We start from the raw sequence: 57,671 nt of genomic DNA on the forward strand, positions 1-57,671 counted from the left end.
GGGGGGAGAAGGTTGGGTCAGCCATTATATTATTTTGTTAATATTGTAATTATCTATCTTTACCTGCGACAAAGAAAGTGAAAGTATTTGTAGTTGGCGCCTTCCATTTACAGAAAGCCTCCTCAAAACAAAATTTCACCAGACCATCCTTTCCGTTCTTCCTACCGGGTTCTATTTACTACGGCAAGCAGGCGCACACGGAAACAAAATGATACCTTTGGTGCGGTAAAACGCACAAAGAACATGGCAGAAAAGAGCAGCATTTTTGATATGATTGGCCCCGTGATGATTGGCCCTTCCAGTTCCCACACGGCCGGCGTGGTAAGAATTGCCCGGGCGGCCATCCGTATTCTGGGGGCAACGCCTACCGAGGCGGTAATTACCTTCTACAACTCCTTCGCCCGCACCTATGAAGGGCACGGCAGCGACCGCGCCATTATTGCGGGCCTGCTTGATTTCAAAACCGATGACCTTCGGATCAAGGAATCTTTTGACCACGCCCGCGAGCGGGGCCTTAAATATACCTTCAAATCGGTGGGCAATGCCTCTACTATGCACCCCAACACCATAAAGCTTAATCTGACCGCAGCAGACGGCCGGCAAGCCGAAGTAATAGGCCAAAGTAGGGGCGGGGGCGTGATTAGTATTGTAGAGGTTGACGGTTTCCCCTCTAATTTTTCGGCTAACCTGCACACCCTTATCATTGACGCCGATGACGTGAAAGGCAGTATTGCCTTTATTGCTAACGTGATCGCCCATGATGACTGCAACATCGCCACCATGAACGTGTCTCGCAAAGGCCGCCATGACCTGGCCCGCCAGTTCATTGAAATGGACTCTGGCATGCGGCCCATCACCCTGGAGTATCTGCGGCAGCTCAGTTGGGTCAAGAATGTGATTTACATCCCTAATATTGATTTATAGATGCAGCGTTTTACCTCAAAATTTCTGGCTACGCTGGGGCTGGCCATGGGCTGTTGCTTTTTCGCGCAGGCCCAGACCAACGCCCCGGCAGAAACCGTCTGGACCCTCCAGCAATGTATTCAGCATGGGCTGCAGAATAACCTGCAGGTAAGGCAGGTAGGCTTGCAGGTGGAGCAAGACGCCCTGGACGTAAAGCAGGCCCGGTACAACCAGTTGCCTACCCTGAACGGAAGCGCTTCCTATGGCTACAGCTTCGGTTTTTTCAATGACCCGCTCACCTATGAGCAACGCAACGAGCAGAACCGCTCCAGCAACTTTTCCCTGCAGGGCAGTGTGCCCTTGTTCAACGGGTTACAGGTTCAGAACACCATCAAACGGAATAGAATAGACCTGCAGGCCACGGAACTGGACCAGAAAAAGGCGCAGAACGACCTCATGCTGAACATCGTGACGGCCTACATGCAGATTTTGCTCAACCAGGAGATCCTGAAGACCAATCAGGAGCGCCTGAAATTGACCCAGACCCAGGCAGACCGCACCCAGAAGCTGTTCAAGGCCGGAAGCGTGCCAGAGAGCAACGTGCTGGAACTTAATGCACAAATTGCCAGCGATGAATTGAATATCATCACCGCCCAAAACAACATTGAACTGGCCGAACTGCAGTTGATTCAACTGTTAAACCTGGAAAACGCCTCGCCGGCCTCGTTTGCCATTGAGGTACCTGCCCTGGCAGATCCTGACCAGTCGGTGATCGCGTTTGAAGCCCAGGAAGTGTACCAGACTGCCGAAAGCCTGATGCCGCAGATCAAAAGGTCCCAGCTCCGTATTGAAAGCTCTCTCAAAAACATGGACATCGCCCGTGGCGCCTACTATCCAAGCCTTAGCCTGGGCGGAAGTGTAAGCACCCGTTACTCCAGCGGTACCCCATTTTTCATTGTGGGCCCGCCACAGACGGTGACCCAGACCATTGGCTTCGTGAACAATGACCCCAGCTTGCCGGTGACATATACCACCATCAACAGACCCAGAACGGCCACTTCTTATAGTTACCTGGACCAACTATCTGATAACCTGGGGCAATACGTGGGTATCAACCTGAATATTCCTATCCTCAACAATCTCAGAACCCGCAACAACGTGCAGTTGTCACGCATTAACCTTCGCAACGCTGAGCTGAATGCGGCCATTGCCAAAAACCAACTGAAGCAGGACATTGCCCAGGCCTATACCGATGCCTTGGGCGCACAGAAAAGGTTTGCCGCAGCTAAAAAGCAGATGGCCGCCTTTGAACAGGCTTTCAGAAACGCTGAGGTCAGACTCAATAACGGCTTGATCAACAGCGTGGATTTCAACGTGGCCCGCAACAACTATGTAAAGGCCCAGTCAGATATCATTCAGGCCAAATACGATTACATTTTCAGACTAAAATTCCTGGAATTCTACCAGGGTAAAAACATTACTCTCTAACCACTCATGGCAAAACGCAGATCAAACAAACTGATTTACATTCTTGGCGCTTTGGTAGTGCTATTGCTTATTGGGGCCATGGTGGCCAAAAAGAAGGGCTGGATAGGAAAAGAAGAAGGGATTGAAGTGGCAGTGTCTAAGGTGAAGCCCGCCAATATTGTAGAGAAAGTAAGCGCCTCTGGAAAGGTACAACCGGAGATTGAAGTAAAGATAAGCCCCGACGTATCTGGCGAGATCACCGCCCTTTTTGTGAAAGAGGGAGATTCTGTGGTGGCCGGCCAGCTTTTGCTGCGCATCCGACCTGATAACTACCAGGCCATGGTGGAGATGCAAAGCGCGTCGGTGAATACCCAGCGCGCCAACCTGGCCCAGGCCAAAGCCCGCCTAAACCAGGCGCTTGCCAACAGCAAAAACGTACGGCAGACTTTTGAGCGTAACCGCACGCTGTTTCAGCAGAAAGTGATTTCCCAGTCTGAGTATGACGCCAGCCGCGCCCAGTTTGAAGCCAACAAAGCAGAAGTAGACGCGGCCCGGCAGAGTGTGCGGGCAGCAGAATCTACGGTACGCAGCGCCAGCGCCTCACTGGAAGAATCCAGAAGAAACCTGGACAAGACCACCATCTATGCCCCGGTAAGCGGTACCGTTTCCAAACTGAACGTGGAAAAAGGTGAACGCGTGGTAGGTACCTCGCAGATGGCCGGTACCGAAATCATGCGCATAGCCAACCTCAACAACATGGAGATTCGCGTGAATGTAAATGAGAACGATATTGTGCGGGTGCAGCTGAAGGACTCGGTGCTGGTAGAGGTAGATTCTTACACCAAGTCTAACCGCAAGTTCAAAGGTATTGTGACCTCTATTGCCAATACGGCCAAAGACGCAACTTCTTTAGAAGCGGTTACCGAATTTGAGGTGCGCATAAGGTTGCTGAATGAGTCTTACAAAGACCTGATCCAGGCCAATGGCCGGGCACCATTCAGACCCGGCATGACCGCTTCCGTAGATATCATCACCGACCGGAAAGATAACGTTCTTTCCGTACCTTTGGTGGCGGTTACCACCCGGGCCAAGGAAACGGAAACCAGTAAAGACAAGAAGCAAAACAACACATCTGAGGATGCCGAGAAACCCGTAAGACAGGAAGACCGCCCAGATGAAGTGGTGTTTGTGCACGAGAACGGCGCCGTGAAAATGGTGAAAGTAGTGACCGGTATCAGTGACTTTGACAACATTGAAATTCTGTCTGGCTTGAAGCCAGGCCAGGAAGTGGTTTCCGGACCTTTCAGGGCTATCTCCAAACAGTTAAAAGACGGGGCTAAAGTGACCGTGACCGATGAGAAAACGCTGAGCAAAAAGTTAAAAGAAGATAAATCAGAAGAAGACGAAGATAAATAGGCTTTGCAAGAATTAGAAAAAATAGCGGTTTTAGGTGGCGGGAGTTGGGCCACGGCCCTGGTTAAGATCTTGTCTGAAAACAAGGCTGATGTACGCTGGTGGCTCCGCAACCCAGACGACGTGCACCACCTCCAGCAATATGGACACAACCCCCGGTACCTGAGCGGGGTCCGGTTTGATTTGAATTTTGTGCACCCTTCAAGCAACCTGGAGGAAACTTTAAAAGAGGCCGACTGGGTGATTCTGGCGGTGCCCGCAGCCTTCGTGCAGGAGGCACTGGCCGGTTTGCCAGCCGATGGGTTCCAGGGCAAGACCCTTGTGTCGGCTGTAAAAGGCATGATCCCGAAGGAAAACCTTCTTATCACCGATTTCCTGGAGCAGCACTTTGGCGTGCCGGCCGACCGGCAGTGCGTGATTGCCGGGCCGTGCCATGCCGAGGAAGTAGCCCTGGAAAAACAGTCCTACCTCACCATCGGGTCCCATGACCTGGAACGCGCCGAGAAGTTCTGCGACCTGCTACGCAACCGGTATGTAAAGGCTAACCCCTTGGATGATATTGACGGGGTGGAATACTGCGCCGTCATCAAAAACATCATAGCCCTCGCCTGCGGCATTGCCCACGGACTTAACTACGGAGACAATTTCCAGGCCGTGATGGTGTCTAATTCCCTGGAGGAGATTGAACACTTTCTGGATGCGCTCATGCCCCTTCATCGTGACTTGAAAGGCAGCGCCTACCTGGGTGACTTACTCGTAACGGCCTATTCCCAGTTCAGCCGTAACCGTACCTTCGGCAATATGATAGGCCGGGGCTACACCGTGAAATCTGCGCAGGTAGAAATGAACATGGTAGCAGAAGGCTATTACGCCGTGAAAAGCATCTATGAGCTCAACCAGAAATATAAGGTAGAGATGCCTATCACCACGGCGGTGTACAACATCTTGTATGAGCAGGTTTCGCCGGGGGTGGAGATTGATATCTTAAAAGAGAAATTCAGGTAAGCCTGCAGGCTATTCATGGCAAATGCGTCCGCAGGTGTCCGAGTGCATAAAGAATTCTACTGGGCCTTCTTTTCCTTCTTGTCACCAAAGGCCTTCTTATTTTCTTTTGTCCTCCTGAAAGGACCTTGTGGGCGAACGGCAGTAGCGTGTAAATTAATGTCACTACCGTTCGCTACCAAGATCCTTTCAGGATGACAAAGTAGGGAGAGAAAGGACAAATGGACAACAAAATCACAAAAGGAATGAAAGAAGGATGGAAAAGCAGAAACTAATATTCTTTTGGACATCATCTGACCCTTGCGCCAGGAACTACAAACCCAAATTAAAACAGAAGGCCCGCTCTTGATAAAAGAGCGGGCCTTCTGTATTGGGCCTGTTTTCAAGAAAACAGGCCCAAAACGCAAATTCAATCTTACCGGTTAAAACACCAGCAATTCCTCATACAATCGGTGCACGGGCAGGCCCATCACATTAAAATAAGAGCCTTCAATACGCTCAATGCCTACCAGCCCCAGCCAATCCTGGGCGCCGTAGCTGCCGGCTTTGTCAAAGGGTTTGTATTCATTGATGTAGAAGTCAATCTCATCACGGGTGAGCTCCCTAAAATGGACGGTGGTCACGTCATGGAAAACCACGCTTTTGTCCTGGCTTAATAGGCAAACCCCGGTGTAGACCTCATGGCTGCGTCCCGAAAGGTGGGTGAGCATGCGGGTAGCCTCGGCATGGTCATAGGGCTTGTTCAGGATCTTGTCGTCCAGGCACACAATGGTGTCTGCGGTGATGATCACCTCCTCCGGTTGCAGGTCCTCGCGGTAGAAACTGGCTTTGTGGGCGGCCAGGTATTCGGCCACCTCGGCACGAGCCAGGTCTGCGGGGAAATCCTCGTGCACTTCTTTCACGCGCACCTCAAACGGGAGGCCCAGGTTGGTGAGCAGTTCACGGCGTCTTGGAGAATTGGAGGCCAGGATATACTTCTTATTAGTAAAATTCATTTTCGTCTATTGAGCTGAATAAAAAACCACAGATAACTTTAGGATAGAAGAAGGTAGATTTTTGCGGCATCACCGCGCCCGAATGGCACACGCGCTGCACTTCTTCCATGGTCACTTCGTTGGTGATAAGAGCCACCTGCGCGGTTCCAGCATCTACCTTGGCGAGGCACTCCGGGAACGACCGCACATAGGAAAGCCCCGGGTATTGCCGTTGCTCCTCGGCGCTGATGCCCAACACCCGTTCCAGAATGAAGTAGTGCATTACGGTCAGGTCCAGGTCTTTTACTTCCTGCGGAATGTCCCAGGAGAGTTGGGCGTGCATCTCGGGTTTCAGGCGCAATTTATACGCGTTCCCTTCCAGGTACATGCCAAAGGCCCATTGCTTTCCTACTATCACCTCGTTCAGGTCATAGGCTTCCTCCACGGGCTTAATGGTGAAAAACTCCTCCAGCTTCTGCAGAAATTCCTCTGCCGGGAGCGGAATGGTTTCCAGTAACCGGTGCGTGGGGAGAATGCGCAGGTCATCTGAGGCCGTGTTGGTCAGGTACATGAGGTGGTAATGGAAGGGCGCATCTGGTGAGGCATCCGGTTGCTCCTTCATCATTTTCTGGCGATAAGCCAGGGACCCTTCGTACCGGTGGTGGCCATCTGCCAGAATGATCTGTTGGTCCTTTATATGGTCCACAAATTTCTGGATGACCTCGGCATCATGGATCACAGAGAGCACATCACGCACGCCCTGGTAATCCTCAGATTCATAGATAGGAGAGGTGATGCTCTCATCCATATAGGTCTCCAGCGCAAAAGTAGGGTCAGTGAAGAGACCATGCGTGGCGCTGGTATGCATCTTGGTCTGCTCCAGCAGCTCAATCCGGTCATTGACGGCCGCCGGAATGGTGTTCTCATGCCGGAGAATGACCTGCTCATCCCAGGCGTAAGCCTTGATGTGGCACATAAAACCCTTGCGGCAATAGTTGCGGTCAGAGCCGTGCAGTTTGAAATACTGGTAATACACGTAAATGCCCGGCAAAGGGTCCTGCTGCAGAATACCTGACCGTTTCCAGTGTTCTGCGGTGCGGCGGGCGCTTTCTGCGGGGTTGGGCCCGGGAGGAACGGATAAATGGATGCTGTTATAAGGATTGCGGTACAGGGCCTGCCGTTGCTTTACAGAGACCACGTCAAACAACGGCGACGTTAGGGCATCCAGAGAAAACGGAAGCTTGGGATTATACCTGAACCCTTTAACTGGTAATATTTCAGCCATAGACTGGTTTTAAGCTGTTTTGAGAAAAAGAGGCCAGAAACACTCAGGGCGCCAGGCGCTGCAGGTGCCAGGTGCCGTCGGGTTGTAGTTCATACAGCAAACGGTCGTGCAGGCGGTTCTGGCGGCCCTGCCAGAACTCTATTTTCTGGGGTTTGACCAGGTAACCTCCCCAGTGCGGGGGGCGGGGCATTACGTCCAGATCCGAGAACTTGGCTTCATATTCCTTGGCCAGGTTTTCCAGCACAGACCGGTCTTCAATGGGCTGGCTTTGCGGTGATGACCAGGCACCCAACTGGCTGCCCCGGGGGCGGCTATGGAAATAAGAATCAGAGGCTTCCGCCGGTACTCGCTCCACGTTGCCTTCTATCCGCACCTGGCGCTCCAGAGAAGGCCAAAAAAAGGTTAGGGCCGCATACGGGTTTTCCAGTAGCTGCTGGCCTTTTCTGCTTTCATAGTTGGTGTAGAACACAAAACCCTCGGGCCCCAGCGCCTTAAGGAGCACGATGCGGGCGGTGGGTTTTCCCTGGGCGTCAGCAGTACTTAAAGTAAAGGCCGTGGGCTCTTCCACTTTGGCGGTAAGGGCTTCCTGCATCCAGGTGCCAAACTGTTTAAAAGGATCACTGGAAACGGCTTCCACCGTTAATTCCTTTAGCGAGTAATTGATCCTGATATCTGCGAGAGACAAAGGTGTTTCCATGGGAGTAGCCGCCGGTGGTTAATGACCCAAAAGTAGGAGGTTTACAGGTAAAAGGTGCCACCCCGGTAAAAAAAGGATTTGGGGTGGTATTTTAAGGGATACCACAAATCAAAAAAACACGTTTATATTAACGTTAATGCGTACAAACCGGCAAACCAATTTCTGGTGGAAAGAGTACGTACTAGTAGCAAATTCTACAGAACCGAAGATATAAAAGATGGCCAAAGAGATTCAGAACGGAAGCATATTGATATCAGAACCCTTCCTGGGCGACCCTAACTTTGAGAGAAGCGTGTTGGTGATCTGCCAGCATGACAAAGAAGGGACCGTAGGGCTGGTTTTGAACAAGCTGTCTGCGTTGCATTTATCTGACGTGGTGGACATCAATGAGACCATCTTTGACATGGCCCTGGCTGTAGGCGGCCCCATGCAACCCAATACGCTGCACTATATTCACAGGCTGGCAGATTTACCAAATGCCCAGCGCATTGCCTCAGATCTGTACTGGGGCGGCGATTTTGACGAACTAACCAATTGGTTAAACCAAGGCTTGGTCACCACTGACCAGATTAGGTTTTTTGTGGGCTATTCGGGCTGGAGCCCGGGCCAGTTAGAGGAGGAAATTGATAAAAATGTTTGGTTTGTTAATAACAATGCTGCAAATAAATTGCTTACTTTGAATATAGATACCTTGTGGCGCGACATCTTAAAAGAGATGGGTGGCAAGTACAAAATGTACGCCAACTACCCCGCAGACCCAAGTTTAAACTAACCCAACGGCGCAAAGCCCCACGTGTATGATGAACCTAGAACCGGAAAATCAGCAAAACGGAAGTACGGATGAACAAGCTGCCAAAGATAATGCGCAAGAACAACGCCGCATTTTGGAAGAGCGTCTAGCCGAAATCAATTCCCGCGCCCCCCAGCAACCCGGGACCCCGGAAAACCTTGCAGAGGCATCTGCCGTGGAGGAACCCCAGCCCCAATCTGAAAACATTTCACCTGCGGGAGAAATAGAGGTAGCCTCCCCGGAGGTGGACCCTGAAAAAGCCGAGTCTTCGGTACTGGCCTCTGCCGAGCTCATAACGCCCGTAGCTGTGTTCATGCCCGACCAGGAAGATTCAGCCAAAGAGGAAGAGCCCGAAGTGAGGGCTGCCTCTACAGAGGAACAAAATCCGGCAGCGTCTGCTGAAACTGCGCCCACACCAATTGAATCTCAAGTTTCCTCTGAAGAACCTGCCTCTGCCGCCGCACCAGTGGCCGCAGTTCCGGTAGAAGAGCAAACAGCACCAGCCGCACCAGTGGCTTCTGAACAACCAACTGCCAGCGCTCCCGTTGCCCCCGAAGAACACCATGAGGAGGATGAGCTGCACCAGGAAGAAGACTTCTCCCATTTACCGGTAGAAGAATTAAGAACCCGCATTATTTCTCTTTCTCAGGAAGGCAACGCCCGTAAATCTGGCCGCGCGCTCAACAACCTGTACAAGGTCTATGACCAGCACTTTCAGGAAGAAAAGCAGGAAGCCTTAAAACGGTTCATTGCTGAAGGCGGCTCCGCCGATGATTTTGAATTCAAGGCCTCGCCAGCCCATCGTGAGGTGGAGCAGGCCATGCAGAAGTTTAGAGAGGCCCGCCACAAAGAAGCCCGCCAGGACGAAGAGCAGAAAGTCCAGAACCTGCAGCGGAAACGCGAGCTACTAGAGAAGCTGCGCGTGCTAATAGAGTCTTCTGAGACCCAGACCAGCGTTAACAACATTAAAGAACTTCAGGCCGAATGGAAATCCATTGGGCAGGTACCTACCGCAGAAACCCAGCAATTGTGGAACTCCTACCACGCCCTGCTGGACATGTACTACAACAACCGCAGTATCTTTTTTGAACTGAAAGAGCTGGACCGCAAGCGGAATCTGGATGCCAAAACCGCTCTTTGCGAACGCGCTGAGGCCCTTGCCCAGGAAACGAACGTGAACAAGGCCTTGCAGGAGCTGCGCCATCTGCATGATGAGTGGAAACACATTGGCCCTGTGCCTAACGAAGCCCGCGACGTGATCTGGAATAGATTTATTCAGGCCTCTGAGCAAGTACACGAACGCAAGAAAGCCTTCTTTGAAAGCAGACGCGCCGAGGAAATGGCCAACCTGGAAACCAAGCGGGCCCTGCTGGCTGAGATTGAGCAATTCCAGCACATAACCTCTGACCGCATCAATGACTGGCGCGATAAAACCGACCAGATTCAGCTCCTGAAAGAGCGCTGGGATGCCGCTGGCCTGGTACCTAAGGAATTTGCCGAGGAAGTAAACAAAGCCTTCTGGAGCAGTTACAAAGCCTTCTTCCACCATAAGAATACCTTCTTCAAAGCCCTGGATGAGGAGAAGATGAACAACTACCGCCAGAAGGTAGCTCTGTGCGAGGAAGCCGAAAGCGTGCAAGCCAGCGAAGAGTGGGACAGCACCAAAGAAAAGCTCATTCAGCTGCAGAAGAAATGGAAGACTATTGGCCGGGTACCAGATAAGTACTCAGACAAGATCTGGAACCGTTTCCGGACCGCCTGTAATACTTTCTTTGACCGCCTGCACCAGGAGGCCCAGAACAAGGAAACCCAGCTGAACCAACAGTCGGCCCAGAAACTGGCGTATTGTGAAGAGCTAGCCACCAAAGTGGCGGACCCCACGCTGGTTGGTTCTGAGGAAGAGTTCAACCGCATTCACCAGGAGTGGCAGACTATGGCCACCGAAGGCAAAAGGAACCCCAAACTGGAAGATAGGTTCCAGCAGTTGCTGGCCCGTTACCTGGACAAGGTACCCGCCTTGAGCACCGACCAGCGGGAGCAGACCTTGTTTAAACTGCAGGTGAACCACCTTAAATCCAGCCCTGACGGAGACCAGAAACTGTACCAGAAGGAGCAGCACCTGCGCCGCGATATCACTTCGCTGGAAAACGATATTTCTACGCTCAGGACCAACATTGAATTCTTTGCCCGGTCCAAGAATGCTGAAAAGCTAAGAGAAGAGTACCAGGCCAAGATTGACGAAGCGCAAAACAGGATCCAGCATCTGAAAAGGCAGTTAAAGGCCCTGCGGTCGTAAATTTTTAAATTGAGTGTCAGGAGGTTGTAAAAAACCTTTAAAAAAAGTGGGAGAGGGCTTTGCAAATATAAATTAGACCCCTACTTTTGTATCGCTTTCAGCAAGGAACTAGTTCTAAGAAAGCAAAGGCCTCCTTAGCTCAGCTGGTAGAGCAACTGACTTGTAATCAGTAGGTCGCTGGTTCGATCCCGGCAGGAGGCTCTTCAACAATAAGCACTTATCTCTGAAAAGGGGTAAGTGCTTTTTTGTTTTCGGCCTCTTTCCACACTACCTGTTCTGTGGACTTCCTTATCCTGGTTCCTTTCAATTTTACAGCGGGAGGTAATTAAATGTTAAAACAACACTAAAGTTTTAGATATTAGGGGCACCTTTAAGTTCGGTTTCTTTCAAATATTGACTGACATGCCCTCAAATTCTGCTTTTCCATTTTTAAGCTCATTGCTACTAGCTGGCGCGCTGTGCGTAACTTCTGGCACTAGCTCTTTGGCTCAATCGCTTCAAATTAAAAATGATGTTTTCTGGAACACCAAAGATGGCCGCCCCCTATACAGCCAGGGGGGTGGCATCTTTCGTTTTCCAGATCCTACTACGGGGGAGAAGAAGTATTATTGGTATGGGGTGCAATATGAAGAGGCAGAACAGTATCGTCTGGACCCCTCCCTTACCCTTAAGACCAGCACGTTTGAAACCGTCACCTGTTACAGTTCTGTAGACCTGGTCAATTGGAAAGCGGAGGCAAATGTCTTAACCAAAAACAACCTGGACGACCCTTACAAGAAAACCTGGGTGGGGCGGTTAGGGGTAGCCTATATTCAGGAATGGAAAAAATATGCCCTGTTTGTGCAGTATGGCGCGCGGGTGTTGGTTACGGTGGCAGATTCTCCTTTGGGTCCCTTTAAAAGACACCAGGAAATTAACATGGAGCCCATCATTGGCACTTCCAATACCGGGGACCAAACGGTGTTTCAAGATGAGGATACCGGCAAGTCCTATTTGGTTTATTCCTATGGCAGAGGGCGCAACAAGATCTATGTCTCAGAGATTGGGGTAAAAGACGGGAAAGTGGGTCTGCTGGACTGCACCAAGATTTTTCAGGGGGAAGGTCGCGAAGGAAACTGCATGTTCAAATACAAGGGCAAATATTACATGGCGGCCTCAGATCTTTACGGTTGGGACTCATCTTATGCGTATTACCTGGTGGCAGATGACATAAGAGGCCCATACCAACCTACCAACAAAATGGTGGTAATGGAAGGGGTAATGGATGATTTCTCCCACATAACCCAGACCGGTTTCTTTGTGACTGTGAAAGGGAGTAAACAGGAAACAGTGGTATACTGCGGTGATCGGTGGGCTAACTTTGCTGGCAACGGCTTAGGTTATAACCAGTGGGTGCCTCTTTCCTTTAAAGATAATATACCGTATTTCAATTCGCTGGGCGCCTGGAACCTGAATGCAAAAACCGGGGAATGGCACGTGGGTCCTGACAATAACTATATAAAGAACGGGAGCTTTGAAGCAGACCGAAATGTTATACCCAGTGCAGTAAAGCCAGTGCAGGAGCAATTAACTGGCTGGCAAACTTTCGTTATGGCCAGTAACAAAGTAGAGGTAGGCGGCGCTAATTCTCCCGCTCTTAATCACATGAACACCCAGGAAGAGCGGAAGCAAGTAATAGGAGAGAAAAGCCTGAACCTAAGTGATAAGGTTAATTTCCAACGCAAGACGTTTCAGGTGATCACCTCTTCTCCGTTTGTTCCCCTACCAGATGGGAGGTACACGCTAACCGCCAAAATAAAGAACAGCGGCGGCTTCAAAAAGCTGGAAATGTACGCCCAAAGTAAGGGCAAAAATGTGCAGTATAAAATTACAGGCGAAAACCTTTCTTGGAAAACCATTCAGCTGTCAAATATTCCGGTGAAGGAAGGCAAAGTTGAAATTGGTTTTAGGGCGAATGGGGCATCAAACTCCTTTTGCTACATAGATGATGTGGAATTTGTAAAAACCAAGTAGGGAATACCTGTCATCTAGCCTTGGGATTATATGGCTTTGCTTGAAATTAGGAGGGTTATTTTAAGCCTGTTTTTTCTAAAACTGCCTGAAAACAGCCACCTATCTGCTGGATATTTTTAAGCCTGGAAGAGATAGCATTACTTTCCATATTTTAAAATGAGCGCTAACTGCCCAGCGTGGTAGGCGGTATGTGAAGTTATCCTCCCCAAGGCTTCTGCTTTGCTCTTTTCCCCAAATTCCTGGGTCACTACCTTTTCTTCCCAGCCGTAGGTGGGCACTTTCTGCAAAACAGTTTTAAGTGTGTCAAAGGCATATTGCTGGTACTCCAGTAGCTCCGGTAAGTTGGTCTATTGGCCGTGGTCTGCTTTTTCTATGACAGTTTTAGCTACCACTTTTACCTCCGGGGCCTGGAACACGTTCTTGGCGAAAAGTAATTCCACGTCAGCTATATGCCTGATCAGGAACCCAGCCGAGTTGGGTGCCGGGGCCAGTTTTTTAAGCAGGTCGGTCTCCTTTAACTCCTCCAATTGTTTGGTGAAACGGGTCCTGGCCTCCTTCCATAGGTCAATCACATTTTCTGTCATTATAGATTTTACGCTAGTAGTGAATTATCTGTTTGGAAGGAGGAACTGGTCTTCTGGGAACTGGTCTTTTGGAAATTGAAAGGGATGACCTTATGAAAACGAACTAACTGACTTTCAGAAGGATCTCCCTTTTATTTCATGCTGGTTTTGGCTTCTGCAATTGGTTTGAAAGGGCCGTATTTATGCTGCTTCTCTTTGAACCCATCTGAATAGGGTCCGAAGGGATGGTCTATGGGTTTCTTTGAGATATCTGGCCAGTCTTTACTGAGATCTTTTTTAGGCCGAGGCATGGTGTTCACGTAGGCCGCCAGGTCCCAGGCTTCCTCATCTGAGAGCATAGGACGGGAATAGGTGGCCCCTAGAGGCATGTTGGCTTTTACGTACCGGGCAAAGGTAGACACTCTAAACAGCCCGGCCCCATTGTTGTAGCTGCTCTTTCCCCACAACGGGGGGTATTGGTACTCAGCGCTTCCTTCAGATTTTATTCCTTGCCCTTCAGGCCCGTGGCAACTCTGGCATTTCTGGAGATAGACGGCTTTCCCATTTGCGGGGCTAGCCGCACGGTCCAGAAGCGGTAATTCCACTAAGCCTGCGCCTTTCACTTTCTCGTCTTTCTTTACTTCTTTGCCTACCCAATTGATATAGGCTACCATGGCTTTCATTTCTTTAGAATCCTCTTTGAGGGGTTTGCCGTTCAGGCTGCGCTCAAAACAGTCATTGACCCGTTTCTCTACGCTTTCCACCGTGCCAGACCTACCTCTAAACTTGGGGTAAGTGGAGGCTACCAGCGCGTAGTTGTTACCGAAGGTTTTGGTGCCCGCATTCAGGTGGCAATTCTGGCAGTTCATGCCATTGGAAATCTGCAGCACCTTGCCTTTGGGGCCCAGGTATTGGGCGGTGTGGGCAATTAACTCTTGCCCATAGGTGATCTGTTTTTCTTCAGGGGTGCCGACCAGGGAAGCCAGGTCAGGGGCCTTCCACATATCATCTGCAGGTGCAGTCACTACTGGAGAGGGAGGAGCCGTGGAAGGACTTGGCAAAGGGGCGGTGGCGGCAGGTGGTTCTGTTTGAGAGAGCTGGGGCAGCGTGAAGTCTACGTGGTAGATGACCATGATCAGGGCAATGCCCACCAGCAGCATAACCACCACTGAACTCAGGCCCACCACGTTGGCTATCTTCACCAAAAAGTTGATGAAATTCTGTTCCTCGTTTAGTTTCATAAGAATAGATTTTGAATTCAGTGAGAGATACAAACTACCTTATAACCTAATAGTTATCAGTGACTATTGTCACACATGCCGGGGGAAAGAAAGGAAAAGCTTATCAAGGCGGGAGGTACCAGATTTATATTGATTATTTTTTCAAAAAGAGAGATAGTATTTTAAATTTTAATAAGCAGCATACTCCTAAGGGCCCCCTCATTAAACGAGGATTCTATTTACTTAGGAGGTTTTAGAAGGCTGATTTTCATCACTCTAGCTCCCTGGTCCGCAAAAAAAGAGCAGGAAGTAAATGCTTCCTGCTCCTGGTTGGTTATCTGAAAACGTAATCTACATTGGGTAACTGCGACAAGACTGGCGCCGGAAGGTCAAGGGCCCGGGCTCTTCCGTCTGTTTTGGGGGCTACCGTGCCGTGCTTTTTCAGGTACTCCGCCATGACATCATGTATGGTATAGTCATGCACCTTGGGGTCTGTAGCGCCCGGCATGCGGCAGAGCATGTCGTCTGGTTCGCCTCTTCTCAGGCAAGCCGCCATGGTGTATTGTTTCTTCAGGTCAATAGGTTTGCCTGCCACGGTAATGGTCTGGACCCGCTGCCCTTTGGGAGCATTGGCCTTAAAAGTCATCTCCATGCCGGAAAAACGGATTACCCAACCGCCAAACCGTTCCAGGGGCTTTTCTGCGAAGACATTGTGGAGTTCCTGCTCCATCCAGTTCCAGATCTGCTGGCCCGTGGCTTTACCGGTTTTCACGTTTTCGTTCACGGGCAGCATATTCCAGATATCTGTATAAGTAATGGGGGCTTTTCCAGAGGCGCCTGGCACAATGGGTGTACTAAATCTGAACCCGTTGGAAATGGCAATATCTGCGCCGGTTTTCCAGCGGACGGCATCGGTGATCAGGTTGTCCATGGGGTTTTCTACCACCAGATAGCGGTAGAGCGGGGTTGTGGTATAACCCAGCACCTGCTCCATCTGTTTTTTATAAGGTGCCAACTGCTCCTCTACTATCTTCTGCACGGTCGGGTCGGCGGGGAATTTGGCAGGGTCTACATCTATGAGTTCATACCGCTGACCTACAATCTTTCCGTCTTTCACGTCAAGGTCCAGTCGGCCAACAAAAGAGGCAAAAGCCCCTGGTTCCACCACTTGCGCATATTTACGCTTAAGCGGTTGCCTGATGCGTTCATGCGTGTCATTGCCCAGGACAAAATCTACCCCTTTCAACTGTTCCTGGTCAGCTAAGTAAATCTGCTTGGAAATGCCCAGATGGGTGACCAGAAACAGGATGTCTACTTTCTGTTCTTCTTTCAGTTCTTTGATGAGCGGTTGAAGGTTGTCTTCCAGTTGTTTGAATATCAAACCCTTGCTGAAGGAAGGATTCTGCCGGATGGGTACCTCCGGGTCATTGTAGGAGATAAAACCCAGTTTCACGCCCTTCACTTCCTTGACTAGGTACGGGGGATAGACCATTTTGCCGGAGGCCTCGTCATAGATGTTGGCGCATACCACCGGTTTGCCGTAAGATGCCAATACGCCGCGCATTTTCTGGCTCCCGAAAATCACTTCCCAGTTGCCCGGAATGAGAAAATCATAGTCCATGGCCTTGATCACCGGGCCAAAAACTTTGCCTTCTGACAATGCCGCCACGGCACTGCCCTGGATCAGGTCCCCGCCGTCAACAATCACTGTTCCGCCCGGGTTTTCTGCCTTTACTTGTTTGAAAATGGTTTGCAGGTTGGCCATGCCACCCCGTTCTTTAAAGGCAAACTTACCCTTCTCAATGAAGAACTCCTGGTGGGGCATCAATTGCCCGTGTATGTCGGCGGTCTGTAAGATGGTGATGGTTTGTATCTGGTCCTTTTGGGCTTGGGCAGCCGCTGAACTACTAGCGGTGGAGGTGGACTGGCAGGAGGAAAAGAGGCTAAACCCCAATAAAGGAAGCGCGGTAAGCAGGTAAGATTTTAGATTATTGTTCATGGTGGTGGTTTCAAAATGGAAAGGGGGGATTGTAGTTAGGGCATTCGACTGATTAGCAGGCAGAATTAATAATCCTAACAATGCGATAAATTATAAGAGTAATTAGATAAGCCATTTAAAGCTCAGCTATTTCAAAGGAGCATACCCATTAGATGGTGAAAACACTTGCGCCCAAGTAAGAAGAAAGAAATTCAATTATCCTACCTGCGGGGGATCTGGCTCAAAGGAAACCAGAAAGGAAGTATACCCCAACGCCTTAAAATGCGGCTGGTGGTACAAAAAATGGGGGACTGAAATAGGGGAAGACGGAGCAGGAAGGGTGCAGAGTACCTTAACCGAGCAAAGCTTCCCTTCCGGGATGGCTTCAGGGGTTTGGGAGGACTCTGTGGGTTGGATGATAGAAATGACAGTTTCACGTTCCGTTACCGCCTTGTGCAGCAATAGTTTAGTTTCCTGCTGCGGGCAGACCTTTTTAACGGCCACTCCCGCGTGGGCAACAGGCAAGACGCTGAGGGCCGTCAAAGACGACAGATGGATCATTACCATCAGAAGGGCCCATATTTTAAGAAAAGGTCTCACGGAGTTTTGCCTGGTTTTGCTAAAAACACCCCAAAAACAGGTTTCTACAAAAGTGCCGAAAAAGCCAGGGAGCCTCAGTGACTTTTATCACAGGACCAGGAAATTCGCTCTGTTTTTTTAAAACCGCTTAAGCGAGACCCTTTGAAGATTGGAGGCGAGGAATAAGCCATTCAGGAGTCATTGCTGCTTTAGGGCCGTTTTCCTTAAAACAGCCCTAAAGCAGAAGCCCAAAAAAATCAAATCAAAAATTTTATTCCTGTTGGCCTTTCAAAATGATTTTAAGGTTACGTCAATTCTTTCACCGGGGCAGGATGAGGATTTTCCTCCTGAAGGGGTACTGGTGCTAGAGGGGCAGAAGGAGTTTGGGTACCTGCCTCTTTAAACGGGTACCACATCTGTTCCTGGAAGGTCTTAGGGTAGTGCTCCACCTCCTCAAAGCCTAGTTCAATGTCACGGCCGTCCTCGGGCATATAGGCCGTCCCGAACAGGTAATCCCACACGCTCAGGCTAATGCCGTAGTTGGCGCCGTAGCGCCGGGGCATGTGCTTGGCGTGGTGCCAGATGTGCATTTGTGGGTTATTGAAAAGGAAGCGCAAGGGGCCCAGCGGCACGTGAATATTGGAGTGGTTAAAATGCCCAATCGCCGTGGCGAAGATGTGCACCAGAAAGAAATCCTGGATCCCGAAACCGATCATGGCCAGCGGAATGTACTCCAAGGTACGGTAGACCACCGTCTCGCCCCAATGGAAGCGAAGGTGCGCGGCAAAGCCCATCTGCTGCACCGAGTGGTGCACCTTATGGAAACGCCACAGGTATTCTGAGTGATGCAGGAGGCGGTGCACGTTCCACTGAATGAAATCACGCACCACAAACAAGGTAAGCAACTGCGCCCATACCGGCCACAAATTCACCTCAAACGCCACCAGGTTCTTCACCCCAAACAGCGCCAGAAAATCATTAAACGCCTCTACGCCTATGTTAGAGATGGCATTAAACCCTACCAGGGAGAAAAGGAAGAAGTTGAAGAACATGTAAAAGCCGTCCAGCCAGAAATCCTGCCTGATCTTAGCCTGGTGTTGCCGCCAGGGAGCCACTATCTCCAGCAACCAGAAAAAAAGAGACAGCCCTAGTAGCCAGTAAAAATAATTTCCCCACCGGGGGTACAGCACCTCGTTCAGGAGGTAGCCCCCGTAATCGGCAAAGGAATTAAGGAAGATGTTCCAGTATTTCTCCATGGACTAGGGTATTTTAATGGCCGGCTAGTACTTAATGTAGCCCCAGCCTTGCTCTTGTTTCATGATGATTTCGCCAATGGCCATAGGCACGGTGATTACCCCGGGTAGCAGCTGCGCTTTAGTGACGTTACGGGCCCGCATGGAATTCTCACAGGCGGCAAAGACCACGCCTTTGCCTTGTAAGGCTTTGAGTGCTTCGGCTTTGTAAGATTTTTCCGTCACCAATAGGTCCAGGGCTTTTCCGTGCACCACCACTTCAATGCGCGCCTCGGGCCAGGCACGTTTAATGTTGTTGAGTTGGCGCATGAGTCCGGCGTGCTGGGCCGTGTCGGCCGCAGACATGTCATAGACAATGCGGTGCTCCGTGGCGAGTGCCTTGACCGGTGCTGTATCTTGCCCAAAAACCGAAAAAGAGGCCCAAAACAGAAAAGCCGCCAAAAAGAAAACCTTGTTTTTCATAGTGGTAAGATTAAAGTTGATACTGCTTATTCTACGGCAACTCCCGTATTTTTAAGGGCCGAAAAGCCTTCCCGGGCATCATAAATCTGTTTGAAACTCAACTGCTTCATTTGCTGGGAGGCCTGGCCACTGCGCCCGCCTACTGCACAGTAAACAAGATAGGTCTTCTCAGGGTTCAGCGCTTTCAGGCGGGCCTGGAAATCTGGGCTGTAAATGTCCAGCAACTGCGCATTTTTCAGGTGGCCAGCCTGGTATTCGGCAGGGGTTCTTACGTCCAAAATCACCACCTCGGGTTGCCCGGCCAGCAGGTCTTTTACCTCTTGGCTGCTAAGGGCTTGCACCTGGCCGGTTTGCTGGGATTCAGCCGCTTGTTCAGCCACAACTTCTTGAGTAGTAGCATTGGTGGTTTGGGTGTTGCAGGAAGCCAAAAAAGCGGCCACTGCCAAAGAAAAAAGAATACCTTTCATGAGAGGGGAATTTATTTTTTAAACCAAAGATAGGTCGGCCGGAAGTTTCTTCCAGCCGACCATTGGGGATGTTTATTTTTTAGCCAGGTTTTGTAGGTACTCACGCACCTCTTTGGTGTCATACTCGGCCATGCCCATTTGTTTGGCTACAATCTTGCCTTCCGGCGAAATCACAAACGTGGTAGGGATAGAGGGGCTTTCAAATTCCTGGGGCATCTCGCTGGCGGGCATATACACCGGAAACGTAAAGCCTTTCTTCGCGATGAACTTCTTGACCTTCTCCCTACCGCCCGCATCTACAGACAGCATTACAAAGGCAATTTTATCTGAGCCTACATTCTCATACAGTTTTTGGATGTTGGGCATCTCAGCGATGCAGGGCGGGCACCAAGTGGCCCAGATGTTCATAAACACCACTTTGCCTTTCAGACTATTGAAGGGCACCACCTTTCCGTTAAGGTCTACCAACTGGAAATCAGCGCCCACCATTTCTGCAGTTGCCATAGGGCTGTTCACCGATACGGCCGGGGTAGAAGGAGTTGGTTCCAGGTCAGGCATGTTGGCGTTCTTGATGCCGGTGGCCAGCAGAAGGCGCTGCACCTGTCCAAGGGCCTCGGTATGGAGCCCGGTCATATACAGTACCCCAAAAATGGCCAGCATTACAGCCCAGCCAGGGATATCTTTCCAGGAAAATTTTCGCTTATTCATGATCTTCTATAGGTTGGGATGAAGAGTTATAAAATGAAAAAGGGTAGGAACTACAGTTCCACCGTCATATAGCCCTGCTGCTGCAAATCAAACATATAGGTAAGGCCGTTGGGGACAATTTCCACGCCTTTCACCAGCGTCTGGGGGTCAATGTTGAACTGTTTAAGGGACATGCCACACACCTTGTAGGTAATGCCCGCGGCCATTCCTTTCTCATACTCAGCAGCCATTTCATTGCCTTTCACAAACGCCTCAACAGACTTGGCGCAGGCCATTACCACAAAACTCTGGCGTTGGTATTTGCTGTCTTTGGTGATGGTCTCCGCTGTGTTTACGGCCGCTTTCAAATGGTTGGGCTGACTAATCAAAACACCGTAGTTTTTACTTGTCGCCACGGCGGTGGAAGCAGACTTGGAAGGTGTTTGCGCCACCATGGTACCGGTGGCGCAGGAAGATAAAAGGCCGGTCGCTAGTAATGCCAGGACCATGCTATATACTGATTTTTTCATTACGTTCAGGTTTTTAAGGGTTTGTTTTCGGTTGATAAACCATTGGTCCAGGCCATAGAAAAGTGACCCGTTTACCATAAAAAAGAGGAGCATGCCCAACAGGGCGATGTTCTTGAACAACGGGCCAGACCCGGCGGCGTTCCCTACCTGCACCGTAAGCGTGATAGGCACCAGGATAAGAAATAGGCCCAACGCCACCCACCGGGTCTTTAACCCAAGCAGCAGTAACAACCCACCCAGCAGCAGGCCCACCCCCGAAAGGACAATAAGGGTCTCAGCGGGCGCCATCCAGGTAGCCAGCTGCTGCGCAAAGGGGGCTTTTTCCAACCGGCCTGCCGCTTCTGCGGTCTGGAAAAGATGGTTGATGCCGGCCGTGATAAAGATGAAACTTCCCATGATGCGAAGCACCAGAAACGATATTTTTTGCAAAGGAGTGATTTCCATTTTTAGAGGGGGATTTCTTTTTACCATTGAAAAGCAAGGTGATACTTACACCTGTGCCAGTTTCCCTGTAAAACAGGGAAACTCTGTTGAGTAGAGCCCATACTCTGGAATTCTACCTCAACCATTAACTCATCTGGGCCAGCCGTTTTAGGGCCGTTTTGGCCAATACAGGCTTAAAACAGGTTTCCCTGGGCCAGCCCCAATGAGGTATTCTTGTATCAACTTAAAAAAGAAATTGCGGAGGGGCGTGCCCAGGTTCCAGAAAAGGGGAGACGGGCGAAAGGGAAAGAAAAGATCCTTCTTCTTTCTGATGAATGAAAGGGAAAAGGCTAAGCTCCTGAAAAGGCTCCACCACGCCATAAAATTGCGGGCCACATTCCGTGACGGTGGTTCCCTCCGTTTGGCCTTTGGAGGGGCTTTGGTGCTTCCAGCAGGTTTTAACGCATTTCCGCTTTAGGGCGTGGTGGCCCCTGGTGCAGCTTTTCCTGATTTCAGCCTTCCTGGAAGAATCAAAAGCAACCAATCCCCGGCTGCTTTTCGGGAATGCGAAAAGCAGGAGCAAGGTACCCATGAATAAAATCAGGTAGTGCTTCATGTTAGAAATTCTAAAAGCTTTGCCGAGCAGGCTGATTATTACAAAGGTCTACTGGTTTAAATAAACTGCCATTATAAAGCCCCCAGTAGCTAACAGGAGCCAGCTACCAGGCTCTCCTTTTTTTTGCCGGGCCAGAGCCGCCTGCCGGAACAGCTCATCCTTACTTCTGAGACCACGCCCGCGGCGACGGTCAAAACGGCCGTGCCCACCAATACGGCGCCAATCCCGAACAGGCTACTGAAAACCCCGGCCGCCACGGCTCCCACCACATACCCAAAATCACGCCAGAACCGGAAAATGCCCAGGCTCTGCGGACGCTGGTGCGGGTGGGTGTTCTCGGCTACCACGGCCAGGAAGTTGGGGTACACCAGGGCGGTTCCTAACCCCAGCAAAACCAGGGCACCAAGCAGAATAGGATAGGAATCCGCGAACAGCAAAAGGCCAATGCCAATACCCTGGGTGATCATGCCCAGGCTCAGCAATTGTTTTTTGCAGAACACATCGCCTAGCTTGCCTGTGCCCAGTTGCCCCAAGCCCCAGACCGCCGGGTAAATACCCGCTAATAAACCAATCTCTGATAAGGAGTAATTCTTGCTGGCCAGCAACACGGGTAATAGTCCCCACAGAATACCGTCGTTGAGGTTATTCACAAAACCGTTCAGGGTCACGGGGCCTAGGTTGGCGTGCCGCCAGGTGGTATCCTTCCAGATGTTCAGGAGCAAGGGAACAGCGGTTTGCGAAGCTTCTGTCTGCACATGGCCGTGGGTGTCTTTTACCAGAAATACCGTGAGCAGTAACCCAATGATGGAGAACGCAATACCCGGCAAAAAGGCATTGGTCACGTTGCCCGTGGTAGAGGCAATATAACCTGCCAGGAAAGAAACCACGCCTACTGACAAATAACCGGCAAACTCATTAATGCCCATGGCCAGTCCCCGGTTTTTTTCACCCACCAAGTCTATTTTCATGACCACGGTAGCAGACCAGGCCAGGCCCTGGTTTAGCCCCAAGAGAATATTGGCAACTATCACCCAGGTCCAGCTTTGGGCATAAAGCAGCAGCCACGGCACGGGTAGGGCCAAAAGCCAGCCAAATGTCAAAAGCTGCTTGCGGGTAAACCGTTTGGTCAGGCGCCCCATCATGAGGTTAGCGCCCGACTTGGCCAGCCCGAAGGCCACAATAAAGGAAAGCACGGCAGTGGTTCCGGTAATCCCGAAGTTTGTTTCGGCAAACTCCGGAATGACGGAACGCTCCAGCCCCACCATAGCCCCCACAAACCCATTCACCACTACCAGCAACCAGAATTGGAAGGCGTTCTCTCTGAGACCTAAGGTAGCACTGGCGGGATGGGTCATGGTTTAGGGTAATTTTAAGGAAAACGGCTTATAAACAGCTTTTAATGGGGCAATCTATCGCGCAGCACCCCGTACAGGTACGTGCCCAGCAAACCCCCAATAATAGCCACCAAAATAGCCCAGTACTGGAAGCCGAGGTTCACAAACATAGGACCCGGGCAGGCGCCGGTCAAAGCCCAGCCTAACCCAAAGATGGTGCCTCCAATCAGGTAGCGGGGCACAGATTTTTCCTTGGGGGTGAAGACAATTGGGTTGCCCTGGTAATCCCTGATTTTGTATTTCTTGATTAAAAAGGTAGCCAGCGTACCCAGCACCACGGCGGTTCCAATGATGCCGTACATGTGGAAGGACTGAAAGCGGAACATCTCCTGGATTCTAAACCACGAAATGGCCTCTGACTTACTCATCACAATGCCGAATAAAATACCGGCCAGAATAAACTTAAGACTTTTCATATTGTTAACGCGTTTGCGGTGAACGGCTTAATTAAAGTTGGTTGCCTTAGAAGATGAGGGGCAGCAGGATGAAGGTGGTAATAAGCCCACCAATGAAGAACCCAACCACGGCAACCAAGGAAGGCCACTGCAGGTTAGACAACCCACTAATGGCATGGCCCGAGGTACAGCCCCCGGCGTACCGTGAGCCAAACCCAATCATGAAGCCGCCCAGCAATAATACCAGAAAGCCTCTAACGGTGAAGAGCGCCTCCAGGCTGAAAATCTCGGCTGGTTGAATGCCCTCCGGCTTGGAGATGCCCAGCTGCTGTAGGTCCTGCACGGTGGCCTGCGAAACCTGGACCGCTTCCCCGTTAGAAAGAAACTCCGCGGAGATGAAACCCCCAATTATGGCACCCACCAGAAAAAGCAGGTTCCAGATCTGGGACTTCCAGTTGAAATCAAAGAACTTCACATGCTTACCGGCCCCGCAGGCGGAACAAATGGTGCGAAGGTTGGAAGAGAAACCAAACGATTTCCCGAAGAATAGCAGTAGTACCATCACAAAGGCGATCACAGCCCCCGACGTGTACCATGGCCATGGCTGCCTTAATAACTCTAACATATTCTTACTTCTTTTAGGTTAGTAATGGTTGAAGAGCTACCGGTGCCCTGCCAAAAGGCCTGGCTACCGGTAGCTCTTTAAAGTTTTGGGTGGAATGCTTTCAAGTTCCTATCTGGGCCAGGCGCCAAGGCCGCCGGAAAGGTTGTGAGCCTTAAACCCTTTAGAGGCCATAAGGTCACAGGCGCTCCCGCTGCGGTTGCCGCTGCGGCAGAATACGAAATACTCTTTGTCCTTATCCAGTTTATCTAATTGACTAGCAAATTGTGACGACATGGCATCTAGGTTTTTAGCGCCAGCAATAGTGCCTGAGGCAAATTCACCCGGGGTGCGCACGTCCAGTAATTCGGCTTTGCCAGCTTGCTGGAATTTGCTTTTGAACGTGGACCCATCAAGGTCCTCGTAATTTTTTGGGGTTGATTTAAATATGTTAAACATGGCTTTTGTCTGCTTGATTTAATAATGATACAAAGGTCGGGAGATAATACATCAGGTTCAGTGACTTTGGTCACGCATAGCATTTCTCCCGCTGGCTCTTCTAAGGTAAAAGAAAAGGCTGGCCCGGGTTATTCCCGGGGAAATGCCCCAGGCCAGTTTTTTATTTAAGGGTGGATGGGCAAACGTAGGCTGTTTTGGGGACGTCTGTCTCAGAAATGGCTTTGAAGCCGCCTTCCACGTTAATTACGTTGTCAAAACCTCTCGCTTTCAAGATAGAGGCGGCAATCATGGAGCGGTAGCCCCCGGCGCAGTGCAGGTACAGGTCTCCCTCTTTCGGGAATTCGGCCAGGTGGTCGTTCAGGAAATCCAACGGCGAATTCTGGGCGGTCTGCACATGCTCGGCCTGGAATTCGCCGGGTTTGCGCACGTCTATTACGTGTAGCTGGTTGTTCTGGGCATAGCGGTTGGCAAATTCCTGGGCAGAGATAGAAGAGATGGTGTCTACCTCTTTGCCAGCCTGCTGCCAGCTTTTAAAGCCGCCTTTCAAATAGCCTATGGCGTGGTCATAGCCAACGCGGGCCAGACGAGTCACCACTTCTTCCTCACGGCCTTCCTCGGCCACAAACAAGATGGGTTGCTGAATGTCTGGGATCAAGGCGCCTACCCAGGGGGCGAAGTTCCCATCAATGCCAATGTTCACCGAGTTAGGGATAAAGCCTTTGGCAAAGTCATCTGGGTTACGGGTATCCAGTACCAGCGCGCTGGTTTCATTGGCAGCCGCCTCTAAAGCCTCTGGAGATAAGGCCTGTAAGCCCTGGCTCATGACCTGATCAATGTTCATGGACCCTTCGCGGTTCATTTGCACGTTTTTAGGGAAATAGCTAGGCGGTGGGGTAAGGCCTTCCGTTACTTCCTTCACAAACTCTTCCTTGCTCATGTCTGGGCGCAGGGCATAGTTGGTTTTCTTTTGGTTGCCCAAGAGGTCTGTGGTCTCTTTGCTCATATTCTTTCCGCAGGCAGAGCCGGCGCCGTGGGCAGGATACACAATGATATCATCAGATAGCGGCATAATTTTGTTCCGGAGCGAGTCATACAGATGCCCGGCCAATTGCTCCTCGGTTAGGTCTGATTTCACGGCCAGGTCTGGGCGGCCTACGTCACCAATGAAAAGGGTATCACCGGAGAAAATCCCGTAATCCTTACCTGTCTCATCCTTTAGCAAGTAGGTGGTAGATTCCATGGTGTGTCCGGGGGTGTGCAGCACTTTGATGGTGACATCGCCCAGCTTGATTTCTTCGCCGTCTGTGGCAATGTGGGCGGCAAAGGTAGGCTTGGCATTTGGTCCGAAGACAATCTGCGCGCCTGTTGCCTTGGCCAGGTCCACGTGGCCAGACACGAAGTCAGCGTGGAAGTGGGTTTCCAGCACGTATTTGATTTTTGCGCCGTTTTTCTCCGCCTTTTCCAGGTAAGGCTTGATTTCACGGAGCGGGTCAATGATGGCGGCCTCGCCGTTACTTTCAATGTAGTAGGCGCCCTGGGCCAGGCAACCGGTATAAATCTGTTCTACTTTCATGATGTAAAGCGTTTAGAAACTGAAACTTTTAAATCTGGTACCCTTTAGAAGCCACAACGCTTTTTGGTAAGGTACACTGCAAAGGTCTGAATGTTAGCGCTATAAGTTAGTGACTTAGGTCACGCACACCCCTTAGGCGAAAAAAATTTCCTTGATGATAATGTAAATCCCCATTACCAGCACAAACCAACCAAAGGAAGCCTTAAGCTTGTCAGCATGGATTTTGGTGGAAAGGTAAGTGCCTATGAAGATTCCCACAATAGAGATGGCGGAGAAAATGCCCAGGAACATCCAGTCAATGTCATAGTTGTAGATATCTCCTATGAAACCGAACAGTGATTTGACGGCGATAATAAGCAGGGAGGTGCCCACCGCCATCTTCATATCCAGCTTACTGAAAAGCACTAGCGCCGGAATGATCAGGAAGCCCCCGCCGGCGCCTACCAGACCGGTCAGCGTCCCTACTACCAGACCCTCGGCCAGAATGCCGACATAGTTGAATTTAGGGGCCGGGTGGGGTTCTACCGGACTTGTGTGTTTCAGGTCTATCTCTTTATCGGCGTTCTCATCAAGAGGCGGGCTGGTTTTCTTTTTCTTGATCATGCTAATGGAGGCGAACACCATTAAGGCGGCAAACAGCAGCATAAGCAAAACCCCTTTGGTCACGGCCAGGTCACCTACGGTGAACAGGTTCTCCGGAATGGCCGGTACAATGTAGCGGCGGGTAATATAGACGGCAATAATGGAAGGCAACCCAAACACGGCCGCGGTCTTTAAACTTACCAGGCCCTTTTTATAGAAGTTATAGCTCCCTACCAGGCTGGTAAGACCTACAATAAACAAGGAATACGCCGTAGAGATAACAGGGCTCAGACCCAGAAGATATACCAGCACCGGCACGGTAAGAATGGAGCCTCCTCCGCCAATAAGACCCAGCGAAAGCCCTATGACCAGAGCGGCAACGTAACCTAAAATTTCCATTTCGTTCGTGTTTTAATTTGATTTCTGGTACAAAGGTAGAGCCACTGGCGGCGGGACACAGTGACTATTATCACAGAGGGAAACAAGCGCCAAAATTGGAAAAAGAAGCAGATAAACCCTAACGTTAGTTTTACGCCTCCGGTAGGAAGAGGGGGATAAAAGAAGGTAAGATTAGCTTATTGCTTGTGACTTTCTTCTTTGCGTTTTGAGGCCATTTTGGCCAAATCTGGCCAAAAACAGAATTTCAGAAAGACCCAACAAAAAAGGAAAGTAGTCTATACTTTCCCTTTTTTGTTTTTAGACCTTGGCCAGGTTGTGGACCTCTATATAATTGCGGTGCAACGTAATAGCGCCTGTCTGTTCCAGCTTTTTCAATAATCTGGAGATCACCTCCCGCGAGCTGTTCAGCTCATCTGCAATCTGTTGGTGAGAGAGCCTGATCTCCTTGCCGGTTACCTGCACCTGGCGCTTGAGGTAAAACAGGAGCCGTTCATCCAGCCCTTTAAAGGCTACACTGTCCAGGGTTTGGAGCAGTTCCTCAAAACGGGTGCGGTAAGAGGCTATCACAAAGTTGTGCCAGGTTTTGTATTTGCCCAGCCATTGCTCAGACAGGTGCGAGGGAATTAAGATAACTTCTGAGGGAGTAACGGCCTTGGCCATGATCTGGCTTTTCTCGTCACGGGCGGTGCACATCATGGAAAGGGCGCAGGCATTGCCGGGCTCCAGAAAATACATCAGAAATTCATTCCCTTCGTCGTCCTCGCGGTAAACTTTCAAAAGGCCGCTGAGCAGTAAAACCGTGGACCGTATGTATTGGCCGGTGCGGAGCACTTCCTCGCCTTCGGCTACCTGCCGGATGGTGCTGTGCGCCAGGATTTCATCTAGAAGAGGCTGTTCAAACTGGGGGAATTGTTGGTGGATGATGTCTTTTTGCAGGGTTTCCATAGAGCGGGGTTAGGTCAGTGAGGCTCCTGCGCAGTTTTTCTGGCAGGAGGACAGGGGGCAATGGGTTTATAATGAAGAAAAAATTACGGAAGCACTATTTATTAAAGCCTTCCGTAGGCTCTTACAATGTCTAGAACGGTCTCAGCGGCGGTATTTTTATGGATGGATTTATAATCCCCCCGCAGGGCTTTCAAAGCGTTGCGTTCCTCGTCAATTTCTTTTCTGGTTCGGTAATTTAGCTTCCGGAAAATAGCTAGGGGCGGGCACCAGCCCTGTAGCCCGTGTTGCATTAGAAAAGACAAGACAATGCCGGGCATGATAAGCCAGCGTTTGTCTTTGGTGGCACCCAACACAAGGCCGGTTAATGCCAAGGTTGAAGCATTTACTTCCAGCACGCGCTCAATGGCCCATTCCTTGTCCAGTTCCTTTAACCTTTTCTTAATTGACTTTTTGCTTTTGCTGCCATAATAGGCAATGTTGGACAGCATATCGTCATCAATTTGCTGGTTGATTGCATTTGGGGTGCTTTCTCTGACCCGGTCATGCTCTGGTTTGCTTGTAAGTGCCATCGTTTTTCCTTTTTATTTTTTTATACGGACAGTTTCCGTAAGGGATAGATACAAAAGCATTTACATAGAAATAGCCGGTGCACTTGCATGCACCGGCTATGCCTTAAAGGTCAATATTATTTGAAGTCGTTAACGGCCTCGCTCAGGTCCAGTACCTTGGTGCCTGGAAGGGCGGCCTCCACAATGCTGCTACCTGCCGCAGAGCGGTAACCACCGGCGCAATGCACAACCACCGGCTTATCCGTGGGGATTTCCCTGGCGCGCTCCCGCAGTTCCGGCAACGGAATATTGAGGGCGTTTTCAAAGAATTTGCCGGCTTTCACCTCAGAGGCATTCCTGATATCTACAATGGTGTATTTCTCTGAATGCTCCCGTAAATCAGACACGTCTAACGCAGGCGTGGTGGTTTCTGTGGCATTGTCCAGCACGAAGGCTCCTTTGATGAGGAGTTCATACCCAATTTTAGAGGCTTTTGAAATCAGGTCTTTTAGTTCAGACTCACTTTCGGCGGCCAGGTAAAACGTTTCCTCAGGGCCTATAATGCTGCCCAACCATGTCTCAAATTTGCCGCCGTTCTGAATGTTTATAGCGCCTTTGTAATGGCCTTTCTTAAAGGCTTGTTCATTACGGGCGTCTACCAGCACGGCTCCTTCCTGGGGTTTGAAGTTTTTCTCAAGGCGTGGCACCCCGTCCAGGCTGGCCTGGTAGGCGGGGGCGCCCTTTTTGTTGAGCCCTACGTCATACCCGAAGTATTTAGGGATAAACGGTTGGTCTTCGGTGAGAACTTTCACAAACTGCTCTTCGGTCATTTGCTGCAAGGCATAGTTGCTTACCTTTTCCGCCCCAATGGTGCTGCTGTTGGCTTCTGAAAGACCTTTCCCGCAAAGGGTACCGGCGCCGTGCGCAGGGTAGACCAGCACGTCATCGTCCAGCTTCATGAGTTTCTCGCGGGTGCTGTGGTACATCTGCTTGGCCAGTTCTTCGCGCTTGGCAGTAATGTTACCAGCGCTTTCGCGTAGATCTGGGCGGCCCACATCGCCAATAAAGAGGGTGTCTCCGGTGAAAACGGCTTTGTCTTTCCCATCCTGCTTCAGAACAACGCTGATGCTGTCTGGGGAGTGGCCCGGGGTATGCAGAGATTTCAGTTTCACTTCTCCAAACTCCAGAACTGCTCCTTCATCAAAGGCCGTGAACGGATAATCAGCCCCCACCAGGCTATGCGCGTACAGGGTAGCCCCGGTTTTCTGATTAATCTCCAGGTGCGAGCTCACAAAGTCAGCGTGCGGGTGCGTTTCAATTACCCCCACAATTTTGGCGTTGTTAGCTGCCGCATAGTCATAGTAATGCTTTGGGTTACGGGCAGGGTCAATCAGTATTATTTCCTTTGTATTTTCACTTAAAACAGCATAGGCATAATGCGCCAGGCCTTTGTCTTCAAACTGTTCTATTTTCATCTTCTTTCTTTTTTGCTTATGTATTCTCTGAAGGGTTATCTGCTATTCAGATTTCCATACAAAGGTACTACCCCAAATCACCCTGCACAGTGATGTTTGTCACATAGCCTGTTTACTGGGTTCGGTTACAGTTTTTTCTTAGCCAGATAGAAATCCGTCATTTCATAATCACTGTTCAACCGTTCATTGAGGGCTTCCAGGGTTTTGGGCGGTGGCACAATCACTTTATCGCCGGGTTGCCAGTTCAAGGGAAGCGATACCTTGTGTTCAGACGCCGTCTGCAAGCCAATTAGTACCCGTTTTATTTCCTCCATGTTGCGGCCCACGTTCATGGGGTAATACATGATCAACCGGATAATCCCTTCGGGGTCAATGATAAACACGGCCCGCACCGCCGCCGTCTCGCTTTCCCCGGGCTGCACCATGCCGTACAGTTTAGCCACCTTCATGTCTATATCCGCTATAATAGGAAAGTTGAAGAAGACCCCGGTCTTTTCCCGCACATTCTGCACCCAGGCAATGTGCGAGTGGATGCTGTCAATGCTCAAACCAAGTAACTTGGTGTTGTGTTTGGAGAAGAATTCGCCTTCTTCCAGGGCAAAGCCGCTCAGTTCAGTGGTACAAACGGGGGTGAAGTCTGCGGGGTGGGAAAAAAGAATGACCCAGCTGCCTTTGTTGTACTCAGAGAAGTGAAGATGGCCGGTGGTGGTGGTGGCCTCAAAGTCTGGGGCTTTGTCACCTATACGGGGCATTGTGGTTGTCTCTTCCATGGTATTTGGGTTAAGGTGGAGGTGGTTTTAAAATAAGGATAAATGGCGTAGGCCGTCCCCCAGATATACGATGGCTTCTTGTTTTTATTTAATGTTTTCCATTATTTATTCAACCTTAATATAAGATACCTCTTACCAATCCACCAGTAAACCTGGCTTAAAAGGTAAGCTGGGTTACAAAATTGAAGTTGTGGAAGTTAGAGTTGTAGTAATAGTCTTTAAGAGGTACTGCTGCTCCCGGAGAAACCCGGCCTACATACAGAAAGCGGAAACTCAACCCCTGGAGCACTGGTTTTGCGGGGGTGTAATTGACGTCTGCCAGCCAGCCGTAGTATTCCAAAGAACCATACTTATTGTGGCGGTAATCTGAGGGCGCAGGCAACCAGGCCCTGGAGGCGGCTATTTCCGTGGAAAAGGTTCTGGACCAGTGGTGTTTTCCTTTCACCACCAGCAGTTTGGAATTCCCCATGCCCTCTATCCGGCCCCGGGGCATGGTAGCAAAAAACTGTTCCCGGCCCCATTCCCTGGGAAAAAGGAAACGGCCTCCTTTTCCCACGTGCAGGTAATTTACAGACAGGTTCCAGGCCTCAGGGGTAAACCCTACCATGGCGCCGGCCAGCCATTGCTTCTGGTCTTGAAAATAGGCGTACCGGGCATCCGAATTCCCGCCGTCCCCGACCTGCACCTGATACAGGCCTTCCACGCCCACCTTGACTTTGGGCAGCACGGTGGCCACCGCCTTCCCATAGGTATTGTTGGCTACGTTGTCTAGCCAGTAATTCCAGATTTCTGTTTTCAAGTGATGCCCTACGGGGAGGGAAAGACCGGTAATGGCCACGCCTTTGGTAATAGTGTGATGGGAATAGCCAGAAGGTTGGCCTTCTTCATCTACCCCAACGGGAAAAACGCCAATGGACTCCTCTGCTAAAAACCATTCTACGGTACTGCGGGGCGAGAAGTGATTCAACCAGGCCACGTCTAGCTGGCCTTTCCTGAAAACAGGAACCTGCACATGTATTCCCTGGAAGGAATAAGGTTTCATGCGGGTGTCCTGGGGGTTCATGATCGGCGAGGTAAAGCTAAACCGCCCAATCCGGGCCCGGAGTTTGGGGGAAGAATATTCTAGGTACAGGGCATCCAGGCGGTCAAGGTCGCCCCGGTTTCCCGGGTCCTCCACGTCAAAGAGCTCCATCTCCAGTTTTGGGTGTTTATGCGAAATAGGGTCTTTGTGGTCAAGATTAGACGAAAAGGCGTTATAGGTGAATAGCCCCGTAATGCCCATTCTGAACCCGTGGAACGAGGCCGTTTTAAAGGCAACCTCAGCCCCAATGCCATTGGCGTAATGGTCTGAGAGGGACCGGTAGTTGAGAGTGGCCATAAAGTAGTTGCGCACGTGCCCTTCCAGGTGGCCTCTGGAAAAGAGTTCCTTCACACTCTTCAGTTGAATTGTATCTACAGGGTGCTCTTCTGACGCCCGAGGGTGGCTTGTATTTCTGGTAGTATCTGCGGTTGCGGGTTTAGGAGTTTGTAATGTATCTGTGGGCTGCGCATTACCATGAGGCAACGTTTGGGCATGCGTTTCCTGACCAGCTGCCGCTCCCAGAACCAAAAAGGCGGACAGGGCAGTGGCCAGGGTGAAAGTAGTAGGCATTTTGTACTGGTATTTCAGGTCAGCCACCAGGGCTGGCCCATGAACGCTTTTATTTAAGGTGATAAGTGAGGAGGGGCCGGATGCAATGGTTAACCAGGGTCTCTGCTATGCTGCCGTAGAAAAGGTGGTTAACCCCTTTTCGGGCGTGGGTGCCAATCACCACTAGGTTCTTCTCAGATTCCTGGTTGAAGTTCCTGACCCCGGTGGGCACCTTGAAATCGCGGTGGAAGTGCAGTTCATAGTTTTCCAGTTGCAGGTTGTTCGCAAAGCGCATCATGTTTTCCCTCAAAGCCAGCTCTTGATGGGCATCTTCCTTCTGCAGGATCTGCAAAAGGTGAATTTTAGCTCCAAATATTCTTTGCAACACTTTAATAAGCGAAATAGACCGCTGGGGTTGTTTCTCATAGGCAAAGTCGGCCACCCACAAGATGTTATGGATAGGGGTGATGCCTACGTTCTGGTGGATGGTGATTACCGGCACATCTGTATACCTGACCACGTGCTGCGCCTCTGACCCTGATATTTTCTCGTACCAGCCGTCTGCCCCTTCGGTGCCCATGATCACCAGGTCTACCTGTTGCAAGTTGGCGTAATTGGCCAGCGAGGTAGTCAGGCCGCCGTGCAGCACATGTTGCGTGAACTTGAAATCTACCTGCTGCCTGAGCTGGGCAAATTGCTCCTCGGCGGTTTGTTCCATGGCCCGCATTTCTGCCCGGTCCAGGGTTTCAGAAGACTCGCTGCTACCCGCCCAGTCTGTCGCGTTTACCTGAATGACGTGTACCAGGTGCGTTTCAATGGGCATCTGGTCCATCAGAAGACCCAGAAATTCCAGGGCTTTAAAAGAAACCGGCATAAAGTCTACCGGCACCATCACCTTTAATTGTTTTTCCATTTTACATTGGTCTTTGCGGCCCCTAAAAAGGCCATTTTTTTAAATGAATTATTTTTTAGTAGCTACCAGCCGGCTCACAAAACCGGGTCCCTGGTGGAAGGCCCCTTCTGACAGGTATATTTCCTCTTCTTCCAGTAACTGGATATCCAACCCATTAAAATCGGTTGAAAGCCGGTCCGCGGAATAGAGCATAGCAGGGTCTCTGGGGCCACCGGAGGCATACTCCAACTGCCTGGGGTGGAAAGCCTCCAGTAGAAGCGTGCCGCCTGGTTTAAGCCACGCCACTGTCTTTTGGTGAAAGGCCTCGAGCAGCGTAGGGGGAAAATGCGCGTAAATTAAGGCAACGGCATCAAAGCTCTCAGGCGCAGCCTCAAATTCTTTGACCTCTTTCACCTGGTAGTCAATGGTTACTTTTTCCTGGGTAGCTAACTGAAGGGCCTTGGCCTTTCCTGCCGCGCTATAATCAAAGGCGGTTACTTTCCAGCCCAGGTGCGCGGCGTAAACGGCATTACGGCCTTCGCCTTCTGCTGCCAGAAGGAGGGCCCCAGGCTTAAGCGAAGCCAGTTGCGCCCTGAAAAATTCATTAGGTTTTGCCCCATAAACCATATCTGGTTGCTTGTAGCGGTTGTTCCAGAATTCCTGCATGGTCTTAAAATTTAAGTCTTAAGAAGTAGGCCTTTCGCCTTCCTGATTGCTTTTAAGGTTGAGGTAAAACCAAAAAACGGGGAGGGGCAGAGGTAACTTTATGCAAAGGTGGCAGTTTGGCGGGCCAGGTTCAGTGACATTGGTTACACAAGGGGATTGTGTAAAAAAAGGGAGCACCTCAAGGGTAAGGGCCGCAGGATAGAGCAGGTAAAGGGGGAGATATGTTAGAGTAAATTATACGGATAGCGCAAGCGCTCCAGAGGTAGCCTTGGTGATTCTGAGTGAAATATCATAAAGAGTGATTCCTGTTTTAGGCCCGTTTCCCGGAAAACAGGCTCAAAACAGAGACCAAGTATTTGTTCTCTTTAGTGATGATAAAAGATTACCTATCAACAGGTAAACCCTTTAAACGTCCTCAGGGGTAAAGTTGATTTCTTCATCTGGGGCAAAAACCACATAGGCGCGTTTCCAGGGTTGATCGCCCAGCATCTTCCATTTATGCCCGCGGCCAGTGGTGTCCATGGCAATAAGAACGTCACCAGGCAAGAGGGTAAATTGTTCGCCCAGGCTGGTGGTGAATTCCAGGGAGCCGGTTAAGGTAAGGACATATTGCGTCCTGGGAGCCGGGTGCCAGTCATAGACGCCGTGCGGAGGCGTTTCTTTGAAATGGAGGGAAATGGCCTTAGTCAACTGAAGGTTGGTAATGGTTCCGATTTCAAACCGGGAATGTCCTTCCTCATCGGAGTAAAGCTTAAAGGCCCTGATCATCTGGCTGGTGGTTGGTTACCCCCATATACTTTCAACCCAAAAGAGGGTTGCCTAAAAGCAGATTATCCCTTCGGAGATTTTTGAAAGGCTCATCCCACTCAAAATGCCATCTCAGCATGGTTTTCTGTTTTAGGCCTGTTTTTTCAAAAATGGCCTTAAAACAGAAATAGCGTTTTTAATTAATTTGGTTGGGGTTAGGCGGACTTTTGCAGAACCCAAGTAGTCATACACCGGAGGTTCTGCACGTTGGTGGTTTTAATGGGCTCTACTAATCTACCGCGCAAGTTCTGGGTATACTCCAGCAGTCTCTTTTCATCTACCAGAAAGCGTTCTGACCCGTCCGGTAAAAGGTACCGGCCATTGCCGAGGTCGGTCACGAGGGATTCTATGCCAATGGAGGAAGCAAGCCGGGCAAAGAGAAACCCGCCAGGCTTTAACTTCTGCCACATGCCCATCAGCATGAGATCAAAATGCGCGGGGTTGCGAGCGAAATGCAGAACGGCGCTACTGATGATCAGGTCAAAGGAAGCGTTTGCAAAAGGCAGGGCCTCGGCCAAGGCTACCTGAAAGTTAGCTTCCGGAAGGGAAGGCGCTAACCGGGAGGCCAGGTTTTTGGTTTGGGCCACAGCTTCAGGACTAAGGTCTACGGCAAACACTTCAAACCCCTGCTGCAGGAAATACCACAGGTTTCGGCCGGAGCCGCAGCCTACATCCAATACCCGGTGGCAATCCTGGAAACGGTTCTTCAGCAGCTGGTCAAACAAGTAGATGTCAATATCACCGAAGGCTTCTTGCAAGGGAGTGGACATTGGAAATGCCTGATTAACCAAGATAAGAAATGATAGATGTTGGAGGAAGGGTTACTTGAACTATGTGACCTTAATTGGTTGGCCCGTTGTCCACTTTAGATTCCAGTACTGCCTGTAGCTGCTTTGGCAGCACAGACAACAGGTCATAGCCGGTGTTGGCTTCAATCAGATCAATGTTGGTTCTATACGTGCCCCAGTCTGACCGCACCGTGTTGTTGTTGGGGGTATTGATAGCGATGACGCGGGTGGCAGTGGTGATGCGTTCCAGGTCTTTGTCGCCGTCTGGCAGTACCACCAGAACCTTCCAGATTTGGGCGGGCACCGTTACGCGGCCATTGGCGATGGTGGTGGCTGGACCGTTACTGCCGGTGCCACCGGTGCCATAGCTGCCCATAATCACATAGACTTCCTGGCCTGCGTTAACCAATTGCCGAGTGTACTCCTCTAGGTTAGACCAAAGCTCGCGGTTATGGGTGGGAGCCTGCGGCAGAATATTGGTCATGAGAAAGGTAGCCGAGTTGGCCTCTATGGTATTGGTGCGGTCCCCCGAGGGGATGTTGTGGCCCCGGTCAAAGCCAGTGCCGGTGTAGACCGAAGTAGTCACTTTGTACCAATCTGAAGGCAAGGCTGCATCTGCCCTGAAATCATCTTGCCGCGGGGCGTCCCCTAACCAGTCTTTGCTCACGTGCCAACTTACCCAATTGGCATTACCGCGGTCGCGGCTATAGGAAAGGGCGTATTCTTTCTTCACCATCAGGTAATTGTTGGACCCAGAGACCGAAGCCACGGCCTGACTGGGGTTTCCTAGCACCAAATGTTGGCTTACCGGCAATTGGGAGGTGGCGGGCGTTACCTGGATTTCCTTACAGCTAAAGATAAAAAGCGCGAGGCTTACCAGGGAGGCGTATTTTTTGAGGGAGGAAAGACTTCTTTTCGTCATACTATTCTGGGTTGGGGCCTTTGGGCAGGCAAAGTAAGGAAAGCGGTTTGGTATTCAAGGAAGCAGAGGGTAAAAGAATCAAAGCAAAGGCACCTGGGCCTTCCTGTTTTACGCCCGTTTTTCAGTAAACAGGTTAAAAACAAAAGTAATCGGCTTTAATTAATACCAAATTCCTGCGCCTGACGTTGTTTCTTCTGATTAGCCTTACCCATTAGATAGACGGGGCAGGGTCTGTTAACCAGGATGCGGGTGGTAACGAAGAAATTTTGCGGAATATTATCTAATTTCCTTTATAACCAAAGATAACCTTTTCCCTATATTCTTAGTAAGTTGCCAATAATACTCAACCCAAAGGGCATGGATAAAACCAGGTGTACGCGCAGCAGTAAGGTTCTTTTGCTTTCATTGGCATTAGTCTTTACCGGATGCTACAAAAAGGAAACAAAACTAGAAGAATCAACCCCCCAGGTAACACAGGACCAGGGTAAACCGGAGCCTAAACCCAACACACCCGCGGCGAAAGCCCCGGTAGAGTCGGCCCCCGCCGCCACGGCCTCTACGGTAGACGTAAACCTCTACCTGGAGATCTCCAACGGCATGAAAGGGTTTATTCCGCCGCCTGCCCCAGACAAACAACCCACGGCTTTCCAAACCCGCCTGAACCAACTGATCTCTGAGATCCAGGATGGCCGCTACGTGAAGTCTAAACGCTATTATCTGGCCAAAGAAAACAACCAGGGCAAGCCAGTGCTGGACAGTGTCTCTTATACTACCTTAAAAAACACCATCTCCAGTGGTATAAAAGCCGATGTGCGGGGCACTCCGCTCCCGGACATGCTGGAAGCGGCCTTAGCCAAGTCTTTGCAGCGGAACGCGGTCAGCATAATAATTTCTGATTTTATCCACGGACCAGACCCCCGGAATCCAGGCCAGTTCATTTCCCTGGACTCAGACATCAGGAGCAGCCTGAAAGCCGCCGAGCAGAAAAACCAGGTAGTGGCGGTGTTGGGTGCTACTTCGCCTTTTTACGGTACCTACCACCCAGCCGTGAAAAAACCAGCCGTGAGCCGCGTGCTGCAAGGGGAGGAGATTCCTTACTACATCTGGATTATAGGCAACCAGCAAGAAGTGCAGGTGGTCATGAACAAGATTCTCCGGAACCTGCCGGCCCAGCAGGCCTACTTCGGGTTTCAGTACAAAACGGTGCCCTATTCAGCGGTGTTAAAGGCTGCGGCTTTCAAACCCATGGGATTGGTGTACTGTACCAGCCGCACAGCCCAGGCCTGTACCTCGGTTAATTTAAGGCCCGAGCCCAAAGAGCCCGTGCAGTTTACCATTGGCTTGGATTTAAGCCAGTTACCAGCTTCAATGAAAGATGCCGGCTACCTGAAACAGCATTTAAAGCTGACCACCACTGGCGCGAAGGCTTCTCTTGGCACTGTAATTGCGGCTAATGAAGAAACCAGGGCCGTTCCTGAGTTAAGCCAATTTACCCATTTCGTGAAAGTAAATGTGCCGGCGTTGACAGCCTCCATTGGCGCCCTGACCCTGGCGCTTCCGCAGGTAAGCCCGGCCTGGGTTGGCAACTGGTCCACTGAAAATGACAACAATCCTGCGGCGGCCCCTAAGAAAACTTACCAGTTCTCCAAAATCATTCAAGGGGTGCAGGCCCTCTACAGAGACCAAAACCAAAATGTGCTAAGTGTAACTATGAAATTTAACAAAGAAAACAACTAAGAATGATACAGAACTTTTTCTCAGGATTGTATGAATTGTTCCTGGGCCGTCCGCTGCCTGCCAATTACACCAATGACTACCGCGAGGTAGTGTTCCCTAACACCGGGCTTACCTTATTCCTGATCACGTTGGGCATGGTGCTCTTATACTATTATGTTTTTAATCGCCTGATGAGCACCGGCTTTTACAAAACCCAGCACTGGACCATTATGCTGGTACTTAATGCCGTCATTGCTTTTTTCATCCCGATCATGCAGGTGAACAGCAATGGCATAGAAACCCATTCGTATACCTACACCTTCGCCTTTGTGAATGCGGTATTGAGCGTGGTTCTGTTTTTTCTTTTTTCCCTCCTTTTCAAAAAAGGGTCGGTTCAAGCCTGGACTACCCCTATGAAATGGCCTCACACTAAATAACCTATGGCAAAATTATTTGTATTCGGGATTGGGGGCACAGGCTCCCGGGTAATCCGCTCACTGGTCATGCTCATGGCCGCCGGCGTGAAAATCAAGAACTGTGATAAGATTGTCCCTATCATCATTGACCCCGACACCCAGAACGGGGATATGAACCGCACCGTTGAATTGCTGAAGACCTATAAGCACCTGCACTCCAAGCTGGGCCGCCGGGACGAAGGCTTCTTCCACACCGACATCAGTACCCTTTCCAGCATTGCCAATGACGGTAATGCCAAGATAAGAGACAGCTTTGTGTATGATTTTGGTGGTATTAACAAACCGTTCAAAGATCACGTGGGCTATAACCAACTGGACATTGATTCCCAGGCGCTGGTTGATCTGCTCTTTACCTCAGAGAACCTCAACAACAGTCTGGATGTAGGCTTTAGAGGCAGCCCGAACGTGGGGTCCGTGGTGCTCAATGAAATCATTGACTCCCCCGAGATGCGTTTCTTCGCCTCTAACTTCCAGGCCGGGGACCGGATCTTCTTTGTAAGCTCCATCTTTGGCGGAACCGGCGCGGCTGGCTTCCCGCTGCTGCTGAAGAATTTCAAGGACGTGCATTCCACGCTTCCCAATGCGGCCAGCCTGAACAACGCCCTCACAGGCGCCATGGTGGTATTACCTTATTTCTCTTTGGAGCAACCTGCTGCTGGCGTACAAACCGACTTTATTGACTCCAACGCCTTTACCACCAAGGCCAAAGACGCGCTTTCTTATTATCAGAACCACCTGAACGGTTTGAACGCCACTTATTACATGGGTGACACGCCAGACAAGCCGCTGGAAAACAACCCAGGCCGCGCCAGCCAGAAAAACGATGCCCATTTGGTGGAGTTGTTGAGCGCCCTGGCAATTGTGGACTTCATGGATTACTCAGACAATGAGTTGCAAGGAAATTCCCTTTTCCATGAGTATGGCTTGCGCGAAGACGTGGACCATATCCAGTTCTCGCATTTAGATAATGAGACCCGGGACCGGATTGCCAAGCAGTTGATCAAATTCCATTACTTTGAGCGGTACTACTCACAGCATTTACCGGAAGACGCCCAGGCTGCTTACTCCAAAGGGGTGGACCTGCAAGGCGCCATCCGGAACGAGCCTATCTTCAAAGACCTGAATAAATTCCTTTCAAACCCGGAGTTTGGTTACCAGTCCTGGTTAAAAGAATTAGGACGGCAGGAACGGACCTTTGCGGCCTTGAACCTGAATGAGACCGACTTTAACCGCATGGTTTCTGACAAGCAGGTAGAGACCGGGTTCCTGAACAAGGGAATCCATCAGGGTTCGTTTGTAAAAGAACTCAACAGAGCTTCTGAGTCTATCTCTGACCGTGACGCGTTTGTGGCGACCATTAAAGCTTTTGAAGCCGCTACTACTAACCTGGTAGATGATAAACTGAAATATTCATAACGGGTTAACCTCCCTTAGAGGGAAGAGAGGTAGGACGCCTTTTGATTAATAAAGGCTTCCCACTTTCACCGCTTTGGAAGATCAAATTACAAGAAAAGCCCCAGGGAGCAGATTCTGTTTTCAGTCTCTTTTCTATAAAACGCCTTAAAAACACGTAAAAAATGCCTAAAGTACTTCGTCTTCATAAAACCGGCTCAAACGTAGAGGGCTGGGCACAGACCAGCCAGATTACCAGCACCGAGATCAAAGACATGGTGGATGGCGCCGGTGGTAGGGCCCAGAAGATAAACGCTTCTATTCCTACGCCGTTTGCCCGAATGCACCTTTTTGAAACCGCTTTTGATTTTGTAAAGCATGGCGTAGGCGGCAATAACAATACCATTTACCACCAGTTTGTGACCCATTTCTGGGATTTGTGGGAGCTCTTGTACCACCACCAAAGCTATGCCCAGGGCGGAAACAAGATTGTGGTGCGCCGCTGGAATAAGCAGCAGCAACTGGCCAACATGCAGGCTAACCCCGGGACCCGTCTTTTGGGCAAAACCCTGGAGTTGTTCATGAATGACAACCGGTTCAGGGGTGTAGATGAACTGTTCCTTTTCTACCTGGAAACAGCCAATGCCCAGGGGCAAACCAGAATGCAACTGTTAGGCGGCACCTCGCCGCTGACTTTCCTGTTTGTGTCGCCGCATGTGCAGCCTTTGGACATTAACCGCACGCACAACGCCGGGGTGTATTTTGACAACCACTACGTGCCGTTGCAAGACCGGGAGCAGGATTTCAAGGAATACGTGCACAAACTGTTCATGTCCAACCCGGCTTTTGTGCAGGCCTTCCCGGCCGTGTACAATACCCTGGATGAGCATCTTCTAAAGAGCATTAACATGTCTGGAGTGGTGGGGCAAAATGCCATTGCCTCAGACTATATTCCGTTGGTGGACCAGCAGCAAAACCCCGTACACGTAGGGCACCTGAACTTCCTGGTAAAGAAAAACCAGACGGCTGTCAACAGCAGTGACCTGTTCCTTAGACCTACGAACAGCCGATTTGCCGGCGACCGTCCTATTGTGCTCAAGCCAGACCTACGGTTGGCCCCGCACGTGAAGTACGTAAATAACCTGGCTTGGCCGGCCTCTACCCAGGTGGGTTATTCAGATGCCAAAACAATTCCGGCGCGCTCCCTGCCAGGGGTAGGGTTCAACTACCCGTACCTGACCGTCAATGACCTGTTGCAGGAAACCATTGTGCAGGTTCCTTATGAGGTGAACACTGAACGCTTTTTCTCCGGCACGGTTCTTTTCCAGCCGGGCGTGACCGATAAGACGTTCAATTACCTGCTGCCCATCACCAGCCTGTATTTTGAATATTTTACGCCTGAGGATCTGGCTAATCACCTTACCTTCCATATTGACGTGAACCACGTGCGGGTAACGCTAAACGTGCCCACCGAAAGCGGAACCGTGGTGTATGAGCGCAGCTACTATGACAACCCGTTAAACTCCAAAGACGCCAACGGACAGGTAATCCCAGAGAAAGGCCATATCCTGAAATCCAAAGTTGGTGTGGGCGTGTTCCCGTTCTATAAATTTGTAGACGCGCCCACTTACAATGACTTCTACAAAGTGATGCTGGTTGACGAGGACATTGATCCTTTATTGGTCAATAAAAACCACACCCTTTCTTTCTACGCTGGCGGAAACCAACTAGGCGAAGGCGGGGGTATTATCTCCGCTACCGGGACACGCCGGACCAAGAAGAGCAACAGCAGCGCGGGCAGTACCTATTATGAAATCAGAGGAACCCATTTTGACTTCGCTGAGTTCACCCACCAGGGCGTGGATGTGGTTGGTAAAGCCTTGATCGTTCCTAGATTCCGGGAGGTGCAGCAGGGTATCCACAACTTTACCTTCGCCATTGATTTCGGGACGTCTAACACCCACATTGCGTTTACCTCTGGCGCCAACCAACCGCCCAAGGAGTTCTCCATCACGGCCAATGACCTGCAGCTAGTCATGCTGAATAAACCGTCAGATGATCCTGCACTCACAGATTACCAGCGGTTCCATAAGCGGGGCTTCGGGCGTCTATTTGCGGTAGAAACCTTGCTGAAGCGGGAATTCATTCCGTTGATCATTGGGTCTGGTGGGTCTCTGTACTCATTCCCAACCAGAACGGCTACCTGCGAGTCTATTGACTTTGAGAACCAGATCCCTAACCTGTTCGGGAACATCAACATCGGGTTTTCCATCAACACCGAAGGCACGCACCAGGACCAGTACAAGCAAACGTACCACACCGACCTTAAGTGGAGCGAGACGCTTACCAATACCGGCAAGCGCCGCATTGAGGCCTTCTTCACAGAGATCATGTACCTCATCAAAAACAAAGTGGTGCTTAACAACGGAAACGTGGCCAATACCAAAGTGGTATGGTTTGCCCCTTTGAGCTTTGATGACTACAGCCGCAACATGTTCCAGAACGTGTGGGACACAGTGTACCAGAACGTCTTCAAAAATGGCCGCAACACGGCCTGCATCACCGAATCGGTGGCGCCGTTCTACTTTTTATCCAGAACCGGTGCCGTGGTGCCTAGCCAGGATGAGAACCTGATTAACGTAGACATTGGCGGTGGTACCACCGATATCTTGCTGTTCACCAACCGCAAGCCTTCGCACAGCTCGTCGTTCCGGTTTGCCGGTAATGACCTGTGGGGTGATGGTTTCGCTACGGTAAAAACCAGTAAGGACAATGGCTTGCTGCGCTACGGCGTGGACCATGTGCTGCAGATTCCGCTTACCGATGAAGGCAAGGAATACAAGAAGTTCCTGGAGACGTCTCTGGACAACCCTGACTTCAACTCCGCGGATATCACCAGCTTACTGTTCAGCTATGACAAAGAATTGCACTTCAGTTCGCAACTGTTGCAGGCGCGCCAACTGAGGCTGATGTTCTATCTGCACTTCGGAGCCATGATGTACCACCTGGCGCAACTGACCAAACAGTTAGACACCAAAGTGCCGCGTTACATTTGCTTCAGTGGTCAGGGTAGTTTGTACATCAAGCTGCTAAGTGCGGGCAACAACCTGTCTAACGTTGAGCGCTACGCCAAAACCATCTTCCAGAAAGTGACAGGCCAGGAGGCACCAGGTAACTTCAAGCTGGTGCTGGTAGACAACCCGAAACAGGTGACAGCCAATGGGGGAGCCCTGGCGTTGGACGGAGCCAATCTTTCTGACCTTACTGATATTCCGATCATGCGCCCTACCGGGTCAGCCAACAGCGCAGATGCCTTGCTTCCGGTGAATAAAAGCCAGATCTCCTCTACCATTCGGCAGGAAGTGCTGGAGAACGTGATGGACTGTTTGCAGTTGCTTTTAGATGATGCAGATGTGGCGCCGCTTATGCGCTCCATGGGTGTGGAGGTAGACCCGCACTGGGTACTGAACTTCATGCGCAACAACATCCAGGACAGCTACACCATGGTGCTGGAGGAAACCCTGCGTGGGCTTTCAGACAGGGAGCTGCTTCCGGAGACCATGTTCTTCATGCCATTGAAGCAGTCTCTGTACCTGTTGTCTAAAGAGCTATACCACCAGCAAGTGGGGGCCATTGTCTAATTAAATCCTGAGTCCGTGCTTCTGCTGTAAAACAGAGGCACGGACTTTTACTATGAAAACATTATAAAAGAAGAAGTACCTTATGGTAACTATAGCAATCATTTTAGGGGTAGTAGCGCTGGCCTTTGCCGCCTTTGCCCTTTATAGAATAGGCTCTCTCTCCAACCGGATAAGCCGCCTGAATGAAAAGATCAACAATCTGGACCAAAAGCTGCAAGAAGCCAAAGGCCAGTTAGCCAGATCTGGCAGAAACCAGCCACAACAGGTTTCGGCTAAGGTTCCCCAGGACAAACCAACCCGCCAAAGCCAGACGGCACCGCAGGAGCCACGGCAAAAGCAACAAGGCCAGCAACCCGGGAGAGGTCAGCAGCCCCAGGAGGGAAGAGTTAATACCCCGCAGCAAGAGCCCCAGGGCCAGGCGCAACAAGGCCGTCAGCCACGTCAGCCGCAGCAGGGACAAGCGGCTCAACCCGCACAGCAACCTCGTCAACCGCAGCAACAGCAACAACAGCAGCCTCAACAACCAAATCAACCAAGGCAGAATCAGCCGCGGCAAGGAGCGGTGAACGCGCCTGAACAAGCTGGACAACAAGCACCACAACAGCAACAACAGAAGAAAAGAAGAGAAGGTCAACCCAGAAACCCTATGAACCCAACAGAAGGACAACCAGCCCAAAATCAACCCCGGCCAAACCAATCGGCCTCCCTGGGTTCAGACCTGGTAGGCAGTGATCTCTTGTCTGAGCTGACCAGCCAGCAAGCCCCGGAACAAGTTCAACCGCAGGAGCCACAGAGCAAAACGGCTTTCGCCATTATCCCGGAAGACGGTGTAATTAAGCAGCACCAACTGCAGCAGCGCCCAGATTCTGACAGTTACCTGGAAATTGACAATCCCGCCGGAAGCAACAGCAACGCTACCGCTTACCGGTTTAACCTTTCGGGCAACCAGGCCTTCGTGATCTCACAAGGAATGGACCGTCTGGAGAATGCTTTTTCCTTTGAGAAACCCACCAACCGCCAGGTAAGCCAGATTGTGCAGCAGGGCGATGGGCTGTTGACCAAAGTAGGCAACGGCTGGAAAATAGAACGGAAGGCCCGGATTGATTTCCGCTAATTTGCATTGATTTCAAGGAAAGCAGGTCGGGTGTAATGCCAGGCCTGCTTTTGTTGCGCCTGACCGTTTTTGGGCCGTTTTTAGAAAAACAGGCTCAAAACAGAAATAAGGTCAATTACCTTTTAAAATGATAAATCATTGCCCCTGTTTTAATTAACCTAGGGCGCTTATCTTTATCCTTCATTTAACACACGCACTACCATGTTAGGTATTTTCTTTTTAGAGGCTTTTCTGATTCTGATAATCCTGGGTTACCAGCTGTTTATCTACCGGGCCAATAAAAGAAAGATTGCAGCCGTGGAAGACCTCTTCCCGGAGGAGGGGCAACTGGCTATTCAGGAGCACATGCTGGAGACCGCCAAGTCTTCTGGCCGGAACCCCATGCCGCCTGAGCAAGTGTGGGCACACCTAATCAAAGCTCAGCCCTTTCGGGAATATTCCCCTACCAACCCCGTCTTGAAACGCATTCTAGCCGTGGGCGATGACCAGTTGCAGATTGAGGTAAAAGGTGGCACCGTACCGCTTTACGCCATCAGCAAAGAGCGTTTTCAGCAGTTACTGGCCAAAGGCAACATCTTTCTGGAGGAGGGCGGTTCTGAAGCCTGGGACGAACCAAGGGTGCTGTCTGGGGAGATGATGACCATTGACCTGATTGAGGCCCGTAAACCGTCGCCCACGTTTCAGAAGATCCTGCACAATACCAATGAGTACCTGCGCCTGAACAAAGGAGCCGCCGCCGATTTTGAGATCCTCAAAGACGTGTCTGAGCGGTACGCCGATGCCCAGGACGATGAGGTGCAGTCCACCATTGCCACCCCGCTGTACGTGGGTTTGCTGGGTACCTTTTCGGGGGTGATCATTGGCTTGTCCAGCCTTATCTGGTCTGGGAGCCAGGCCGAGGGTTCTGCCTTTATCACCGATGAGAACATCCCGTCGTTCCTGTTTGGGGTCTTGATTGCCATGACCGGCAGTTTTCTGGGGCTACTGCTGACCTTGATGGGCAACAACGCCCTCAAGAATGCCCGTAGCACCCGCGACCGGCTCAAGAACGAATATTACACCTTCCTGCAAACCCACCTGCTGCCTAAGCTGAACTCAGATATGGCCGCCAGCCTGGGCAACCTCAAATCGGTGCTGGATTCTTTTAACCGCGATTTCCTGGACAAGATCCTGGGCTTTCGGCCAATTGTAGAGACGCTCACCGAAAACATCAGCATTCAGAAAGACTTTATCCAGAAACTGGACCAGATTGGCTTCACGCAGATGGCCAACGCCAATCTGCAGGTCTTTGACAAGATCAAGGAAAGCGAGCGCCTGTTCATGAACTTCCTGCAGTACCAGGAGGCCTTGAATGAATCTGTGCGGCAAGGCGGGGAACTTACGCAAAACATCTCACAGGTGCTGGGTCGGCTTACGTCACTGCAGGAAGGCTTTGACAAGGTGCCAGGCTACCTGCAACAGCATGACGAGAACATTCAACGGCAAATCCATTTCTTTGACCGCCACGAACAGGACCTGGACAGCATCGCGCAGCGCACCGAGCAGTATTTTGACAAAGCCGCCCTTCGGCTTACCGATCTGATGGAAGCCCGCCTGCAGCACCAGGAACGCGATGCCCAGAATGCCTATGAGAAGTGGCAGGAACATTTCAGGCGGCTCAACGAGGATAACATTTACCAGCGCATACTGGACTATATGCGGCCCTTTGAGAACCTGCAACAGCAGCAGGAACGGCTGGGCACCCAACAGCAAGTACTGGCTGGGCAGATCAACCAGACCAATGACCGGCTGCTCCAAAAAATAGAGGAAGACGCGCAGATCCAACAGCAACTGCTCAAGCAACTGGCCACCCTGAACGCTAATCTGGAGAAGAGCATGGAGCCAGGACCTATCAAGGCGGCTATGGGTAAGATTTTCGGGACCAAACGGTAAGCGCCCCAGTACCATGAACAAAGAAAACAGAGATTTCTTCTGGCCCAGTTATGTAGACCTCATGACCGTGCTCTTTTTGGTAATGCTGGTCCTTTTTATCCTGAGCTTTAAAATGTTCCGGGACAAGGCAGCCGAGAACGAGCGGAATATTGCCCAACTGCAGGTAGAAGTACAAGAGAAACGGAAGCTGGACGAGATTAAAGCCGCTCTTTCACGTTTGGAAGGTAAGTACTTTACTTACAATGAGAAGTATAAGCGACATGAGTTATTGGTAGACGTGATTTTCCCCCAGAGTAGCGCCGAGATTCCGGCCCGGGCATTGCAGCCTTTGCGGCAGGCAGGCATTGAGCTGAGCAAGGTGGTGAACTCCATTAAAGACCAGGAAGTAAAGTATCTTATTGTAATAGATGGCCGGGCCGCCAGTTTCCCCAGAGGAGATTCCCGCAACATCACCCAGCGGGAATACGCCTTAGAGCTTAGCTACAAAAGGGCCTTGGCCTTACTACAGTTCTGGCGCAATGCTGGTATCAAATTCCCAAAAAACCGCATTGAGTTGATTGCCTCCGGCAGCGGGTTTGAAGGCGCCGGCCGAACTGGAGATACCCGCGACCGGCGCTTCGTGATTCAAATTCTGCCAAAAGTGGGGGCCCTGGAAACCCGGCGGATTACCAGGTAGAATCCTGGTCTGTTTTTACAAAAAGTAATTTGTTCTTTGTTTCCTTAAATGAGAAAAGCGTTTCGGGCCTGTTTTCTTAAAAACAGGCCCGAAACGCTTTTTGGCTTCTTGCTAAACTTAACTTTGATTCCTTAAAGTGTTGAAGGGTGTTTTACCCAAATTACTGAATCTTAGTTTAGGGCTATTTTAGGGAAAACACCCTTAAAACGCCTCGGCGAAGGAGAAGTAAATGTACATGCCCTGGTTAGAGAAAGCCACGTCGCCGCGCACCACCATGCCTTCATTATTCAGTTTGTAGCGTACGCCGCCACCTCCAGTTAAATGGAAACGGTTAAAGGAAAGGTCATTCGTGCCTGGGGCTACCTGGCCAGCACCGCCAAAAACGGCTCCGCCAAAGCGCCAAAAAAGAGGAAACCGGTAATCGGCCTGGGCCACCAGCGCGTTTTCATCTCTGAACCGGCCTTCCAGCAAGCCCCGCATCACAAACACCCCGCCAATAGGCGACAAGAACTGAAAAGGGGTATTACCGGTGGTAAAGGTGTAAAGTCCCTGCACCGCCAGCACGCCCGGGCCGAAGCCAGACATGTATTTGCGGAGGTCTATCTTGTAACGGGCGAAGTTATTATCGCTGCCCATGAATTTCTGAAAAAATACGGCCGACAATTGGTGGTAACCTCCCTTGGTAGGGGTGAACAAATTGTCGCGGCTATCATAGATCAGGACCGGTCCCAGCCCTGAAGCGATCGTTCCTTCGCTGCCCAGGATACCGTCACTGTCTAATTGCCCTTCTGGAGTCACCTTCGGGATGTCTTCTTTTTTAAATTCATAGCGCCCCCCCAGGTAAACTTTTTGCGTAATTTTCTGCTCATACTGGGCATTGGCGTTAAAGGTGCGGCTGGTGTAATCTTCCTCGGCATCATCTGGCGTGTCATTGCCAATCCCGAAGAAAAAGTACGGGTAATCATTATACTCCAGCAACCCGGAGAAATGCCGGGCATTGTGCTTGCGCCATACATCGGCGGTAAAGGCCGTCAGGATCTGCTTTCTGGTGGTATAGATGAGCGTAGGTGAATAGGAGGTAGGCCTGTCGGTAGGCAAATGACCGGCCTGCTTGCGAACGTGAATTAGTTTCACCCCAAACCCGAACTGTGTCTCAGGTGTGTAATACGCCACCGGGAAAATATTCCATTTCTTGGTAGCGGGCGCCACCGAATCTGTCTGGGTTGGCATCTCTACCTTGAGAGAAGTAGTATCAACCGGTATGACGCGGGCCGTATCTACGGGGATCACCCGCGAGGTATCCTGCGTGATTTGCGCAAAAGAGAATTGGCTGGTCGCCAGGAGGGCTATGCCTACAAGTAGTTTTGTTTTCAAAGAAAGGTTGTTTTCGGTTTGGGACTCTATACGTACTCTGCTGAATTTATATATAATAAATGTAATTTACTATTCAAAATTTGGCTGAGGCAAGCTGTAATGCATTTCTGTTTTCAATCGTTTCGCCTCAGTTCCTAATTTAAAGACGGGTAATTGGACGGATTTTACCTTTTCTGAAAGGTAGCACAGTATTTGCATTGCTCCTTTCTAAGTGATGGATTAGAGTATTTTTGGGCAGGTTGAAAGGGTAGCCTTATAACCTTTCAACCAATTAATAGTTTTAATAGTCTTTTAAAACAAGAATTGAGAAACATGAAAAAAGTAATAGGTCTGTGGTTGGTGCTGGTAGCGCTGTCTTTTACTGGGGGTGGGTTTTCCTCTGCAGTTGTTGCCCAATCAAAACCAGTAAGCCATGCAGCCTTTGACCAGCAGCTTAAGAAATTTGTGTCGTCTAACGGCACGGTCAATTACAAGGCCTGGCGACAGGAGAGGCCAGCGTTGCAGGCTTACCTGAAACTGCTGAGTGAAAATGCCCCAAGTAGCAAATGGACCCAGCAAGAGCAGTTGGCTTACTGGATCAATGCCTACAATGCCTTTACTATTGAGCGTATTTTAATGGACTACCCCGTTAAGAGCATCAAGGACCTTGGCGGGAAAGTCACATTCGTGAATACGGTGTGGGACCAGAAGTTCTTTAAAATTGGCGGCAAGGCGGTAGACCTAAATTACATTGAGCACAGCATCCTCCGGAAGAATTTTGAAGAACCCCGCATTCATTTCGCCATTGTCTGCGCCTCGGTTTCCTGCCCTAAACTCCGGAACGAAGCCTTTACGGCCGCCAACCTGGAGAAACAGCTGGAAAACCAAACCATCCAGTTTATCAATGACCCAACTAAAAACAAGATAACCGCTACCAAAGCCGAATTGTCTGAGATTTTCAACTGGTTCTCCGGGGACTTTAGGAAGAACGGAACGGTCTTACAGTTTGTGAACCGCTACAGCAAGATTAAAGCCAACCCCAAAGCAAAAATCAGTTACAAGGACTATAATTGGGCCTTGAACGGCATCTAGTTTTGCCTGGATTACCAAAAAACGGCCCTAAAACGGCTTAAAGCTTAACCAAAGCCCCGTAACTGCGGGGCTTTGGTTTTTTTTGGGTAATTTTCGGCGATGAACCCTGAAGAATTGGTGGCAGTTACAGCCCAACATGTAGAAAGTTTATTTGCCGGCGAAGGCTCTGGCCATGACTGGTGGCATATCAGAAGGGTCTGGCAAAATGCCCTCCAGATAGGGAAGAAAGAACAAGCTGACCTGATGGTGGTGCAACTGGGCGCCCTCCTCCATGACATTGCCGACTGGAAATTCCACCACGGGGATGAGGAGGCTGGCCCTAAGGCGGCCCAGGAATGGCTCCGGAGCCACAACGCCCCGCAGGAATTGATAAATAAGGTCTGCCAGATTGTACGGGAAGTCACTTTTAAAGGGGCCGGGGTAGATACCACTCCCTCCACCCTGGAAGGCAAGGTAGTGCAGGACGCTGACCGCTTGGATGCCATTGGCGCCATCGGTATTGGTCGGGCGTTTGCCTACGGCGGCCATAAGGGAAGGGAAATGTACCATCCAAACCAAGCTCCGCAACTGCATGCCTCCTTTGAGGAATACAAGAAAAACCAGGCCCCTACGTTAAACCATTTTTATGAGAAGCTTTTCCTGCTCAAAGACCGCATCAACACAGTCGCCGGTCAAGAGATGGCGCAGGAACGGCACCAGTACATGCAGCAGTTTGTGCAGCAATTCTTACAGGAATGGCACGGGCCCGAGGAGGCACCTGCTGCCTTTCACTTGGAAACAAACCACCCGCAGGCGGGGGTAAAGACCGCTTGATTTTACCTAACATGAGTACTCCCCTAACAGCGTCTTTGCTTGGTCTGGCCCTTACAGCGGCAGTTTGCTCCTCCGGACTGGCTCAGCAACGTGATTACCAAAGCTATGATCAGCTTACGGCCCGCCTGAAGCATTTGACCAATAAGTACAGCAAGTTAAGCTCGCTCACCACCATTGGGAAAACCGCCACGGGCAAGGAAGTGTGGCTACTGACCCTGGGCAGGGACAATGCGGTCAACAAACCGGCCATAGTTATTGCGGCAGGGGTCGAAGGGACCCAGTTGGCCACCACAGAGCTTTCCATGCAGATGACTGAGCAGATGCTGGAGGCCGCCATGATCCAGGACTCGGTGCGGGAATTGTTGCAGAAAAAGACCTTTTACATATTCCCCAACCTTACCCCAGACGCCTCAGAACAATACCATGAAGCATTGCGGTGGGAAAGGGCAGCCAATGCTCAACCCACCGATGACGACCGGGATGGCCGCATGTTTGAAGATGCCTTTGAAGACCTGAACAAAGACGGCCAGATCACCATGATGCGGGTAAAATCCCCGAATGGGCTTTACCGTCCATCCTTGGAAGATCCTCGCGTGATGGTAAAAGCGGATACCACCAAAGGTGAAAAGGGAGGCTACCTGCTGCTCACCGAAGGCAATGACAATGACAAAGATGGTAAGTGGAATGAAGATGCCGAAGGGGGCGTGGTTTTTAACAGGAACTTCTCCTATGATTTCCCCTATTTCCAGGTAGGCGCGGGCGAACACCCCATTTCTGAGCGCGAGACCAAGGCCTTTGCCGATTTCATGTTTGAGGCGAAGAACGTATATGCCGTCTTTGTCTTCGGGCCGGCCAACACCTTGTCGTTTTCCACCCCTTTAAGCGCCGCCAAAACGGCCGCTGAAAACCTTACCGGTCCCTTGCCCAAAGAGGCGTCGCTCCAGGAAAAAGTTTCAGGCCTCTACAACCAAACCACCCAACTGCAAAATCCGCCCAGGGTAGCGCCTAGCCCAGGAGATGTGGTGCAGTGGGCGTATTTTCATTATGGCCGGTTTAGTTACAGCACGCCCGGCTGGTGGGTGCCCAAGGTAGCGGCCTCCTTAGATTCTGCTGGCGCTGAAGCCTCTTTTTCCTCAGAAGAAAACCAGGAAGACCTTAATTTTTTACGGTGGGCCAGGGCCAATGATATTCCCGGGGTTTTTGTGAATTGGCAGCCTATGGCGCACCCAGATTTCCCAGGCGAATTGGTAGAAGTAGGAGGGCTGGCGCCTTACGTGAAGCAAACGCCTCCTTTGCGGTTTTTGGCCCCGGTGGCTGAAAAGCATTTCCAGTTTTTCTCGGCGTATGCCAAATGGATGCCTACACTTAAAATTGAGAAAGTGCAGACGGAGAAAGTGGCCGGCGGACATACCCGCATCACGGCCACTGTTTCAAATGTTGGAGCTCTTCCCACCCATTCAGAGATAGGAGACCAGTCTAAGTGGGTACAGAAAATAAGGGCATCTTTGAAGTTACAGGAAGGCCATACGCTCATCTCCGGTAACCTGGTGCAGCCTACCCATGCGCTGGCCCCTGGGCAAAAGGCGCAGTTTAGCTGGGTAGTAGAAGGCAAAGGCTACATAACCCTTACCGTAGGAAGTCCGGCTGTAGGGCAACAAACCAAAGAGGTTTACTTATACTAAAGCAAACCCATGAACAGAAATTTCCTTTTTGCTTCATTGTTGCTTTTAGGTCTCCAGGTGCCTGGGGTTCCGGAGGCGACTGCGCAAGCGAAACTTCCCTTAATTTATACTTCCGGCACTATGAAGGCCCCCAAAGTGGCAGTGGACTTGAAACAGCGCCTTGACTACGCGAGCCTAACAGCCATCTGCCAACAATTGGCAAAGGCCTACCCAGGTCTGGTGAAGGTAGAAACCATTGGTGATTCCTATGAAGGCCGCCGTATCTGGGCCATGACCATTTCTGATTTCAGGACTGGCGACCCAGACAGAAAACCAGCCTATTACCTGGACGGAAACATTGCTTTACAAGATGAGCAGGCCTCTGAGATGGCCTTGTATACAGCCTGGTACCTGCTGGAGAACTTCAAAGAAAACCCTTTCATACAGGAGCTTCTGCTGCAGAAAACCTTCTATATTCTGCCCGCCGTGTATCCAGATGCCTGGGAGAAATCCTTTTCTGTTGAGGCCTCCGGCAAACCGGCAAAAAGTAGCTTAGGGCTGTACGATGATGACGGAGACGGCTTGGTGGACGAGGACCAGCCCCAGGACCTGAACCAGGATGGCTTCATCACCTACATGCGCCGCAAATCTGCCAACGGCAAGTATGTGGCAGACCCAAAGAACCCACTCAAACTTGTCCGGGTTAAACCGGGGCAGAAAGGGGAGTTTGAGTTATTGGGCTTAGAAGGCCTGGACAATGACGGAGACGGAAAAGTAAACGAAGACCCGGCTGGTTACCAGGATTCCAACAGCGATTGGGCCTGGAACTGGCAACCAGATTATGTGCAACGTAGCGCCTCCCGGTTTCCGTTTGCCTTACCAGAGAACCGTATCCTGAAAGATTTCATCTTAAAGCACCCCAACATTGCCGGGGCTCAGAATTACTGTAATACGCTTTTAACACCCACTAACCACACCGTTCCGGTGGCAGGCAGTGTCTACCAGCAGGAAGAAAACCAGGTAAAGCAGGATCTAGAGAAAATAGCCGAAACGCTGTTGCCAGGATTTACTTACACCTCCTCGGGCCTTGACTGGTACAACGCCTACGGGGGGCAATTGGAATGGCTGCGGGCAGCACGGGGCATCTTCACGTTCAGAAATGAATTGATGTCCCAGAACCTTAAATTCAACCAGGAATTTGCCTCCGTTTCCAACCAGGACCCTGAGCAGAAAGCTTTGGTGACCCATCCGCTTTTCCAGGATGCCTTTGTAGAATGGACTCCCTTTAACCATCCCACGTACGGGGCCATTGAGATTGGCGGCTATAAGAAAGGCTATAGCTATGGTAGTTCAGGCATTCAGTTGGAAGAAGACGCCCATCGCAACCTTGTGTCTACCTTGTTTCAGGCGTACCATACGCCCCAGATTGAGATAAAAGACGTACTAACCCAAACCTTACCTAACGGTTTAACAGAGGTATCTGCCACGGTGGTGAATACCCGGCTTATCCCCACGCATTCTACCCATGATTTACTGAATAAGATTGAGCGCCCAGATTACATTACCTTAAAAGATTCTACGGTTGTAGCCGGGAGCTTTCAGATAGTAGGAAAGGCGACCTCGTTTCATGAACAGACTTATATCCCAGCCAAACTGGAAGTGCCAACTATCCCCGGAAGAGGTGCCGTAAAAGTGAGATGGGTGGTGAAGGGCATAAAGCCAAACCTGGAGATTGAGGTAGACAGTCGCAAAGGCGGAGTTGTCTGCCAGCGTTTCTAGACCGTTTTTCAGAAATAAGGGCAAAACCAGCGGTCGCATTAAATTGCTACTTTGTCCCGCTGCAAATCTGGTCTTTTACCGGTATTTAATTCGGGACTGCCGTAAAAAAGCTATCCTGTTTTAAGGCTGTTTTCACAAAAACGGCCTTAAAACAGGATAGCTTTTTATTTGTATTTCCTTCTTCAAGGAGAAAGGATTTATAAAGATTGGTAATAGGTAACCACCTTCACTAAATCGGTTTCAGAAGACATGGCCAATTTCTGGCTGGCTATGTAGGATTTCAGTTTTTCAGATTGGTTAGGCAGGGCCTCTACAATAGATTTCTTGTTGAGTTTCACCTTCTGCATAGACCCATTGGCCACCACATAATACTGGATATCTTCCACTATCTCATCATAGGTCTGGCCAGAGCTGTAGGGCCCCTTAAAGTTGGCGTCGATCTTTTTCTTGCCAATTCTTTTCACCAAGGCCACCTTACCGTCGGTGCTTTCCTGCAGTACGGCAAAGAAGGTTTCGCGCAGGTTAGGGTCTACGGTCTGGGCCTCTTTAAAGCGTTTAAAGACCAGGGGTTGGCCGGTAGTAGGCATTTCCAGCGAAAAAGAAATAACCGGGGTGGTGCTAAACTGAAGCGTGTCTTTAGACGCCGGTAACACCGCCTGTAAAGCATTGGAAAAAGCATCATATTTCAACCGTACGCCCTTGTACACTTCAGACTTGCCGGCGTTTCCGCTTTTGATTTCCACGGTCCCGTCCACAAACAAATCCAAAAAGTACGGACTCCCTTTCACACCCTGGTAGCGGTTGTCAAAAATCTGCACGTTGGCATCTGATCCTTTGGAGCTCAGGGTCTGCAAGTTCATCTGGGCCGCCAATCCCTGCGGAGCACTGGCTGTTTGCGCATAGGCCGCAGTAGCGCAGGTGAAACCCAGCGCAAGAAGGAAAACTGACTTAGAAGGAAATAAAGGCATAGGGTAGGTATACTATTTTATTGAATTAAGCTTTACTAATGTAGGGTTATTTAATGATTCCTCAAAACATAAGGGGTTGAGGCCAGAAATAGTTTATTTTGCAGAATTAATGAGAAGAAATCCACGCCATGGTACACAGATTTAGTAAACGTATAGTTCCGGTTGTCGCCATTTTGTTGGGAAGCCTGGCCTTTTCCTGCCGTCCATCTTGTCCCATTCCGTCATGCCAAACCCGCATGGTACACCGGCACGGGGAAGGGGAATACAGAGGCAGTCCCTGGTATAAAAAACAAAACCCCAGGATAGGCGAAAACCTGGACAAACCCTCCAAAGAAATGAAGCAGCAAATGCAAGGAAAGAGTAGCCCGAAGAAGCGCAAAAATTAGCATTTCACTATCTTTATTTGTAAATTGCAAGCTTACAAAAAGTACAAATTTTAAGCTCTATTGAAGTAAAATGGCAGAAAACGAGCGGATAATTCCCATAAACATAGAAGACGAGATGCGCGGTGCGTACATTGACTATTCAATGTCCGTAATTATTTCCCGCGCCCTTCCAGATGTGCGTGACGGCCTTAAGCCTGTGCACCGCCGCGTGTTGTATGGAATGTCTGAATTGGGAGTATCCTATAACAAAGCATACAAAAAATCGGCCAGAATTGTAGGGGAGGTACTGGGTAAGTATCACCCGCACGGTGACTCCTCTGTGTACGACACCATGGTACGTATGGCCCAGCCTTGGTCCCTGCGTTACCCCTTGGTAGACGGCCAGGGTAACTTCGGTTCTATTGACGGTGACTCCCCGGCCGCAATGCGTTACACAGAGGCCCGCCTGAAGCGGATTGCCGATGAGTTGCTGGCTGATCTGGAGAAGAACACGGTGGACTTTGTCCCTAACTTTGACGACTCTCTTAAAGAACCCAGCGTATTCCCGGCCAAGTTTCCTAACCTGCTGGTAAACGGTACCTCTGGTATTGCGGTAGGTATGGCCACTAACATGGCGCCCCACAACCTTACAGAGGTTGTGAACGGCACTATTGCTTACATTGATGATCCCGAGATCAGCATCGCTGATCTAATGAAATACATTACGGCGCCAGATTTCCCTACCGGAGGTATCATTTACGGATACGATGGGGTAAAGAACGCCTTTGAAACCGGCCGTGGCCGAGTAATTGTGCGGGCCCGCGCCGTGATTGAAACCACCAAGACCGGTAAAGACCAGATCATTGTCACGGAGATTCCTTACATGGTGAACAAAGCCGCCATGATTGAAAAAACCGCCGGCCTGATCAATGAGAAAAAGATTGAAGGCATCTCTGACCTGAGAGATGAGTCTGACCGCGACGGTCTGCGCATTGTCTATGACCTGAAGCGCGACGCCGTGGCAAACGTGGTATTGAACAACCTGTTCAAGTACACCGCGCTGCAATCCTCCTTCGGGGTGAACAACGTGGCCCTGGTAGGCGGCCGCCCAATGACCCTTAACCTCAAGGACCTGATTAAACACTTTGTGGTGCACCGCCATGAGGTAGTGATCCGGAGAACCCAGTACGAGCTGGAAGAGGCACGCAAACGCGCCCACATCCTGGAAGGCTTACTCATTGCCCTGGACAACCTTGACGAAGTGATCAATCTGATCAGGGCCTCCAGAGACCCGGAGATTGCCCGTACTGGTTTAATTGAACGGTTCCAGTTATCAGACATTCAGGCTCGTGCTATTCTGGAGATGCGTCTTCAGCGTTTGACCGGTCTGGAGCGTGACAAGATCCAGAAAGAGTACGATGAGCTGATGAAGCTGATTGATTACCTGACTGAGGTTCTCGCCGACGAAGGCCTGCGCATGAACATCATTAAGCAGGAACTGATTGACATCAGGGAACGCTACGGTGATGAGCGCCGCACGGCCATTGAAATGGTGTCCAGTGACATCTCCCTGGAAGACATGATCCCAGATGAGAACATGGTGATCACTATTTCACATGAAGGCTATGTAAAGCGTACTGCGCTCACTGAGTACAGAAGCCAAAGCCGTGGGGGCGTAGGTTCCCGCGGGGCGGCTGCCGGTAAGCAGGATGACTTTACAGAACACTTGTTTATTGCCAGCACCCACAACTACCTACTCATCTTCACCGAGTCTGGCCGTGTGTTCTGGCTGAAGGTGTACGAGGTACCAGAAGGAGGCAAGACCACCAAAGGCCGTGCCATCCAGAACCTGATCAACATTGAGAAGGATGACAAGGTACGGGCCGTGATCAATGTGCATGGCTTAAAGAACCCAGATTATGTAATCAACAACTATCTGGTCTTCTGCACTGAGCAAGGCACTATCAAGAAAACTCCGCTGGAAGCGTATTCCAGACCAAGAGCCACAGGTATTCAGGCCATCACTATCAATGAGGGTGACCGTTTGCTGGATGTGCAACTGACCAATGGGGCCAATGATATCATCATTGCCCTGAAGTCTGGCAGAGCCGTTAGGTTCCCAGAGGAGAAAGTGCGCACCATGGGCCGTACTGCGGCCGGGGTACGCGGTATCACCTTAGCCGGACCAGACGACAAAGTAGTTGGTATGGTTTGTGTACACAACCCTGA

The 57,671-nt window shown here is 50.5% G+C and carries 49 protein-coding genes, 1 tRNA gene and 1 pseudogene (2 of these 51 running past the window's edge); 20 read left to right on the forward strand and 31 right to left on the reverse strand.

Annotated features, from left to right (window positions below; genetic code table 11):
• Nucleotides 1-25: the 5' end (the start) of a tryptophan 2,3-dioxygenase family protein gene (locus TH63_RS07430; protein WP_048920395.1), read on the reverse strand. The gene continues 944 nt to the left of window position 1, outside the view; 25 of the gene's 969 nt are visible here — the first part of the coding sequence; the start codon lies at nt 23-25; its stop codon lies off the left edge, out of view.
• Nucleotides 26-243: 218 nt separating this feature from the next.
• Here TH63_RS07430 and sdaAB point away from each other — a divergent pair, with 218 nt between their 5' ends.
• From sdaAB to TH63_RS07450, 4 genes are read left to right on the forward strand one after another with little or no spacing between them, the layout of a single operon-like run.
• Nucleotides 244-924: an L-serine ammonia-lyase, iron-sulfur-dependent subunit beta gene (gene sdaAB / locus TH63_RS07435; RefSeq protein ID WP_048920396.1), complete on the forward strand. Its 681-nt coding sequence runs from the start codon at nt 244-246 to the stop codon at nt 922-924.
• The gene (locus tag TH63_RS07440; RefSeq protein ID WP_048920397.1) at nt 925-2,391 is read left to right on the forward strand and encodes a TolC family protein; all 1,467 of its coding nucleotides are present in this window, start codon (nt 925-927) and stop codon (nt 2,389-2,391) included. It begins immediately after the preceding gene.
• Nucleotides 2,392-2,397: 6 nt separating this feature from the next.
• Complete coding sequence (locus TH63_RS07445) at nt 2,398-3,786, forward strand: efflux RND transporter periplasmic adaptor subunit (protein ID WP_048920398.1); 1,389 nt, start codon at nt 2,398-2,400, stop codon at nt 3,784-3,786.
• 3 nt (nt 3,787-3,789) lie between these two features.
• Complete coding sequence (locus TH63_RS07450; protein ID WP_076606436.1) at nt 3,790-4,788, forward strand: NAD(P)H-dependent glycerol-3-phosphate dehydrogenase; 999 nt, start codon at nt 3,790-3,792, stop codon at nt 4,786-4,788.
• A gap of 419 nt (nt 4,789-5,207) precedes the next feature.
• Here the strand turns inward: TH63_RS07450 and TH63_RS07455 are convergent, their stop codons facing one another.
• The 3 genes from TH63_RS07455 to pdxH are packed head-to-tail and all read right to left on the reverse strand — an operon-like array spanning nt 5,208 to nt 7,741.
• Nucleotides 5,208-5,780: a Maf family nucleotide pyrophosphatase gene (locus TH63_RS07455; RefSeq protein WP_048920399.1), complete on the reverse strand. Its 573-nt coding sequence runs from the start codon at nt 5,778-5,780 to the stop codon at nt 5,208-5,210.
• Entirely contained in the window at nt 5,767-7,044 is a 1,278-nt protein-coding gene (locus TH63_RS07460) for a DUF1015 domain-containing protein (RefSeq protein ID WP_048920400.1), read from the reverse strand. Before TH63_RS07460 ends, TH63_RS07455 begins: the two co-directional genes overlap by 14 nt.
• Nucleotides 7,045-7,087: 43 nt before the next feature.
• Complete coding sequence (gene pdxH, locus TH63_RS07465; RefSeq protein ID WP_048920401.1) at nt 7,088-7,741, reverse strand: pyridoxamine 5'-phosphate oxidase; 654 nt, start codon at nt 7,739-7,741, stop codon at nt 7,088-7,090.
• Between the two features lie 217 nt (nt 7,742-7,958).
• On the opposite strand from pdxH, the gene TH63_RS07470 reads away from it, so the two are divergent.
• From TH63_RS07470 to TH63_RS07485, 4 genes are all read left to right on the forward strand, one after another.
• Nucleotides 7,959-8,513, forward strand: a complete 555-nt coding sequence (locus TH63_RS07470; RefSeq protein ID WP_048920402.1) for a YqgE/AlgH family protein — start codon at nt 7,959-7,961, stop codon at nt 8,511-8,513.
• Between the two features lie 25 nt (nt 8,514-8,538).
• On the forward strand, nt 8,539-10,827 hold the full coding sequence (locus TH63_RS07475; RefSeq protein WP_053093754.1) for a DUF349 domain-containing protein: 2,289 nt from the start codon (nt 8,539-8,541) through the stop codon (nt 10,825-10,827).
• Between the two features lie 128 nt (nt 10,828-10,955).
• Nucleotides 10,956-11,028: transfer RNA gene (locus TH63_RS07480), tRNA-Thr, on the forward strand.
• A gap of 282 nt (nt 11,029-11,310) precedes the next feature.
• Complete coding sequence (locus tag TH63_RS07485) at nt 11,311-12,840, forward strand: family 43 glycosylhydrolase (RefSeq protein ID WP_231583565.1); 1,530 nt, start codon at nt 11,311-11,313, stop codon at nt 12,838-12,840.
• Between the two features lie 137 nt (nt 12,841-12,977).
• Here TH63_RS07485 and TH63_RS20910 read toward each other — a convergent pair.
• From TH63_RS20910 to TH63_RS07615, 25 genes and pseudogenes are all read right to left on the reverse strand, one after another.
• Nucleotides 12,978-13,424, reverse strand: a pseudogene (locus TH63_RS20910) (DinB family protein).
• A gap of 131 nt (nt 13,425-13,555) precedes the next feature.
• The gene (locus tag TH63_RS07495) at nt 13,556-14,644 is read right to left on the reverse strand and encodes a c-type cytochrome (RefSeq protein ID WP_048920404.1); all 1,089 of its coding nucleotides are present in this window, start codon (nt 14,642-14,644) and stop codon (nt 13,556-13,558) included.
• A 313-nt stretch (nt 14,645-14,957) separates the two neighbouring features.
• Complete coding sequence (locus TH63_RS07500) at nt 14,958-16,622, reverse strand: bifunctional metallophosphatase/5'-nucleotidase (RefSeq protein ID WP_048920405.1); 1,665 nt, start codon at nt 16,620-16,622, stop codon at nt 14,958-14,960.
• A 195-nt stretch (nt 16,623-16,817) separates the two neighbouring features.
• Nucleotides 16,818-17,168, reverse strand: coding sequence for a hypothetical protein (locus tag TH63_RS07505; protein WP_156180467.1), 351 nt, complete (start codon nt 17,166-17,168; stop codon nt 16,818-16,820).
• Between the two features lie 317 nt (nt 17,169-17,485).
• Nucleotides 17,486-18,436, reverse strand: coding sequence for a sterol desaturase family protein (locus TH63_RS07510; protein ID WP_082161590.1), 951 nt, complete (start codon nt 18,434-18,436; stop codon nt 17,486-17,488).
• Nucleotides 18,437-18,460: 24 nt separating this feature from the next.
• Nucleotides 18,461-18,895 (reverse strand): DsrE family protein, encoded by a 435-nt coding sequence (locus TH63_RS07515; protein ID WP_053093755.1) that lies wholly within the window; start codon nt 18,893-18,895, stop codon nt 18,461-18,463.
• Nucleotides 18,896-18,921: 26 nt separating this feature from the next.
• A complete protein-coding gene (locus tag TH63_RS07520) occupies nt 18,922-19,362 on the reverse strand; it encodes a rhodanese-like domain-containing protein (protein ID WP_048920407.1) in 441 nt (146 codons plus the stop codon).
• Nucleotides 19,363-19,434: 72 nt separating this feature from the next.
• Nucleotides 19,435-20,070, reverse strand: coding sequence for a TlpA family protein disulfide reductase (locus TH63_RS07525; RefSeq protein WP_048920408.1), 636 nt, complete (start codon nt 20,068-20,070; stop codon nt 19,435-19,437).
• 50 nt (nt 20,071-20,120) lie between these two features.
• Nucleotides 20,121-21,023 (reverse strand): DoxX family membrane protein, encoded by a 903-nt coding sequence (locus TH63_RS07530; RefSeq protein WP_048920409.1) that lies wholly within the window; start codon nt 21,021-21,023, stop codon nt 20,121-20,123.
• A gap of 684 nt (nt 21,024-21,707) precedes the next feature.
• Entirely contained in the window at nt 21,708-22,973 is a 1,266-nt protein-coding gene (locus tag TH63_RS07540) for an MFS transporter (RefSeq protein ID WP_048920411.1), read from the reverse strand.
• Between the two features lie 41 nt (nt 22,974-23,014).
• Nucleotides 23,015-23,428 (reverse strand): DUF6691 family protein, encoded by a 414-nt coding sequence (locus TH63_RS07545; RefSeq protein ID WP_048920412.1) that lies wholly within the window; start codon nt 23,426-23,428, stop codon nt 23,015-23,017.
• Between the two features lie 46 nt (nt 23,429-23,474).
• On the reverse strand, nt 23,475-24,032 hold the full coding sequence (locus tag TH63_RS07550; RefSeq protein WP_048920413.1) for a YeeE/YedE family protein: 558 nt from the start codon (nt 24,030-24,032) through the stop codon (nt 23,475-23,477).
• Between the two features lie 108 nt (nt 24,033-24,140).
• Nucleotides 24,141-24,467, reverse strand: a complete 327-nt coding sequence (locus TH63_RS07555; protein ID WP_048920414.1) for a rhodanese-like domain-containing protein — start codon at nt 24,465-24,467, stop codon at nt 24,141-24,143.
• A 160-nt stretch (nt 24,468-24,627) separates the two neighbouring features.
• Nucleotides 24,628-26,040: an MBL fold metallo-hydrolase gene (locus tag TH63_RS07560; protein ID WP_048920415.1), complete on the reverse strand. Its 1,413-nt coding sequence runs from the start codon at nt 26,038-26,040 to the stop codon at nt 24,628-24,630.
• Between the two features lie 132 nt (nt 26,041-26,172).
• The gene (locus TH63_RS07565) at nt 26,173-27,021 is read right to left on the reverse strand and encodes a sulfite exporter TauE/SafE family protein (protein WP_048920416.1); all 849 of its coding nucleotides are present in this window, start codon (nt 27,019-27,021) and stop codon (nt 26,173-26,175) included.
• A 297-nt stretch (nt 27,022-27,318) separates the two neighbouring features.
• Complete coding sequence (locus tag TH63_RS07570; protein ID WP_048920417.1) at nt 27,319-27,966, reverse strand: Crp/Fnr family transcriptional regulator; 648 nt, start codon at nt 27,964-27,966, stop codon at nt 27,319-27,321.
• A gap of 101 nt (nt 27,967-28,067) precedes the next feature.
• Nucleotides 28,068-28,535, reverse strand: a complete 468-nt coding sequence (locus tag TH63_RS07575) for a hypothetical protein (RefSeq protein WP_048920418.1) — start codon at nt 28,533-28,535, stop codon at nt 28,068-28,070.
• A gap of 116 nt (nt 28,536-28,651) precedes the next feature.
• Entirely contained in the window at nt 28,652-29,989 is a 1,338-nt protein-coding gene (locus TH63_RS07580) for an MBL fold metallo-hydrolase (RefSeq protein ID WP_048920419.1), read from the reverse strand.
• A gap of 125 nt (nt 29,990-30,114) precedes the next feature.
• On the reverse strand, nt 30,115-30,759 hold the full coding sequence (locus TH63_RS07585; protein WP_048920420.1) for a peroxiredoxin: 645 nt from the start codon (nt 30,757-30,759) through the stop codon (nt 30,115-30,117).
• A 157-nt stretch (nt 30,760-30,916) separates the two neighbouring features.
• Nucleotides 30,917-32,410, reverse strand: a complete 1,494-nt coding sequence (locus TH63_RS07590) for a porin (RefSeq protein WP_156180469.1) — start codon at nt 32,408-32,410, stop codon at nt 30,917-30,919.
• A 49-nt stretch (nt 32,411-32,459) separates the two neighbouring features.
• Nucleotides 32,460-33,302, reverse strand: a complete 843-nt coding sequence (locus TH63_RS07595; protein WP_048920421.1) for a universal stress protein — start codon at nt 33,300-33,302, stop codon at nt 32,460-32,462.
• 48 nt (nt 33,303-33,350) lie between these two features.
• Nucleotides 33,351-33,947, reverse strand: a complete 597-nt coding sequence (locus TH63_RS07600) for a class I SAM-dependent methyltransferase (protein WP_048920422.1) — start codon at nt 33,945-33,947, stop codon at nt 33,351-33,353.
• A 405-nt stretch (nt 33,948-34,352) separates the two neighbouring features.
• Complete coding sequence (locus tag TH63_RS07605; RefSeq protein ID WP_048920423.1) at nt 34,353-34,715, reverse strand: cupin domain-containing protein; 363 nt, start codon at nt 34,713-34,715, stop codon at nt 34,353-34,355.
• 194 nt (nt 34,716-34,909) lie between these two features.
• Nucleotides 34,910-35,524, reverse strand: a complete 615-nt coding sequence (locus TH63_RS07610; RefSeq protein WP_048920424.1) for a class I SAM-dependent methyltransferase — start codon at nt 35,522-35,524, stop codon at nt 34,910-34,912.
• Nucleotides 35,525-35,594: 70 nt separating this feature from the next.
• Nucleotides 35,595-36,464, reverse strand: coding sequence for a DNA/RNA non-specific endonuclease (locus TH63_RS07615; RefSeq protein WP_048920425.1), 870 nt, complete (start codon nt 36,462-36,464; stop codon nt 35,595-35,597).
• Between the two features lie 357 nt (nt 36,465-36,821).
• Here TH63_RS07615 and TH63_RS07620 point away from each other — a divergent pair, with 357 nt between their 5' ends.
• From TH63_RS07620 to TH63_RS07655, 7 genes are all read left to right on the forward strand, one after another.
• Nucleotides 36,822-38,201: a hypothetical protein gene (locus tag TH63_RS07620; RefSeq protein ID WP_156180471.1), complete on the forward strand. Its 1,380-nt coding sequence runs from the start codon at nt 36,822-36,824 to the stop codon at nt 38,199-38,201.
• A 2-nt stretch (nt 38,202-38,203) separates the two neighbouring features.
• On the forward strand, nt 38,204-38,617 hold the full coding sequence (locus tag TH63_RS07625; RefSeq protein WP_048920427.1) for a hypothetical protein: 414 nt from the start codon (nt 38,204-38,206) through the stop codon (nt 38,615-38,617).
• 3 nt (nt 38,618-38,620) lie between these two features.
• Complete coding sequence (locus TH63_RS07630; RefSeq protein ID WP_048920428.1) at nt 38,621-40,072, forward strand: hypothetical protein; 1,452 nt, start codon at nt 38,621-38,623, stop codon at nt 40,070-40,072.
• A 161-nt stretch (nt 40,073-40,233) separates the two neighbouring features.
• Complete coding sequence (locus TH63_RS07635; RefSeq protein ID WP_048920429.1) at nt 40,234-43,689, forward strand: hypothetical protein; 3,456 nt, start codon at nt 40,234-40,236, stop codon at nt 43,687-43,689.
• Nucleotides 43,690-43,771: 82 nt separating this feature from the next.
• Nucleotides 43,772-44,803, forward strand: coding sequence for a hypothetical protein (locus TH63_RS20295; protein WP_156180473.1), 1,032 nt, complete (start codon nt 43,772-43,774; stop codon nt 44,801-44,803).
• A 201-nt stretch (nt 44,804-45,004) separates the two neighbouring features.
• Entirely contained in the window at nt 45,005-46,735 is a 1,731-nt protein-coding gene (locus TH63_RS07650; protein WP_048920431.1) for a BAR domain-containing protein, read from the forward strand.
• 13 nt (nt 46,736-46,748) lie between these two features.
• Nucleotides 46,749-47,411 (forward strand): OmpA family protein, encoded by a 663-nt coding sequence (locus TH63_RS07655; RefSeq protein ID WP_048920432.1) that lies wholly within the window; start codon nt 46,749-46,751, stop codon nt 47,409-47,411.
• Nucleotides 47,412-47,612: 201 nt separating this feature from the next.
• Here the strand turns inward: TH63_RS07655 and TH63_RS07660 are convergent, their stop codons facing one another.
• Nucleotides 47,613-48,785 (reverse strand): BamA/TamA family outer membrane protein, encoded by a 1,173-nt coding sequence (locus TH63_RS07660; RefSeq protein ID WP_048920433.1) that lies wholly within the window; start codon nt 48,783-48,785, stop codon nt 47,613-47,615.
• A gap of 312 nt (nt 48,786-49,097) precedes the next feature.
• On the opposite strand from TH63_RS07660, the gene TH63_RS07665 reads away from it, so the two are divergent.
• From TH63_RS07665 to TH63_RS07680, 4 genes are all read left to right on the forward strand, one after another.
• The gene (locus TH63_RS07665) at nt 49,098-49,856 is read left to right on the forward strand and encodes a DUF547 domain-containing protein (protein WP_048920434.1); all 759 of its coding nucleotides are present in this window, start codon (nt 49,098-49,100) and stop codon (nt 49,854-49,856) included.
• A gap of 117 nt (nt 49,857-49,973) precedes the next feature.
• Nucleotides 49,974-50,669 carry an HD domain-containing protein gene (locus tag TH63_RS07670; RefSeq protein WP_231583566.1) on the forward strand — a complete coding sequence of 232 codons (696 nt, stop codon included), beginning with the start codon at nt 49,974-49,976 and terminating at the stop codon, nt 50,667-50,669.
• A gap of 11 nt (nt 50,670-50,680) precedes the next feature.
• Nucleotides 50,681-52,351, forward strand: a complete 1,671-nt coding sequence (locus tag TH63_RS07675) for a M14 family metallopeptidase (protein WP_076606437.1) — start codon at nt 50,681-50,683, stop codon at nt 52,349-52,351.
• Nucleotides 52,352-52,360: 9 nt separating this feature from the next.
• The gene (locus TH63_RS07680) at nt 52,361-54,109 is read left to right on the forward strand and encodes a M14 family metallopeptidase (protein ID WP_076606438.1); all 1,749 of its coding nucleotides are present in this window, start codon (nt 52,361-52,363) and stop codon (nt 54,107-54,109) included.
• 197 nt (nt 54,110-54,306) lie between these two features.
• Here TH63_RS07680 and TH63_RS07685 read toward each other — a convergent pair whose 3' ends face one another.
• Nucleotides 54,307-55,077 carry a hypothetical protein gene (locus TH63_RS07685; protein WP_048920438.1) on the reverse strand — a complete coding sequence of 257 codons (771 nt, stop codon included), beginning with the start codon at nt 55,075-55,077 and terminating at the stop codon, nt 54,307-54,309.
• Between the two features lie 456 nt (nt 55,078-55,533).
• Between TH63_RS07685 and gyrA the strand changes: the two genes are divergently transcribed.
• Nucleotides 55,534-57,671 carry the 5' portion of a DNA gyrase subunit A gene (gene gyrA, locus TH63_RS07690; RefSeq protein WP_048920439.1) on the forward strand. The gene runs 430 nt beyond the window's last position, so only the first 2,138 of its 2,568 coding nucleotides appear in the window; it begins with the start codon at nt 55,534-55,536; its stop codon lies beyond the right edge, outside the window.

The sequence above is a fragment of the Rufibacter radiotolerans genome (assembly GCF_001078055.1).
Taxonomy (GTDB): Bacteria; Bacteroidota; Bacteroidia; order Cytophagales; family Hymenobacteraceae; genus Nibribacter; species Nibribacter radiotolerans.

Coding starts and splice junctions, on each gene's coding strand:
- sdaAB (WP_048920396.1), top strand. CDS start 244: ATGGCAGAAAAGAGCAGCATTTTTGATATGATTGGCCCCGTGATGATT.
- TH63_RS07440 (WP_048920397.1), top strand. CDS start 925: ATGCAGCGTTTTACCTCAAAATTTCTGGCTACGCTGGGGCTGGCCATG.
- TH63_RS07445 (WP_048920398.1), top strand. CDS start 2,398: ATGGCAAAACGCAGATCAAACAAACTGATTTACATTCTTGGCGCTTTG.
- TH63_RS07455 (WP_048920399.1), bottom strand. CDS start 5,780: ATGAATTTTACTAATAAGAAGTATATCCTGGCCTCCAATTCTCCAAGA.
- TH63_RS07460 (WP_048920400.1), bottom strand. CDS start 7,044: ATGGCTGAAATATTACCAGTTAAAGGGTTCAGGTATAATCCCAAGCTT.
- pdxH (WP_048920401.1), bottom strand. CDS start 7,741: ATGGAAACACCTTTGTCTCTCGCAGATATCAGGATCAATTACTCGCTA.
- TH63_RS07470 (WP_048920402.1), top strand. CDS start 7,959: ATGGCCAAAGAGATTCAGAACGGAAGCATATTGATATCAGAACCCTTC.
- TH63_RS07475 (WP_053093754.1), top strand. CDS start 8,539: ATGATGAACCTAGAACCGGAAAATCAGCAAAACGGAAGTACGGATGAA.
- TH63_RS07495 (WP_048920404.1), bottom strand. CDS start 14,644: ATGAAACTAAACGAGGAACAGAATTTCATCAACTTTTTGGTGAAGATA.
- TH63_RS07500 (WP_048920405.1), bottom strand. CDS start 16,622: ATGAACAATAATCTAAAATCTTACCTGCTTACCGCGCTTCCTTTATTG.
- TH63_RS07505 (WP_156180467.1), bottom strand. CDS start 17,168: ATGGTAATGATCCATCTGTCGTCTTTGACGGCCCTCAGCGTCTTGCCT.
- TH63_RS07510 (WP_082161590.1), bottom strand. CDS start 18,436: ATGGAGAAATACTGGAACATCTTCCTTAATTCCTTTGCCGATTACGGG.
- TH63_RS07515 (WP_053093755.1), bottom strand. CDS start 18,895: ATGAAAAACAAGGTTTTCTTTTTGGCGGCTTTTCTGTTTTGGGCCTCT.
- TH63_RS07520 (WP_048920407.1), bottom strand. CDS start 19,362: ATGAAAGGTATTCTTTTTTCTTTGGCAGTGGCCGCTTTTTTGGCTTCC.
- TH63_RS07525 (WP_048920408.1), bottom strand. CDS start 20,070: ATGAATAAGCGAAAATTTTCCTGGAAAGATATCCCTGGCTGGGCTGTA.
- TH63_RS07530 (WP_048920409.1), bottom strand. CDS start 21,023: ATGGAAATCACTCCTTTGCAAAAAATATCGTTTCTGGTGCTTCGCATC.
- TH63_RS07540 (WP_048920411.1), bottom strand. CDS start 22,973: ATGACCCATCCCGCCAGTGCTACCTTAGGTCTCAGAGAGAACGCCTTC.
- TH63_RS07545 (WP_048920412.1), bottom strand. CDS start 23,428: ATGAAAAGTCTTAAGTTTATTCTGGCCGGTATTTTATTCGGCATTGTG.
- TH63_RS07550 (WP_048920413.1), bottom strand. CDS start 24,032: ATGTTAGAGTTATTAAGGCAGCCATGGCCATGGTACACGTCGGGGGCT.
- TH63_RS07555 (WP_048920414.1), bottom strand. CDS start 24,467: ATGTTTAACATATTTAAATCAACCCCAAAAAATTACGAGGACCTTGAT.
- TH63_RS07560 (WP_048920415.1), bottom strand. CDS start 26,040: ATGAAAGTAGAACAGATTTATACCGGTTGCCTGGCCCAGGGCGCCTAC.
- TH63_RS07565 (WP_048920416.1), bottom strand. CDS start 27,021: ATGGAAATTTTAGGTTACGTTGCCGCTCTGGTCATAGGGCTTTCGCTG.
- TH63_RS07570 (WP_048920417.1), bottom strand. CDS start 27,966: ATGGAAACCCTGCAAAAAGACATCATCCACCAACAATTCCCCCAGTTT.
- TH63_RS07575 (WP_048920418.1), bottom strand. CDS start 28,535: ATGGCACTTACAAGCAAACCAGAGCATGACCGGGTCAGAGAAAGCACC.
- TH63_RS07580 (WP_048920419.1), bottom strand. CDS start 29,989: ATGAAAATAGAACAGTTTGAAGACAAAGGCCTGGCGCATTATGCCTAT.
- TH63_RS07585 (WP_048920420.1), bottom strand. CDS start 30,759: ATGGAAGAGACAACCACAATGCCCCGTATAGGTGACAAAGCCCCAGAC.
- TH63_RS07590 (WP_156180469.1), bottom strand. CDS start 32,410: ATGCCTACTACTTTCACCCTGGCCACTGCCCTGTCCGCCTTTTTGGTT.
- TH63_RS07595 (WP_048920421.1), bottom strand. CDS start 33,302: ATGGAAAAACAATTAAAGGTGATGGTGCCGGTAGACTTTATGCCGGTT.
- TH63_RS07600 (WP_048920422.1), bottom strand. CDS start 33,947: ATGCAGGAATTCTGGAACAACCGCTACAAGCAACCAGATATGGTTTAT.
- TH63_RS07605 (WP_048920423.1), bottom strand. CDS start 34,715: ATGATCAGGGCCTTTAAGCTTTACTCCGATGAGGAAGGACATTCCCGG.
- TH63_RS07610 (WP_048920424.1), bottom strand. CDS start 35,524: ATGTCCACTCCCTTGCAAGAAGCCTTCGGTGATATTGACATCTACTTG.
- TH63_RS07615 (WP_048920425.1), bottom strand. CDS start 36,464: ATGACGAAAAGAAGTCTTTCCTCCCTCAAAAAATACGCCTCCCTGGTA.
- TH63_RS07620 (WP_156180471.1), top strand. CDS start 36,822: ATGGATAAAACCAGGTGTACGCGCAGCAGTAAGGTTCTTTTGCTTTCA.
- TH63_RS07625 (WP_048920427.1), top strand. CDS start 38,204: ATGATACAGAACTTTTTCTCAGGATTGTATGAATTGTTCCTGGGCCGT.
- TH63_RS07630 (WP_048920428.1), top strand. CDS start 38,621: ATGGCAAAATTATTTGTATTCGGGATTGGGGGCACAGGCTCCCGGGTA.
- TH63_RS07635 (WP_048920429.1), top strand. CDS start 40,234: ATGCCTAAAGTACTTCGTCTTCATAAAACCGGCTCAAACGTAGAGGGC.
- TH63_RS20295 (WP_156180473.1), top strand. CDS start 43,772: ATGGTAACTATAGCAATCATTTTAGGGGTAGTAGCGCTGGCCTTTGCC.
- TH63_RS07650 (WP_048920431.1), top strand. CDS start 45,005: ATGTTAGGTATTTTCTTTTTAGAGGCTTTTCTGATTCTGATAATCCTG.
- TH63_RS07655 (WP_048920432.1), top strand. CDS start 46,749: ATGAACAAAGAAAACAGAGATTTCTTCTGGCCCAGTTATGTAGACCTC.
- TH63_RS07665 (WP_048920434.1), top strand. CDS start 49,098: ATGAAAAAAGTAATAGGTCTGTGGTTGGTGCTGGTAGCGCTGTCTTTT.
- TH63_RS07675 (WP_076606437.1), top strand. CDS start 50,681: ATGAGTACTCCCCTAACAGCGTCTTTGCTTGGTCTGGCCCTTACAGCG.
- TH63_RS07680 (WP_076606438.1), top strand. CDS start 52,361: ATGAACAGAAATTTCCTTTTTGCTTCATTGTTGCTTTTAGGTCTCCAG.
- TH63_RS07685 (WP_048920438.1), bottom strand. CDS start 55,077: ATGCCTTTATTTCCTTCTAAGTCAGTTTTCCTTCTTGCGCTGGGTTTC.